This is a genomic window from Agreia sp. Leaf210, from assembly GCF_001421485.1.
GTDB lineage: Bacteria > Actinomycetota > Actinomycetes > Actinomycetales > Microbacteriaceae > Agreia.
The window spans coordinates 627,235-684,335 of the sequence record NZ_LMKK01000003.1 but is presented as its reverse complement, the minus strand read 5'-3'; the positions used below and the strand labels follow the sequence as shown (position 1 = coordinate 684,335).

The window sequence follows — 57,101 nt, the reverse complement described above, 5'->3', positions numbered from 1 at the left end:
ATGTGCTCTCCGCCCGTAGCCGGCCCGCACGACCCATCGACCGTGCCCACTCGGGGTCATCGAGTACCCGGGTGAGAGCGGCGGCGAGGTCGGCGACGAACCGCTCAGGGTCGGTCGGTGTGCCTGTGCCGTCCTGCTCCTGATCGATCGGTACGAGCAGACCCGTGACGCCGTCGTCGACCACCTCGGGGATTCCTCCCGTGGCCGTTCCGACGACCGGCAGGCCACACGCCATGGCCTCGAGATTGACGATGCCCAGGGGTTCGTACACGGAGGGACAGACGAAGACCGTTGCGCTCGACAGCACGACAGACAGGGTGCGGGTATCGAGGAGCCTGTCGATCCACACGATGCCGGATCGGGTCTTCTGCAGTTCCCGCACGCCGCCAGCGACCTCCTCGAGGATTTCGGGAGTGTCCGGCGCGCCGGCGCACAACACCACCTGAACCTCGGGCGAGAGCTTCTCGATCGCGCGGAGCAGATACGGCAGCCCCTTCTGGCGCGTGATGCGTCCGACGAACACGACCGTGGGGCGGTTGGGGTCGATGCCCAACTCGGCGAGCACGTCGTCGTCTTTCTCGGGGTGCCACTTGTCGAGGTCGATGCCGTTGTAGACGACGCTGACCCGCTCGGGATCGAGAGACGGATAGCTGCGCAGAATGTCGCGGCGCATTCCGTGGCTGACGGCAATCACGGCGTCGGCACTCTCGAAGGAGGTCTTCTCGATCCAGCTCGAGAGCCGGTATCCCCCACCGAGCTGCTCCGCCTTCCAGGGCCTGAGTGGCTCGAGTGAATGCGCCGTGACCACGTGCGGGATGCCGTGCAGCCGCGCCGCGATCTGGCCGGCCGCATTCGCGTACCAGGTGTGCGAGTGCACCACGTCGGCCCCCGCGACGTCGTTGGCGATCTCGAGGTCGGTGCCGAGCGTCTTGAGCGCAGGATTCGCCTCGGCGAGCCCGACCGGAGTCGAATACGAAAAGACACCGGGCTCGTCACGCGGCTCTCCGAAAGCCCTCACGACGACGTCGATGCTGCCGCGCAGCGCCTTGACGAGCTCGGCGACATGCACCCCCGCTCCGCCATAGACCTCGGGTGGATACTCTCGGGATATTACGTCTACTCGCACAGCTATGAACGTAGTACAGTCCTCCGCCGAGGCTCTACTGTTAGTGCATGGCAGCATCGAAGAAGATTTTTGGCATCGTCCTCGCCGGCGGAGAGGGTAAGCGTCTTATGCCGCTCACCGCAGACCGGGCAAAGCCCGGCGTTCCGTTCGGCGGCAGCTATCGGCTCATCGATTTCGCTCTGTCGAACCTGGTGAATTCCGGCCTGCGGCAGATCGTGGTGCTCACCCAGTACAAGTCGCACAGCCTCGACCGGCACGTCTCCCAGACGTGGCGGCTGCCGATGATGCTCGATTCCTATGTCGCATCGGTTCCGGCTCAGCAGCGCCTGGGCAAGCGGTGGTTCGCGGGCTCCGCGGACGCTATCTTGCAGAGCCTCAACCTGATCGGCGACGAGCGACCCGACATCGTGGTCGTCGTCGGCGCCGACCACGTGTACCGCATGGACTTCGAGCAGATGGTCGACGCGCACATCAAGTCGGGCCTGGGTGCGACCGTGGCCGCGATCCGCCAGCCGATCGAACTCTCCGACCAGTTCGGCGTCATCCAGACATCCGACGACGACCCCACGAAGATCTCCGAGTTCCTCGAGAAGCCCACGAATGCCAAGGGCCTGCTCGACTCCCCAGGCGAGGTTCTGGCCTCGATGGGCAACTACGTGTTCGACGCGGACATGCTCATCGAGGCTGTCATCCGTGACGGCGAGAAGCCCGACTCGAGCCACGACATGGGTGGCGACATCATTCCCGACTTCGTCGAGCGCGGACTGGCCGGCGTGTACGACCTCCAGCGCAACGAGGTGCCGGGAGCGACAGACCGCGATCGCTACTACTGGCGCGACGTGGGAACGATCGATTCGTTCTACGACGCCCACCAGGATCTGATCTCGGCACTGCCGATCTTCAACCTCTACAACCGCGAGTGGCCGATCTTCACCCAGCAGCTCAACTCGCCGCCGGCGAAATTCGTGCGGGATGCGAAGGGCAACACCGGCACCACGCTCGGGTCGCTCGTGTCGCTGGGCTGCCTCATCTCCGGTGCTCGGGTCGAGGGCAGCGTGGTGGGCCCGTGGTCGACCATCGAGTCCGAGGCCCTCGTGCAGGATTCGGTGCTGTTCGACCGCGTGCACATCGAGCCGGGCGCCATCGTCAAGCGGGCTATTCTGGACAAGAACGTGGTGGTCGCGGCCGGGGCTCAGGTGGGCACGGATGCGGCGCGAGATCGAGAGCGCGGATTCACCGTGACCGACTCGGGCATCACGGTCGTGGGAAAGGGAATCCGAGTAGAGCCATGAGTCTGACATCGGAGGCAGTTCTGCACAGCCCGGGCCGCCAACCGATAGATTCACGCATCGCGTCTCACGACGCTGCTCGTTTCCTCGTCGTGCTCGACGTCGACTCGACGCTCATCGAGAACGAGGTCATCGAGATGCTCGCGCAGGCCGCGGGGAGTTTCGCCGAGGTCGCGGAGATCACCGAGCGCGCCATGAGCGGAGAGCTCGATTTCGAGCAGAGTCTGCGTTCGCGCGTTGCTACCCTCGAGGGCCTCGACGTGGCGCAGCTGCCTGACATCGCCCAGCAGATCAGGCTCACGCCCGGGGCTCAGCAGATGATCGACACCCTGCACGCGAATGACAGCGTGGTGGGAGTCGTCTCGGGAGGGTTCCACGAGTTGCTCGATGAGCTCGCCGGCGACGTGGGGCTCGACTTCTGGAGGGCGAACAGGCTCGACGTGCGCGAGGGACGACTCACCGGTGCCGTCCTCGGTCCGGTGATCGATGCAGAGGCCAAGGCCTCCGCGCTCGTCGAGTGGGCTTCTGCCTACGGCGTTCCTCGATCACGCACGGTGGCCGTCGGAGACGGCGCGAACGACCTGCAGATGATGAAGACGGCGGGCCTATCGGTCGCCTTCGATGCACGGCCGGTCGTTCGCCGCTCGGCGAACGTGGCCATCAGCGATCGCGACCTGAGCCAGGTTCTTCCTGCCCTGGGTCTGCGAGGCTGAAGCCGCGTCGGTCGATCAGTGGCCCATTCCGAGGCCGCCGTCGACCGGGATGACCGCACCCGAGATGTACCCCGCGTCATCCGAGGCGAGCCACGCCACCACGCGCGCGACCTCGGTCGTCGTCGCGAAGCGGCCGGCCGGGATCGTCTTGAGGTACTCCGCCTGCGTGGCCTCGGGAAGGGCAGCTGTCATGTCGGTCTCGATGAAGCCGGGAGCGACCACGTTGGCCGTGATGCCGCGTGAACCGAGCTCCCGGGTGATCGATCGGGCGATGCCGACGAGGCCGGCCTTCGAGGCGGCGTAGTTGACCTGGCCTGGTGAGCCGTAGAGGCCGACGACGCTCGAGATCAAGATGATCCGTCCGAAGCGGGCCTTGAGCATGCCCTTCGACGCACGCTTGATCACGCGGAACGAACCGGACAGATTCGTGTCGATGACCGAGGTGAAGTCGTCCTCGGTCATCCGCAGCAGAAGCGTGTCCTTGGTCACACCCGCATTGGCGACAAGCACCTCGACCGGCCCGAGCGCAGCCTCGACCTCGGTGAAAGCACGGTCGATCGACGCAGAATCCGTCACATCGGCGATCACCGTGAGGCTGCCCTCCGGACCCTCCCCGGAGCGAGCGGTGACGGCCACCCGGTGCCCCTGGGCGATGAATTCCTGGGCGAGGGAGTAGCCGATTCCTCGGTTTCCGCCGGTGATGAGTACGGTACGAGCTGTCGTCATGAGCGAGTCCTTAAGTGCGGGGCGTGGATCACTGGCCCGTACCAGCATAAGAGGTGCATACGCGGCGTAGGCTTAGTGCAGCCTTCCGGCCATCGAACCCGAATAGACGAGCGCATGAAACAGCAGTCGATCACCGATCTCCCGCCTTCGCCGGGCGATGAGCGCCGCACGCGCATGATCAAGTACGGCATCGCCATGACCATCCGCATCATCTGCATCGTGCTGATGCTCTTCGTGCACGGCTGGTGGCTGATCCTGCCGGCGATCGGTGCCATCGTGCTCCCCTATTTCGCTGTCGTGCTGGCCAACGTCGGCTCCCCCACGAAATCCGTCGTGAACCGTCCGGGCGGTGTCGTCGCCATTCCGGGAGCGCGGCCTCCCCGTGATTTCGGCGGTCGGCCGGAATGATCGGCCTCGGACTCGAGCCGACGGGCTCGGAGTGTTCCCGCGCGGGGTGCCGCGCAGCATCCGACTGGCGCATCGAGTGGCGCAACCCGAAGATCCACGACGAGACCAGGCGCAAGATCTGGCTGGCGTGCGACGAGCACGTCTCGTTCCTCCGCGAGTTCCTCGCCGCCCGTGATTTTCCGCTCGAGGTTCTGGCCGAGGCGGATGCCCGGGGTACGGCGTGAACACCGGCTGGCGGTTCCTTCTCACCTCGCGCTGGGGTGGATACCTCGCGCTGACGGTGGTCTTCGCGCTCGTGTGCGTGCTGCTCGGATGCTGGCAACTGGCCAGAAGGGCCGATGCGCTCGCTGAGAATAATCGCGTCGCGGCGAACTACGACGCCGCGCCCCGGCCTGTGACGGATGTGCTCGACGGCCTGGGTTCCTTCGACGAGTCGCAGAAGTGGGCGACCGTCTCCCTCACGGGTTCGTACCTCGAGTCAGAGCAGCTGCTGGTGCGCAATCGCCCGTCGGGCGGGCAACCCGGATTCGAGCTCCTCGTGCCGTTCCGGCTCGACGACGGCTCTGTCTTCATCGTCGACCGGGGCTGGCTTCCGACCGGCCAGGAGCAGGACAAACCGGATGTCGTCCCCTCGGCTCCCCAGGGCGAGGTCACCGTCGTCGCCAGGTTGAAGGCCAGCGAGCCGAAGCTCGAGGGAAGGTCGGCTGCCGCCGGCGAGATTCCGTCGATCGATCTTCCGACGATCGCCGAGCAGCTCGACCAGCCCACCTACACGGGAGCATACGGCGACCTGGCCACAGAGTCGCCGTCGTCAGACACGGGCCAGCTCGAGACGCGTCCGCCGGAGGACGAGGGTCCGCACCTGTCCTACGCCTTCCAATGGTTCGTCTTCGCCCTGCTCGGATTCCTCGGCCTCGGTTACGCGGCCCGGCAGGAATACCGTTCTCTGAACGCCGGCGACCCGGATGAGATGGAACGGGCGGCCGAGCGTGAGCGGCGTCGCAAGGCCAAGGCGAAGAGCGACAACGACATCGAAGACGAGTTGATCGATCGGTCGACCTACATCTCGAAGTAGAGGTGTGCATGCAGGCTGCAGCGTTCGTTGAAGAGCGCAGAGCAGGAAGGGCACCGATCCGTCGCGAGGTAGTCGACGATCGAGAGCTCCGTCTCGCACGCTCCGCAGAGAATGGCCTTCGTGCCTCGCTCCCGGAGCGACCACTGCCGTGCCCGATGGGTCTCCGCTTCTTCGTGACAGAGATGACACGGATAGTACCGGCCGCAGCAGGCGAACTTGATGGCGACGATGTCTTTCGCCGATCGGTAGTGCACGCAACGCGTCTCGTCGTCTACCGTCTGGCCCCAGACCTTCACGGTTTGATTCCCCGCGCGCTCACGGCGTCTGCAAGATCGTCGGCGTGTTTCAGCGACATGATGAGGAGCGGAACGGCGAAGCTCACACGATGAGCGGGAATGCCTCGGGCCCGTTGGGCATCCCGAATCGTCGAGGCGAAACCTGCGAGCACGGGAATCGACGTGATTGTCAGGGCCAGAGCGAGCGCTACGCCCTCGGGCCGGACTCCGAACCTGCGGAGCGGCACCAGTGCGCGTTCGACAGCATCGAGAAGGTCGGGGACGCGCGTCGTGATGGTGAACAGGGCGGCAAGGACGATGATCAACGCCACACGCGCGGTATTGGAGGCGGCGACGAGTGCGGGGAGGAAGAGCAGCTGGGGCACGAGCATAAAGACGATGACCCACCTGACCGCGAGAACCTGACCCGTCAGCACCCGCGCATCGAGCCCGGCCAACGCGTAGGCCGTCATCACGAAGGTCAGTGCGGCGACGACCTGCCACAGATCGGTCACGGCCGCGGCGACGACGAGAGACATCCCGATGAAGCTGATCAGCTTGATGCCCGTCGGCATCCGGTGCACAGGACTCGTACCCGACCGGTACGCGCTGATCATCCGTGACTCCTCTCGTAGTCCTCGATGACAGAGTGGGCATCGCCACATCCGACCACGCGGCCCTGGTCGAACCACACCGCGACGTCGCAGCGTGCCGCGAGGCGCAGGTCGTGCGTGACGAGGACGAGCTGCTGGGGCATCCGATCGAGCAGGTGATCGCCGATACGCCGAGTGTTCGCGGCGTCGAGCAGGGCCGTGGGCTCGTCGGCGACGACGAGTTCTGGCTCGCTCACGAGAACCGAGCTCAGTGCCAGGAGCTGCTTCTGGCCGCCCGACAGACTGTGCGCGGGAGAGTCGGCGTGGCCGGCGAGACCGTACGTGTCCATCGTGTGCGACACGCGTTCGTCGACCTCCGTTCGAGACAGCCCGCGACCTCGAAGCGAGAATGCGATGTCTTCTGTGACCGTCGGCATCACGATCTGACTGTCGGGATTGCTGAAGATGAATCCCACACGACGCCTCAGCAACCTACCCTGGCGGAGAGGGTCGATTCCGTGCACGCGCACCTCGCCGCTGCTCGCGGAGGCCAAGCCGTTGAGCAGACGCGCGAAGGTCGACTTGCCAGATCCGTTCGACCCGATGACGGCGATGCGCCTGTGATCGAGGGCGACGGAGACGTCCTCGAGGGCGGTTCTGGTGTCGAAGTCGACGGAGACGGCGCGAAACGAGATGAGACGATCAGGGTTCATCGGTTGATGACTCTGCGGCTGAACGCGCGCGGGTATGCGCGCCACAGCGTGAGGGTGATGGCGGTGGCGAGTACGACCTTGACGAGGTCGCCCGGAAGGAAGACGACGCTGGTCAGCGCTGTCTGGGCGAGGGGAAGCCGGATCACCAGGGCTTGTACCGGAATCCCACACGCATAGACGACAACGATGCCGCCCGTGATACAGGCTGCTGCGGTGCGCCACCAGGTGGGCCTCAGCGAGCCGGCGAAGGAGATGGCGCCGATGACAAAGGCGCCGAGAATCCACCCGACCAGATATCCCGCCGTCGGACCCACGAACACGCCCGCACCTCCCCGACCGCCCGACAGAAGAGGCAGTCCGATCAGAACCAGCACGTCGAGTGTGAGCACTGCCGCCGCACCGCGCCAGGGACCGAGAATCGTTCCGGCCAGCATCACGCCCAATGTTTGCAAGGTGATGGGAACGGCTCCTCCGAAGACGGGGACCGCACCAGGCAGACCGAGAACCGCGATGAGGGCGGCGAAAGCCGCTACTCGCGTCGTATCACGCACGTCCCATGCCGCCTGCTTGACCACTCTGCGCCTCCGTCGTGTCCTGAACAACATTCACCTGAACAGCGTTCATGTTAGTTGCTACGATGGGACCACGATGACCACTGATGCCCGCTCCTCGGCAAGATCACAGCGACACTCCCGAATCGACGTCGTCGACGCGGCACTGACCATCCTCGACGAACACGGTCTGGCCGATCTGACGATGCGGCGACTGGCGTCCACGTTGAATGTGCAGCCGAGCGCTCTGTATTGGCACTTCGAGAACAAGCAGACGCTGCTCGCCGCCGTATCGGACCGCATCGTGCACCGCGCACACACGAGGGGCGACGGAGAGACCGACTGGGCCTCGGCCGTGCGCATCGAAGCCCGAGCGCTGAGAGACGCCCTGCTGTCGTTCCGAGACGGCGCAGAGGTCGTTCTCAGTTCGCAGGCGCTCGGTCTCGGCAAGGGGGAAGCCCTCGGCAGATTCACCGCCGCGATCCGCTTAGGCGAGTTCGACGAACGCGTCGAACGAGCCGCAGCCGCGGCCTTTCTCCATTTTCTGCTCGGTCATGTCTCTCACGAGCAGCAGAGAATGCAGGCGGACAGCCTCGGCGTGGTCACTGCCGCGCTGGGCGCACAACCGTCGGATGCGGAGGAGCGAGCCCGTGGGGAGCGCGACTCGTTCGACTTCGGAGTATCTCTGCTCATCGCCGGACTCGCCGTGCAGAGCGAGGTCGCCCGCTAGGGTCGAACGCCCGCGCGTCAGGCCAGCGAGATGAGGTCGGCGTAGTCCTTGTTCCAGTGATCTTCGACCCCGTCGGGCAAGATGAGCACCCGCTCCGGGTTGAGCGCCTCGACGGCACCTTCGTCGTGGCTGACCAGAACGACGGCGCCCTCGTAGTGCGCCAGGGCGTCGAGGATCTCTTCGCGGCTCGCCGGGTCGAGGTTGTTCGTGGGCTCGTCGAGCAGCAGCACGTTGGCGCCGGAGACGACGATCATCGCCAGAGCGAGTCGAGTCTTCTCTCCACCCGAGAGGACTCCCGCGGGCTTGTGCGAGTCGTCGCCGGTGAAGAGGAACGATCCGAGAACCCGCCGCGCCTCCATCTCGGTGATGTTCGGCGACGACGACACCATGTTCTCGAGCACGCTGCGCTTGACGTCGATGGTCTCGTGCTCCTGGGCGTAGTAGCCGATGCGCAGCCCGTGGCCCGGCTCGATCTGCCCCGTGTCGGGCTTGTCCGCGCCCCCGAGGATACGCAGGAGCGTGGTCTTTCCTGCACCGTTCAGACCCAGGATCACGACCTTCGAGCCGCGGTCGATCGCGAGATCGACCGCTGCAAAGATCTCGAGCGATCCGTAGCTCTTCGAGAGGTTGGACGCCATGAGCGGGGTTCGTCCGCACGGCGCGGGCGTCGGGAAACGCAGCTTGGCGACGCGATCGACGGCGCGCACCTCCTCGAGGCCCGACAGCATCTTCTCTGCTCGCGCGACCATCTGGTGGGCCGCCGCAGCCTTGGATGCCTTCGCGCCGAACTTCGCGGCCTGCAGCTGCAGGACCGATGCCTTCTTCTCGACGTTGACGCGCTCTTTCTTGCGTCGCTCTTCGTCGGCCGCACGCTGGCGGAGGTAGTTCTTCCAGTTCATGTTGTAGACGTCGATGACCTGGCGGTTGGCATCGAGGTAGAACACCCGGTTCACCGTCTCGCCGACCAGCTCGATATCGTGGCTGATCACGATGAATCCGCCGGAGTAGTTCTTGAGGAACTCGCGCAGCCAGACGACGCTGTCGGCGTCGAGGTGGTTCGTCGGCTCATCGAGAATGAGGGTGCGCGCGTCAGAGAACAGGATGCGGGCCAGCTCGATGCGTCGACGCTGCCCGCCGGACAGAGTGGAGAGCGGCTGATCGAGGATGCGATCGGGCAGGTTGAGGTTCGAGGCGATAGACGCCGCCTCGGCCTCGGCCGCGTACCCGCCGAGGGCGAGGAACCGGTCGGTCAGGTTGCCGTACTTGGTCATGCCTGCGGCGCTGACCTTGGGGTCTGAGCTTCCCATATCCGTGGTGGCCTGCTGCATGCCGAGCACGAGCTGTCCGAGCCCACGGGCGTCGAGGATGCGCGTGCGCGCCAGGTCTTCCGGGTTTCCCGAGCGCGGGTCCTGCGGGAGATAACCGATCTCACCGTTGCGATCGACCTTGCCGCCGTTCGACAGCTGTTCGCCCGCCAGCACCTTCGTGAGCGTGGTCTTGCCGGCTCCGTTTCGACCGACGAGGCCGATCTTGTCGCCGTCGGCGACTCGGAACGACACGTCTTGCATGAGTACCCGTGCGCCGACCCGGAGTTCGAGGTCTTGAACATTCAGCACAGGCACAATCCATTTCTTCTCGTACGCTCTCGCGTCGAGTGTGTGGGGGGAAGATCTTCAGTATAAAACTCGGGCGACGAAACGCCCGCGATCACAGACGAAGGCCCCGATCCGATATCGATCCGGTCGGGGCCTTCGTCTGCGCGCATCCTCGAGCGAGCGAGGATGTCGAACAGGACTACATCGAGAAGCCGAGTGCGCGCATCATCTCGCGGCCGTCGTCGGTGATCTTCTCAGGACCCCACGGCGGCATCCACACCCAGTTGATGCGGAACTGCTCGACCGTGCCGTCGAGAGCCTGGGCGGTCTCCTCCTCGATGACATCGGTGAGGGGGCATCCGGCGCTGGTCAGGGTCATGCTGATGAGGAGAGCATCGTTCTCGTCGTCCCAGGCGAGATCGTAGATCAGGCCGAGGTCGACGATGTTGACGCCGAGCTCCGGGTCCATCACGTCTTTCAGCTTGTCTTCGATCTCGTCGAAGCGCTGAGGGGTGAGTGTCGACGCCATGACTACGAGCCGACGTTCACGTTCGAGAGGAAGCGGTCGTAGCCCTCGTTCTCGAGGCGCACGGCGAGCTCCGGCCCACCCTGCTCGACGACCTTGCCCGCGACGAAGACGTGCACGAAGTCGGGCTGGATGTACTTGAGGATGCGGTTGTAGTGCGTGATGAGGAGGATGCCGAGGCCGGTGTTGGCCTTGGCGCGGTTGACACCCTCGGACACGATCTTCAGAGCATCGACGTCGAGACCGGAGTCGGTCTCATCGAGCACAGCGAATTTGGGCTTCAGCAGCTCGAGTTGGAGGATCTCGTTGCGCTTCTTCTCGCCGCCGGAGAAGCCTTCGTTGACGTTGCGCTCCCGGAACGACTTGTCCATGCGCAGCTGCGACATCGAGGAATCGAGGTCCTTGATCCAGCCGCGGATGGGCGGAGCGGCGCCGTCGATGGCGGTCTTCGCGGTGCGGAGGAAGTTCGACACGCTCACGCCGGGGATCTCGACGGGGTACTGCATGGCGAGGAACAGGCCCGCGCGGGCGCGCTCGTCGACGCTCATCGTGAGCACCTCTTCGCCATCGAGCTTCACGGAGCCGCTCTCGACGGTGTACTTGGGGTGTCCGGCGATCGCGTAGGCGAGGGTGGATTTGCCGGAGCCGTTCGGACCCATGATCGCGTGGGTCTCGCCTTCGCCGATCGACAGATCGACACCCTTCAGGATCTGCTTGGTTCCCTGCTCGGTCTCCACGCTCACGTGGAGATCGCGGATCTCAAGATTCGACATGGCTACACAATCTCTTTCGTTTTGGTCGGGTCGATGTAGACGTCGCCATCCACGATGGTGAGTTCGTACACCGGAACCGGCTCGTAGGCCGGGAGGGTGAGGGGCTTTCCTGAGGCGAGCGAGAACTTGGAGCCGTGGGCCCAGCACTCCAGCGTCTCGCCATCGACGAAGCCTTCGGCGAGCGAGATGTCACCGTGGGTGCACGTGTCGCCGATGGCGTGGCACTCTCCGGCGGAGTCCATGACGAGCGCGATGGCCACGTTGTCGATGACGACACGGACCGCCTCGTTCGGGGTCAGGTCGGATACGTTGCAGATGAGTTCGGCGGCCACGGCTCAGATTCCCTGCGCGCGCGTCAGCTCGGCTTCGATAGCAGCCGAGAGTTCCGACTCCACCTGCTCGGAGCCGATCTGGGCGACGATCTCGGCGAGGAAGCCGCGCACGACGAGGCGGCGAGCCTCGTCTTCGGGGATGCCTCGTGACTGGAGGTAGAACAGCTGCTCGTCGTCGAAACGGCCCGTCGACGAGGCGTGTCCCGCACCCTGGATGTCGCCGGTCTCGATCTCGAGGTTCGGAATGGAGTCGGCGCGGGGGCCCTCGGAGAGCACCAGGTTGCGGTTCTCCTCGTAGCTGTCGGTGCCGGTCGCGTGCGGTCCGATCAGCACGTCGCCCACCCATACCGAGCGCGCGGTGGCACCCTGCAAGGCGCCCTTGTACTTGACTCGGCTCTTGGTCTGGGCTGCCACATGATCGATGTAGACGCGCTGTTCGAGGTGCTGGCCGGCGTCGGCGAAGTAGGCGCCGAATGCGCTGCCGTCTGCGCCGGTCTCGACGAGGTGGATCGACGGGTTGACCCGCACGACTCCCCCACCGAGGCTGATGACGATGTGCCGCAATCTCGCGTCGCGCCCCACGCGGGCGAAGTGGCTGGCGAGATGGTTGCTCTCGTCCGTCCACTCCTGAACGGTGACGACGGTGAGCTGTGCCTGATCTCCGACGACGATCTCCACGTTCTCGGAGAGCTGCGCGTCACCGGAGTTGCTGAGGATGACGAGGCCCTGACTGAAGGGCGCGGCGGTGATCACCGTGTGCGCGGCGCGGGGTGTCTGCCCAAGCTCGGAGCGGATCACGCGGTATTCGTGCAGTTCTTCGCCCGAGACGTCGATGGCCAAGGCCTTCTCGAAAGACGACCACGCGTTGGCGCTGGCACGCTCTTCGGGAGCGCCGGCCGTGCCGACTCGCGCATCCGATCGGTCGACCCAGCTCGCCGCGACCCCGGCGACAGCCTCGGGAAGCGACGTGGCGGGGGCAGAGCCGTCGAGCTCGCCCTCGGTGAGCGAGGCGATGCGGGCGATCGGCGTGAGCTTCCACTCGAGTTCGAATCCGGTGACCTTCTCGAAGTCGTCTACCGAGGTCGAGGTGAAGCGCTCTGCGCGTGACTGCACGGGCACGTAGGCGTCACCACCGTCGGAGTGCGCTTTCAGGCCGTGCTGATCGGTCTCGATGAGTCCGGTGTTCGCTGTTGGTGCTGCGGACATCTAGCCGACACTGCCTTCCATGCCCATCTCGATGAGCTTGTTGAGTTCGAGTGCGTACTCCATGGGGAGTTCGCGGGCGATCGGCTCGATGAAGCCGCGCACGATCATGGCCATGGCCTCGTCTTCGGGCAGACCACGGCTCATGAGGTAGAAGAGCTGCTCTTCGCTGACGCGAGAGACGGTCGCCTCGTGGCCGAGCTGCACGTCGTCGACACGGATGTCGATGGCCGGGTAGGTGTCGGATCGAGACTGGGTGTCGACCAGCAGGGCGTCGCAGCGCACCGTGTTCGCCGAGTGGTGAGCGTTCTCAGCCATGCGGACCTCGCCGCGGTAGCCTGCGCGACCACCGCCTCGAGCGATGGACTTCGACACGATCGACGACTGCGTGTACGGCGCCATGTGGATCATCTTGGCGCCCGCGTCCTGGTGCTGGCCGGGACCGGCGAAGGCGACGGACAGGGTCTCGCCCTTCGCGTGCTCGCCGACGAGGTAGATCGACGGGTACTTCATGGTCACCTTGGAACCGATGTTGCCATCGATCCACTCCATGGTGGCGCCCTCGTGGGCGATCGCACGCTTGGTCACGAGGTTGTAGACGTTGTTCGACCAGTTCTGGATCGTCGTGTAGCGAACGCGGGCGTTCTTCTTGACGATGATCTCCACGACCGCGGAGTGCAGCGAGTCCGACTTGTAGATCGGAGCGGTGCAGCCCTCGATGTAGTGCACGTAGCTGCCCTCATCGGCGATGATCAGCGTGCGCTCGAACTGGCCCATGTTCTCGGTGTTGATGCGGAAGTAGGCCTGCAGCGGGATCTCGACATGCACGTTCTTGGGCACGTAGACGAAGGATCCACCAGACCAGACGGCGGTGTTGAGGGCAGCGAACTTGTTGTCGCCGGCGGGGATGACCGTGCCGAAGTACTCGGTGAAGAACTCCGGGTGCTCGCGCAGTGCCGTGTCGGTGTCCATGAAGATGACGCCCTGGGCCTCGAGGTCTTCACGGATGGTGTGATAGACGACCTCGGACTCGTACTGGGCGGCGACGCCGGAGACCAGGCGCTGACGCTCGGCCTCGGGGATGCCGAGCCTCTCGTACGTGTTCTTGATGTCGTCGGGCAGGTCGTCCCAGGTGGTCGCCTGCTTCTCGGTCGACCGCACGAAGTACTTGATGTTGTCGAAGTCGATACCGGAGAGGTCGGCTCCCCACGTGGGCATCGGCTTGCGCTCGAAGAGCTGAAGACCCTTGAGGCGGTTCTTCAACATCCATTCGGGCTCGCTCTTGAGGGCGGAGATGCCCGCGACGACATCGGCGTCGACCCCGCGTTTCGCGACGGCACCCGCCGCATCGGAGTCGGACCAACCGAACTCGTAAACCCCCAGGTTTTCGAGTTCTGGACGGTCGATTAGTACGTCAGACATGACTTTCTCCCTTCCTCGTTGATCTCAACCCGCGGTCAGCGGCAGGCATTCCAGACCGGGATAAATATGTGATTCGGCACCGATCACCTAAGCGATTGCCTGATCACGTTCTCGTGGGGAGAACACCCGTACTTAGAATGTACTGAGGTCTGGGGGCGTGAGCCCCGCCCAACGCTGGGCGATATGCGCAAAACGCGTTCGAACGCGGATTTCTACAACTTTCAGATTCTACAGGCAATGCCTGTCAGAAAGTAGATCACCGACCTTTTAGCCGACAAGTCTTGACAAGGAACTCTCCCGCTCGTGAAGCGACTCATCGCATTCCTGCCCGTCTCCGTCAGTCGTCCGGTGCGGGTCCTGGCCTGGCTCTCGCTGGCGTTCCAGCTCGTGCTCATCGGCACGGGCGGTGCCGTTCGACTGACGGGCTCGGGTCTCGGATGCCCCACCTGGCCCCGGTGCACCGAGTCGTCGTTCGTCTCGACGCCGGAGATGGGCATCCACGGCATCATCGAGTTCGCGAACCGCATGCTCACCTTCGTGCTGGCCCTGATCGTGATCGCCGTCTTCCTGGCCGTGGTGCGCTACTGGCGGGAGCGCAGGGACCTGTTCGTGCTGACGCTGCTGCAGGGTCTGTCTATTCCCCTGCAGGCCGTCATCGGCGGCATCACGGTGCTCACCGGACTCAACCCGTTCATCGTCGGTGTGCACTTCGTGATCTCGATCCTGCTCGTGGTCAACGCGACGATCCTGGTCTACCGCGTGTATCGAGGCCCGCGCGGAGCTCGACGCACTGCTCCCCTGTGGTACCTCATCGTCGCTCACGCCGCGTCGCTGTTCGTCGCGATCACGGTCGTCGTCGGCATCCTGACCACAGGATCGGGCCCGCACGCCGGTGATGAGAAGACGCCGCGCAACGGCCTCGACGCCGAACTGCTGCAGCACTTCCACAGCTGGCCGGCGTACGTGTTGCTGGGCCTCACCCTGGTACTCGTCGTGGGCGCGTTCGTGCTGAAGCTCGGCGTTCGGCGTTGGGCGCTCGCTCTGCTCGCCGTCGAGGCCGTGCAGGTCGTCGTGGGACTGGCACAGGCGCGGCTCGGTCTGCCCCCGCTGCTGGTGGGCATCCACATGGTGCTCGCGGGTCTGCTTGTCGCTGCGATGACAGCCGTCGTGCTATCTCTGCGGTCGTCGGCCGACGCACCCGAATCCGTGGACGACCCGTGGGAGCTCAGCTCGGCAGGCCGATCGGCCTAGCCCGCGTTCGCCGAGACGGATACGGCACACGCTCCCGACGCTCTATTCGGGCTGGTCCGGTTAGAACGGAAGGAGCGGGTCGATGGCCACGGCGAGGAAGACGAGCGTCAGGTAGCTGATCGATGCGTGGAAGACCCGCATCGGCTTGACCTCGTGTCCGTGGATGGCCCGGTTGTAGAGACGGTGGGTCTCATAGATGAACCAAGCGCCCGAGGCGAGTGCGACGACGCTGTACACGAGCCCCATCGGTGCGACCGGGATGAGGAGCAGCGAACAGGCAACGGTGGCCCACGCGTACAGGATCGTCTGCAGTCCGACGACGGCGCGACCGCGCACCACGGCCAGCATGGGCACATTGGCGGCCTTGTACTCGTCGCGGTACTTCATCGACAGGGGCCAGTAGTGCGGGGGCGTCCAGAGGAAGATGACGCCGAAGAGGATGAAGGGGGTCCAGCTGAGCGAGTTCGTGACGGCGGCCCATCCGATGAGCACCGGCATGCATCCGGCGATGCCGCCCCAGACGATGTTCTGCGAGGTGCGGCGCTTGAGCCAGACCGTGTAGAGGAAGACGTAGAGCAGGATCGCGATGAGCGAGAGGGCCGCGGAGAGGAGATTCGCGAAGACGGCCAGCCAGACGATGGATGCCACGCCGATGACCCACGCGAAGACGAGGGCCTCGCGGTCGGTCAGCTCGCCCGTGACGAGAGGGCGCCCCTGAGTGCGCTTCATGACGCGGTCGATGTCGCGGTCGATGTAGCAGTTGAACGCTCCGGCGCTTCCGGCGCTCAAGGCACCGCCGATCAGCGTCGCGACGACGAGCCAGAGATTCGGAATGCCGTTCTGCGCGAGGATCATCACCGGTGCGGTCGTCACGAGGAGCAGCTCGATGACCCGGGGCTTCGTCAAGGCGACATAGGCCTTGGCTTTCGCCGACAGGCTGATCTGCCGCTTCTCTGTGCGGCCTTCTACAGCGACGTTCATTGCTCCTCAGACTGTTGCCGGGCCCCACGCGGGGCGCGCGCGATCCCGAACCAGTCTAGGCGATCGGTACTCCCCGGTCGCCCGGAGCCGATACCGTGACTGTCATGACAGCACGTGAGCCCGCCAGCCCGGAGGAATTCGCAGCCCTTGCCGCGCGTATTGAAGACGAGATGACCGAGCTGCAGCTGGAGGGCTTCGGACCGTCGGACGCTCTTCGACTGGGCCTGATCCTCGTGCGCAGAGGAACAGAGGGATCGTTGCCCATCGCGATCGACGTACGGCGCGGAGCTCAGATCCTCTTCCACGCGGCGTTGGAAGGCGCCCAGGCCGACAACGACGTCTGGATCGATCGCAAGGCTCGTTCGGTGCAGCGCTACGGGATTCCGTCGCTCCTCCTCGGCACGCGTCCGAAGATCAAGGGCAAGCGCATCGAGAACGAGGGCTGGTTCGACGAGATGAGCTACGCGGCACACGGGGGCGGCTTCCCGGTGTCGGTGAAAGGGGTCGGGCTCGTGGCCGTCGTGACTGTCTCGGGGCTCCCCCAGATCGACGATCACGACCTCGTCGTTGCAGCGTTACGCGAGTTTGTCGAGGGGTAGTCACGCTGAGCGCGTGATTCCCTATACTTGTACCGGCGACACAGCAGTCGGTGTTTCCTGCGTGTCTTTCTAGCGGAGAAGCCATGTCGCACAGTGCCGAAGACGTACCGTGCACTGGCTGTCATTCGCCGGTCTCTCACGCGGTTCTCCCTGCTGCCGATGGCAACACGGCGCCTGACGGGCAAATCTGCCCGGTCTGCAACTAAGAAGGGGCTTATTCCTCGTGGCATCATTCCAATGGACTCCCATTGACGACCAGGCCGTATCCACGGCGAAAATTCTTGCGGCGGACGCCGTCGAGAAGGTAGGAAACGGGCATCCGGGAACGGCCATCAGCCTTGCCCCCGCCGCGTACCTCCTTTTCCAGAAGGTCATGCGACGCGATCCGAGTGACAACGAATGGATCGGTCGCGACCGCTTCATCCTCTCTGTCGGTCACAGCTCGCTGACGCAGTACATCCAGCTCTACCTCGGCGGTTACGGCCTCGAGCTCGACGACCTCAAGGCGCTCCGCACCTGGGGATCGCTCACGCCCGGCCACCCCGAGTACGGCCACACCGACGGAGTCGAGATCACGACCGGCCCGCTCGGACAGGGCCTCTCCTCCGCTGTCGGCTTCGCCTACGCGTCGCGCTTCGAGCGCGGTCTGTTCGACCCCGAGGCCGAGGCGGGCACGAGCCCGTTCGATCACTTCATCTACACCATCGCGGGAGACGGCGACCTGCAGGAGGGCGTCACGAGCGAGGCATCGTCGCTCGCCGGACACCAGCAGCTCGGCAACCTCATCGCGATCTACGACAGCAACCAGATCTCGATCGAAGACGACACGAACATCGCCTTCACCGAAGACGTCCGCGCTCGCTACGAGGCGTATCACTGGCACGTGCAGGTCGTCGACTGGAAGAAGACCGGCGAGTACGTCGAAGACGTCGAGGCCCTGTTCGACGCCATCGAGGCCGCCAAGGCCGAGACGAGCAAGCCGTCGCTCATCATCCTCAAGACCATCATCGGATGGCCGTCGCCGAAGAAGCAGAACACCGGCAAGATCCACGGCTCGGCCCTGGGCGCCGACGAGCTGAAGGGCCTCAAGGAGGTCCTCGGCTTCGATCCCGAGCAGAGCTTCGAGGTCTCAGACGAGGTCATCGCCCACACGCGCGACGCCGTCACACGCGGCCAGGCCGAGCACGCCGAATGGAACCAGGCGTTCGACGCATGGGCCGCGGCCAACCCCGAGAAGAAGGTCCTTCTCGACCGGGTTCTCTCGGGTGACGTGCCCGAGGGTCTCGAAGAGGCGCTGCCCGTCTTCGAAGCCGGCAAGGCCGTCTCGACCCGCGCAGCATCCGGCAAGGTCATCAACGCGATCGCGCCGATCATGCCCGAGTTCTGGGGCGGATCCGCCGACCTCGCCGAGTCGAACAACACGACGATCGAGTCCGGCGCGTCGTTCATTCCCGCCGAGCACTCGACGCACGAGTGGACGGGTAACCCCTACGGTCGGGTGCTGCACTTCGGCATCCGCGAGCACGCCATGGGCGCGATCCTCAACGGAATCGTCCTCCACGGCAACACGCGCCCCTTCGGCGGCACCTTCCTGATCTTCAGCGACTACATGCGTCCGGCCGTTCGACTCGCCGCCCTGATGAAGTCGCCCGCCATCTACGTGTGGACCCACGACTCGGTCGCACTCGGAGAAGACGGACCGACCCACCAGCCGATCGAGCAGCTGGCGACGCTGCGCGCGATCCCGGGCCTCGACATCGTGCGCCCCGGCGACGCCAACGAGGTCGCCTACGCCTGGAAGACCATCCTCGAGCGCCGCAACGGCCCGGCGGGAATCGCGCTCACGCGACAGAACATCCCCGTGTTCGAGCGTGGTGAGGGAGACGCCACCGGCGAGACCTTCGCTTCGGCGAAGAACGTCGCGAAGGGTGCGTACGTGCTGGCCGAGGCGCCCAACGGCACTCCCGACGTGATCTTCATCGCCACCGGCTCCGAGGTTCAGATCGCTGTCGAGGCGCGCGAGCTGCTCAAGAACGAGGGCATCAACGCCCGCGTCGTGTCGGCGCCGAGCCTCGAGTGGTTCGAAGAGCAGAGCGCGGAGTACCGCGAGTCGGTCCTTCCCGCCGCCGTCAAGGCCCGCGTCTCGATCGAGGCCGGCCTCGATCTGACCTGGCGTTCCTACGTGGGAGACCACGGCAAGAGCGTCTCGATCGAGCACTTCGGCGCATCAGCCGACTACCAGACGCTGTTCCGCGAGTTCGGCATCACCACCGAGCACGCCATCGAGGCCGCCAAGCTCTCGATCTCGTCGCTGTAGACCACACGAATCTTCTAGGAGTACTTACATGACCGATACAACACCCACCGCCCAGCTCTCCGCAGCCGGCGTCAGCATCTGGCTCGACGACCTGTCGCGTGAGCGCATCACCTCCGGCGGACTCGAGAAGCTGATCGAGGAGAAGAACGTCGTGGGAGTGACCACGAACCCGTCGATCTTCGCCGCGGCGCTCACCAACGGAGAGTCCTACGCGGCTCAGGTCGCCGAGCTCGCCAAGGCCGGTAAGAACGTCACCGAGGCCGTCTTCGAGATCACCACCCAGGACGTCGCCAACGGCTGCGACATCTTCCGCCCCATCTACGACGCCACGAACGGCTTCGACGGCCGCGTCTCGATCGAGGTCGAGCCCGGACTGGCGAACGACGCCGCCGGAACCACGCAGCAGGCGAAGGAACTCTTCGAGAAGGTCGCCAAAGAGAACGTCCTGATCAAGATCCCGGCGACGATCGCCGGGCTCGAGGCCATCACGGAGACGATCGCGGCCGGTATCAGCGTGAACGTCACGCTGATCTTCAGCCTCGCTCGCTACCGCGACGTCATCAATGCCTACCTGTCGGGCCTCGAGCGCGCCAAGGCCGCCGGCATCGACCTGTCGAAGATCCACAGCGTCGCGTCGTTCTTCGTGTCGCGTGTCGACACCGAGATCGACAAGCGCCTCGTGGCGATCGGTACCGACGAGGCTCTTGCCCTCAAGAGCAAGGCGGGCGTAGCGAACGCTCAGCTCGCGTACGAGGTGTACGAGCAGGCGTTCTCGACCGAGCGCGCTGCGGGACTTCTCGCAGCCGGAGCGAACAAGCAGCGTCCGCTGTGGGCCTCCACCGGAGTCAAGGACCCGGCCGTGCCCGACACGACGTATGTCACCGAGCTCGTGGCCCCCGAGGTCGTCAACACGATGCCCGAGAAGACGCTCGACGCGACGTTCGACCACGGCGTCATCACCGGAGACACCATCACCGGCTCGTACGCGGCGGCCAACAAGGTCCTCGACGCGATCGCGGCGCAGGGCATCTCCTACGCCGAGGTCACCGAGCTGCTCGAGACCGAGGGTGTCGACAAGTTCATCGTCTCGTGGAACGAACTCCTCGAGACGGTCACCACGGCGCTCGAGTCCTCGAAGTGAGTGCCCGGATCGATCTTCCCGGTGCGGTCGACACCGCCGCCGGGAAGATCGATCCGGCCCTCCTCGCCACCCGTTCGACCATCTTCACCCCGTCGCCGTCGACCCGCTGGTCCGCTCGACGCCCGTGCGCCGCGGTCGCCCTGTGATGTCCCTCACCGATCCGTCCCTCATCGCATCTACCCCGTTCTCGCCGCTGTCCTAGCGCCGAAGTAACCTGTCGACCCAGAAGGTCTCAAGGAGTTTCATGCCACCGGTAGAAATCACTCCGGAATACAACCCGCTCAGAATCCCCTCGGATCGGCGGCTCAACAGAATCGCGGGCCCGAGCGGCCTCGTGATCTTCGGTGTGACGGGCGACCTGTCGCGCAAGAAGCTCATGCCGGCGGTCTACGATCTCGCTAATCGTGGCCTGCTGCCCCCCGGGTTCTCGCTCATCGGCTTCGCCCGTCGCGACTGGGAAGACCAGGACTTCGAGCGGGTCGTCCACGACGCTGTCAAGGAGTACGCTCGCACCCCGTTCGACGAGGACGTGTGGCGCCAGCTCTCCGAGGGCATCCGATTCGTCTCGGGCGAGTTCAGCGACGACGAGGCGTTCGACCACCTGAAAGAGACCATCGACGCGCTCGACGCCGAACGTGGAACCATGGGCAACTATGCGTTCTACCTCTCGGTGCCGCCCAAAGCGTTCCCGCTCGTCACCGAGCAGCTGCGTCGTTCGGGTCTCGCGCATCCCGAAGAGGGCCAGTGGCGTCGCGTCGTCATCGAGAAGCCCTTCGGCAGCGATCTGAAGACGGCCCGAGAGCTGAACGACGTCGTCGAATCGGTCTTCGCACCGGACTCGGTCTTCCGTATCGACCACTACCTCGGCAAGGAGACCGTCCAGAACATCCTGGCGCTCCGCTTCGCCAATCAGCTGTACGAGCCCATCTGGAACTCCAACTACGTCGACCACGTGCAGATCACCATGGCCGAAGACATCGGAGTCGGTGGACGTGCCGGGTACTACGACGGTATCGGCGCCGCCCGCGACGTCATCCAGAACCACCTCCTGCAGCTCCTCGCCCTGACGGCCATGGAAGAGCCCATCTCGTTCAACGCGTCGGATCTCCGCGCCGAGAAAGAGAAGGTGCTCGCCGCCATCCGCTTGCCCAAGGATCTGGCCAAGCACACCGCACGCGGTCAGTACGCGGGCGGCTGGCAGGGCGGAGAGAAGGTGACCGGCTTCCTCGAGGAAGACGGTATGAACCCCGAATCCCTGACCGAGACCTATGCGGCCATGAGGCTCGACATCGGCACACGTCGCTGGTCGGGAGTTCCGTTCTACCTGCGCGCGGGCAAGAGACTCGGCCGACGTGTCACAGAGATCGCGGTCGTGTTCAAGCGAGCGCCGCAGTACCTGTTCGCCGACAGTCAGACCTCGGCCCTGGGTCAGAACGCACTGGTCATCCGGGTGCAGCCCGATGAGGGCGTGACGATCCGGTTCGGATCGAAGGTTCCCGGCGCCGGCATGCAGGTGCGCGACGTCACGATGGACTTCGGCTACGGCCACGCCTTCACCGAGGCCAGCCCAGAGGCGTACGAGCGCCTCATCCTCGATGTGCTCCTCGGAGACCCGCCGCTGTTCCCACGCCAGGAAGAGGTCGAACTCTCCTGGAAGATCCTCGACCCGATCGAGGAGTTCTGGACGACGCAGGGCCAGCCCGATCAGTACCGCCCCGGAACATGGGGCCCCGACTCCGCAGACGAGATGCTCGCCCGCGATGGAAGAACCTGGAGACGACCATGATCGTCGATCTGCCCGATACCAATACAAGCAAGGTCTCGAAGGCCCTCGTCAAGATTCGCGAGGAGGGCGGCGCTGTCGCTCTCGGCCGCGTGCTGACGCTCGTCATCCGCACCGCTCTCGGCCAGGAGGAGGACGCCATCGAGGCGGCCAATGACGCCTCTCGCGAGCACCCCATGCGCGTCATCGTGGTGTCGACCGACGCCGACGACGGCGTGAAATCGGGTCGCGGCGCTCGCCTGGATGCGCAGATCCGCGTGGGCGGTGACGCGGGCGCGAGCGAGGTCATCTTGTTGAAGGCCTACGGCGCCGCGTCGAGCGACGAGGAGGGCCTCGTCACGGGTCTGCTCCTGCCCGATGCTCCCGTGGTCGTGTGGTGGCCGGGCGACGCGCCCGAGTCTCCGTCGACATCCGATCTCGGCCGCATCGCACAGCGCCGCATCACGGATTCCTCGAACAGCAGCAACCCGAACGAGACGCTCCGCACGCTCTCGTCGAACTACTCCCCCGGAGACACGGACTTCGCCTGGACGCGCCTCACTCTCTGGCGTGCGCAGCTCGCGGCCGTTCTCGACCAGCCTCCCTTCGAGCCCGTGACGGCCATCGAGGTCTCGGGTGCGTCGGATTCGCCGTCGACCCTCCTGCTGGCGGCGTGGTTGCGTCATCAGCTCCAGGTTCCCGTCGACTACGGGATCTCCTCTCGCGCCAACGGATCCAGCGGTATCCACGGGGTGAAGCTCTCCCGTTCGTCCGGAGTCATCGAACTCGAACGCTCGGTGCCGAACGTGGCGACGCTGGTGCAGCCCAACCAGCCGCTGCACGACCTGGCTCTCCCCCGCCGGTCGCTCAGGGACTGCCTGGCAGAAGAACTGCGTCGGCTCGACCCCGACGACCTGTACGGCGAGGTGTTGACCCGGGGTGTCCTCGAGCTCGGCGAACCGGATTCCGGCACGGCCACCGACTCTGAAAACACGACGGCAGAGGTGAGCTGAGCGATGACGAACGAACGCCGTGTGTTGATCCATCCCGACAAGGCCTCTCTGTCGGGGTCGGTGGCGGCGCGATTCATCACCAAGATCATCGATCTGCTCGAAGATCGTGACGCCGTGAACGTGGTTCTGACGGGCGGCTCCGTGGGAACGGCGGTCCTCGCGGCGATCAACGCCTCTCCGGCCCGCGACAGCGTGGACTGGAACCGGGTGAGCTTCTGGTGGGGTGACGAGCGATTCGTCGCCCGCGACGACCCCGAGCGCAACGAATTGCAGGCGCGCGAGGCCCTACTCGATCACATCGACGTTCCGGCCTCCCAGGTGCATCCGTTCCCGTCGAGCGACGACATCGCCGACATCGACGAGGCGGCGGCGACCTACGCTCTCGAGCTCCTCGAAGCGGGCGACGGCAACGACTATCCCAAGTTCGACATCACCTTCCTCGGCGTCGGCCCGGATGGACACATCGCGTCGCTCTTCCCCGGCCAGGAGGCGGTGCGGGTGACCAACGCGACAGTGGTCGCCGTGCGGGAATCCCCCAAGCCGCCGCCGCTGCGTCTCAGCCTCACCCTGCCTGTCATTCGATCCTCGGATCGCATCTGGTTGGTTCTGGCAGGATCGGACAAGGCGTCGGCACTCGGACTGGCTCTCGCCGGCGCGAGCACTGACGAAGTACCTGTGGCCGGTGCCGAAGGACGTCGCCGCACGGTGTTCTTCGTCGACAAGGATGCCGCATCCGAGGTGCCGGAGTACTTGATCACTCCGACGTACTACTGATCAACGTTCGACAACGACGAAGCCCCCTGGCAGTGCCAGGGGGCTTCGTCGTTGTCTATGTCGTCTGAGCGAGGATCAGGCGGTCGTCGTGCCGCGCCTTGCGCGGAGCTGCATCAGCGCGTCCTCGAGAAGCTGTGCGGCTTCTTCTTCGGTACGACGCTCTTTGACGTACGCGAGGTGAGTCTTGTAGGGCTCGAGCTTGACGACGGACGGCGGATTCTCTTTGTCACGACCGGCCGGAAGACCAGACGACGGGCAGTCGATGGTCTCGGGAATCTCTTCTTCGGGCAGCGTCGCCGCGAAGTACTTGACTGTCTCATTGCCCAAGGCATCCCAGTAGGACACCTTGATGCGATCGGCGTGGAAGCCCCGATCCTGCTCGCCCATCGGGCCTGCGCCCACCCGGGACCCACGAATTGCACTGCCGCCTGAAGCCACGAGGTTCTCCTAGATTCCGGAATCGAATTTGGTGATGAGCCCGAGGACCACGATGCACGTGACCCAGACAAGGCCGAGTATGACGGTGATGCGGTTGAGGTTGCGCTCCGCGACACCGGATGCACCCAGATTGGAGGTGACGCCTCCGCCGAACATATCGGACAGGCCTCCACCGCGTCCGCGGTGAAGGAGGATGAGGAGGGTCAGAAGGAGGCTCGTGATACCGAGCAGCACCTGTAGAACGACCTGAAGGATCTGCACGAATTACCTCTCGAGGATGATGGTCGACCGGTGTGAAGCCAGACCAACGTCAATTATAGCTGTACGTTGCCGGTGCGACGCACCATGACGTGCAGCGGCATGCGAAAGGCCGGCCCTCACGGACCGGCCTCTCAGAGCGTGCTTAGAACGCGTGCTTCTGGTAACGGATGATGCTCGCGAACTCGGGGATGTCGAGGCTCGCGCCGCCCACGAGGGCTCCGTCGACGTTCGGCTGCTTCATGAATCCGCCGATGTTCGTCGATTTGACCGATCCGCCGTAGAGGATCCGGGTCTTGGCTGCGACGTCTGAGCCGAGCGTGGACTCGATGACACCCCGCAGCGCGGCGCAGACGGCCTCAGCCTGCTCCGGCGTCGCCGCCTGACCCGACCCGATGGCCCAGACGGGCTCGTAGGCGACCACGATGTCGGACGCCGACTTCAGGGAGGACAACGCCGCAGTGAGCTGCGCGACCGGAACCGCGGACGGCCCGTGCTTCTCGAGGTCGTCAGCCGTCTCGCCGACGCAGATGATCGGAACGATACCGTTCGTGATCGCTGCGGCCGTCTTCGCTGCGACGATCTCGTCGGTCTCTGCATGGAGAGTCCGACGCTCGGAGTGTCCGATGATCACGTAGCGACAGTCGAGCTGCCTGAGGAACGCACCGGAGATCTCTCCGGTAAACGCGCCACTCGCGTGCTGAGACACGTCTTGCGCGCCGTACGCGAGCTCGAGCTTGTCGGCCGAGACGAGAGTCTGAACGCTCCGCAGGTCGGTGAACGGCGGGAAGATGGCTGCCTCGACGTCGGCGAAGTTGTGTCCGGCATCTTTCAGGCTCCAGGCGAGCTTCTGCACAAAAGCGATCGCCTGCAGATGATCGAGGTTCATCTTCCAGTTTCCCGCGATGAGCGGTGTTCTGTTGGTTACCATCCGAGGACCTCCAGTCCGGGCAGGCGCTTGCCCTCGAGGAACTCGAGACTTGCACCGCCACCAGTTGAAATATGGCCGAACTGATCGTCGCGGAAACCGAGGGCTCGCACGGCGGCCGCCGAATCGCCGCCACCGACGACACCCAGGCCGTCGACGCGGGTCAGAGCTTCAGCGACTGCTCTCGTGCCCTCCGCGAACGGAGCGAGCTCGAAGACACCCATGGGCCCGTTCCAGAAGACGGTCTTGGATTCGGCGATGATGCGCGCGAATTCCGCCCCCGTCTCAGGACCGATATCGAGCCCCAACCCGGATTGACCGAACGGCGTCTCTTCGATCGACTCCGCACTCGTGACGGTGTGCTCCGCGTCGGCGCCGAACTTCGATGCGACGACGACGTCGGTCGGGAGAACGATACGGATACCGCGCTCCTTCGCCTCGGCCATGTAGCCCTTCACCGTCTCGATCTGATCGCTTTCGAGCAGGCTGCCGCCGACGCGGAATCCCTGCGCTGCGAGGAAGGTGAAGAGCATTCCCCCGCCGATGAGCAGAGTGTCGACCTTGGGGAGCAGGTGACCGATGACGCCGAGCTTGTCGGAGACCTTCGAGCCACCGAGCACGACGGTGTAGGGCCGAGTCGGGTTCTCGGTGAGCTTCTCGAGGACCTCGAGCTCAGCTGCGATGAGCAGGCCCGCCGCGCTGGGAAGTGCGGACGCGAGTTCGTAGACGCTCGCCTGCTTGCGGTGGACCACGCCGAAACCATCGGAGACGAAGGCATCGCCGAACTCGGCGAGCTGCTCAGCGAACGATGCTCTCTCGTCTTCGTTCTTGCTGGTCTCGGCGGGGTTGAATCGCAGGTTCTCGAGCAGAACGACGTCGCCGTCGGCGAGCGAATCCACAGCCTTGCGAGCACTCGCTCCGACAGTGTCGGCGGCGAAAGCGACGGATGTGCCGAGAAGCTCCGAGAGGCGCTGAGCGACCGGCTCGAGGCTGTACTGGGGATCGGGTGCACCGTCAGGCCGACCGAGGTGGCTGAGGAGGATTACCCGGGCGCCCTGATCGACCAGGGCGTTGATGGTTGCCAGAGACGCTCGAACGCGCCCGTCGTCGGTGATGACCCCGTTTTTCAACGGAACATTGAGGTCACACCGAACGAGGACGCGTTTTCCCGTGAGGGAGCCGAGCGAATCCAGAGTGCGCAGAGTCACAGTGGATTCCTCGTATTACAGGCGGTCGGCGACGTACTCGGTGATGTCGACGAGACGGTTGGAGTAACCCCACTCGTTGTCGTACCACGAAGCGATCTTCACCTGGTTGCCGATGACCTTGGTCAGGCCGGCATCGAAGATCGACGAGTGCGGGTCGCCCTGGATGTCGCTCGAGACGATGGGGTCTTCGGTGTACGACAGGATTCCCTTGAGTTCACCGTTGGCCGCGTTCTTGTAGGCCTCGTTGACCTGCTCGACGGTGACCGTGGAGCTGGTCTCGACCGTGAGGTCGGTGATCGAGCCGGTGATGACCGGAACGCGGAGGGCGTAGCCGTCGAGCTTGCCGACCAGCTCGGGGATGACGAGACCGAGGGCCTTGGCAGCACCGGTCGAGGTCGGGATGATGTTCGCGGCTGCGGCGCGGGCGCGACGCAGGTCGCTGTGCGGGCCGTCCTGCAGGTTCTGATCGGCGGTGTACGCGTGAACCGTGGTCATCAGGCCGCGCTCGATGCCGAAGTTGTCCATGAAGACCTTGGCCAGCGGGGCCAGGCAGTTCGTGGTGCACGATGCGTTGGAGATGATGTCGTGGATGGCGGGGTCGTACGTACCCTCGTTGACTCCGAGAACCAGCGTCGCCACGTCTGAGCCCGTTGCGGGGGCGGAGACGATGACCTTCTTCGCGCCGGCGGCGATGTGCTTGCGGGCGTCTTCGGACTTCGTGAAACGACCGGTCGACTCGATGACGATGTCGACTCCCAGTTCGCCCCAGGGCAGGTCGGCGGGATCGCGCTCGGCGAGCACGAGGATCGGCTTGCCGTTGACGATGATGTTGTCGCCGTCGAGTTCCACCGTTGCATCGAGACGACCCGTGATGGTGTCGTACTTGAGGAGGTGCGCGAGGGCCTTGTTGTCGGTGAGGTCATTGACCGCGACGATCTCGAGCTCGCTGCCCTTGGCCAGGGCTGCGCGGAAGTAGTTACGCCCGATACGACCGAAGCCGTTGATACCGATCTTTACAGACACGTGAAGTTCTCCATGAATCGTGTGGCCCCGCGGGGCTGGGTGGGTGAAACTGAGGGCGCGCCGGGCCGTGAGGCCCGGCACGCCGTCGTCGCTACGACAGTAGCAGGAGGCCCGAGGTCTTTTCGCGGGCCGTCTCGAAGCGCGTGGCGACGTTCTGCCAGTCGACGATGTTCCAGAACGCCTTGACGTAATCGGCGCGTACGTTCTTGTAGTCGATGTAGTACGCGTGCTCCCAGACGTCGAGCATCAGAAGGGGCACGGTTCCGGCAGCGAAGTTCGACTGCTGGTCGAAGAACTGCTGGATGATCAGGCGCTGACCGATGCTGTCCCAGGCGAGCACCGACCATCCCGATCCCTGGACGCCCAGGGCGGTGGCGGTGAAGTGCGCCTGGAACTTGTCGAACGAGCCGAAGAAGTCATCGATGGCCGCGGCGAGCTCGCCGACGGGCTTGTCTCCCCCGTTGGGAGACATGTTCGTCCAGAAGATCGAGTGGTTGACGTGGCCGCCGAGGTTGAAGGCGAGGTCTTTCTCGAGCTTGTTGACCGCGCCGAGGTTCTCGGAGTCACGGGCTTCGGCAAGCTGAGCGAGCGCGGTGTTCGCGCCGGTCACATAAGCCTGGTGGTGCTTGGAGTGGTGCAGCTCCATGATGGTGGCGCTGATGCTGGGCTCGAGCGCCGAGTAATCGTACGCGAGCTCTGGAAGGGTGTATTCAGCCATTGATATCTCCTCGAATAAGGCGCCGTTCGGAGAATCCGGACGGCTGTGAGTGACCTGATCAGTCTACTGAGGTCAACGGACAGGGCCCTGAAAACTTCCTGTCGTCTCGGTATCTGACGGATGAATCTGTCAGTCGTCGAGATCGGGCGGGAGGTTCGCGTCGGTACCGGGAATGCCGAGATCGCTCGCCTGCTTGTCGGCCATCGCGAGCAGACGCCGGATGCGCCCAGCGATCGCATCCTTCGTCATGGGCGGATCGGCGTGGTGCCCCAGCTCGTCGAGACTCGAGTCTCGGAAGTTCAGACGCAGATCCCCGGCGTACTTGAGGTGGGGCGGAACATCCGGCCCGAGGATCTCGAGCGCGCGCTCCACCCGGGAGCATGCCGCCACGGCCGCTTGCGCCGAGCGTCGGAGGTTGGCGTCGTCGAAGTTGACGAGCCTGTTCGCCGTCGCACGCACCTCGCGGCGCTGCCGTAGGTCTTCCCACCGGGAGACCGCATCGGCTGCGCCCATCAGAGAGAGCATGCGGGCGATCGCCTCGCCGTCGCGGATGACGACACGGTGCACTCCCCTGACCTCTCGCGCCTTCGCCTGCACGTGGAGCCGTGCGGCGGCTCCGACCAGGGCCATGGCGGATTCGTTGCCGGGGCAGGTGATCTCGAGAGCCGCTGATCTGCCCGGATCCGTGAGAGTGCCGTTCGCCAGGAACGCGCCCCGCCAGACGGCGGAGAGTTCCTCCTGCGAGCCTGTCGTGAGCCGGTTCGGGAGGCCGCGGATCGGCCGACGACGCGCATCCAGCAACCCGGTCTGCCTGGCGAGCGTCTCGCCGCCGTCGATGACCCGCACGAGATACGTGCCCGTGCGCTTGCTGCCCGATGCCGAGACGTGAGAGACCTCGCCGCGTATTCCGTAGAGCTCTGCGAGGTCGCGGCGCACGCGCTTCACCAGGTCTGGGGTGTCGAGCTCCGACTCGATTGCGATGCGGTTCGAGATCAGATGGAGGCCACCGGAGAAACGCAGAATCGTCGCCAGCTCGGCGGCCCTCAGCGTCGTCTTCTTGGCGACGACGCGGGTCAGTTCTTCTTTGACATCGGCAGTGAGAGCCAATCTCTATCCATTCGTTCGTGCGGCCGATGTCGCGCGGGATGCTTGTGGCGTCCCGAGGCGGCGGCCGGTGTTATTCGCGACCGAGGTCGCGATGCTTGACGTTGACGACGACACCCGGGTAGGACGCGAGCCGAGTGGCGAGCGCTCGAGTGAGGGCCACGGAGCGGTGTTTTCCGCCCGTGCACCCGATGGCCATGGTGGCGTGTCGTTTGTTCTCGCGCTGATAGCCGGCGAGAACGGGCTTGAGGGATTCTGCGTAGGACTCGAGGAACTCCGGTGCCCCCTCCTGCGCGAGCACGTAGTCGCTGACCTCGGGGTCGAGCCCCGTGTGGGCACGCAGTTCGGGGATCCAGAACGGGTTCGGCAGGAAGCGGGCATCGGCGATGGAGTCGACGTCGGTCGGGGTGCCGTACTTGAACCCGAAGCTCATCAGCGTGACCTGGACGCCGGGGGTATCCGTGGTCGAGAAGCCTTCGGCGATGCGTGTGGCCAGCTGATGGATGTTGAGGTCGGAGGTGTCGATCACCATGTCGCTGGACTCGCGGATGGGGTGCAGTCGCACTCTTTCGCGCTCGATGCCGTCGAGCAGCGTGCCATCGCCTTGCAGGGGATGCGGACGTCGCACCTGCTCGAATCGCCTGACGAGGGCCGAATCGGTCGCCTCGAGGAACAGCACGCGGAGTTGGCTTCCATCGCGGAGCGAGTGGATGATCTCCTGCAGATCGCCGAAGAAATCGCGTCCACGCACGTCGACGACGGCGGCTATTCGAGGAAGCGTCGATCCGGCCTTCTCGGCGAGATCGACCAGAGGCCGGAGCATCTGCGGCGGCAGGTTGTCGACGACGTACCAGCCCAGGTCTTCGAGGGCATTCGCGACCGTCGAGCGGCCGGCCCCCGACATCCCTGTGACTATCAGCACTTCTTGCGGAAGTGGATCGTCAGTCATGGGGTCGCCTTCTTCTTCTTCAGCAGTCGGGTGAACGTCTAGCCTACCGGCGGGGCTCGTCGACCGGAGCCGCAGAGTCTGGGTGAAGGTGCGCGAAGACCGTCTGCGCCAGCCCGGGACCGACGCCGCGAACGGCGGCGATCGCATCCGGTTTCGCCTGACGCAGTTGCGACACCGAGCCGAAGTGCGTGAGAAGCCGCTTGACCCTGCTCGGGCCGAGGCCCGGTATCTCGCCGAGAACCGAGGCGATGTCGCGCTTGCGCCTCGTGCGCTGATGGATGATCGCGAAACGGTGAGCCTCATCGCGAAGGCGCTGCAGCATGAAGAGCGCCTCGCTGCCGCGCGGCAGGATGACGGGGAAGTCGCTGTCGGGCAGCCAGATCTCTTCGAGTCGCTTGGCGAGACCGCAGAGGAAGATGCCCTCGACGCCGGACTCGCGGAGGGCACGAGCGGCGGCCTGCACCTGCGGCTGGCCTCCGTCGACCACGAGGAGGTTCGGCGGGTACGAGAACTTCTTGGAGGCGGAGTCTGACTCACTGCGCTCGGTTCCCTCGCGCAGATACGCGAGGCGGCGAGTGACGACCTGGTGGATGGAATCGGTGTCGTCTGTGGACTCGGCGATCGTGAAGCGGCGGTACTGGTCTTTTCGGGGAAGCCCGTCTTCGAAGACCACCATGGATGCGACGATGTTCGTGCCGCCCAGGTGCGAGACGTCGAAGCACTCCATGCGCAGCGGAGCATCCGGCATGCCGAGTGCGTCTTGAATGTCGGTCATGGCCTGACTTCGAGCGACGAAGTCGGCGCTGCGTCTGGTTTTGTAGAGCTGAAGCGCGTTCATGGCGTTGACCCTGGCCGTCTGCATCAACGCCGCCTTCTCGCCTCGCTGGGCGGTGCGCAGGCTGACCTTGCCCTTGTCTCGGCGCGTTCCGAGCCAGGTCTCGAGTTCGGCCTTGTCTTCGGGCAACTCGGGCACGATGATCTCGCGCGGCGGCACGGTCGTGCCGTCGTATGCGGCCTGCAGGATGGAGTCGACGAGCTCCGCCGTGGTGAGATCGAGCTCTTTGTCGACGACCCAGGCGCGCACACCGCGGATGCGGCCGCCTCGGACGATGAACTGCTGCACGGCCGCCGCGAGCTCGTCGTGCTCGACGCCGAACAGATCGGTGTCGAGGTTGTCGCTGAGCACGACGGCGCTTTTCTCGAGAACGGCCTCGAGCGCCTGGAGCTGGTCGCGGTAGGTCGCGGCCGCCTCGTAGCGCTGCTGGGTGGCTGCCTCTTTCATCTTGCGGGTCACGTCCGTGACGAACCGGTTGTCTCCCCCGGCCATGAACGCCACGAAGTCATCGACGATGGCCCTGTGCTCCTCGACCGTCACCTTGTGCGAGCAGGGTCCGCCGCAGCGACCGATCTGACCGGGAAAACACGGTCGCCCGGTCTGCATGGCCTTCTTGTAGCTCGAGTCGGAGCAGGTGCGGATCGGAAAGGCCTTGACCATGAGCTCGATCGTCTCGCGAACCGCCCAGATCTTGGGGTACGGGCCGAAGTATCGGGCGCCCGGGATACGGGTGTTGCGGGTGACGATGACACGCGGAGCCTCGTCGGCGAGCGTGATGGCCATGAACGGATAGGTCTTGTCGTCGCGGAACTTGACGTTGAACGGCGGGTCGAACTCCTTGATCCACGTGTACTCGAGCTGCAGGGCCTCGACATCGCTGCCCACGACGGTCCACTCGACCGAGGCGGCCGTGGTGACCATGCGACGGGTGCGCTCGTGCAGACTGCGCAGCGGTGCGAAATAGTTGCTCAGTCGAGCGCGTAGATTCTGCGCCTTGCCGACGTAGAGCACCCGCCCGGTTGCATCTCGGAACCGGTACACCCCGGGCTGGGTGGGGATCTCCCCCGCTTTCGGGCGATAGGGAACCGTGTCTGGAGAGGTTCGTGCCATGTCTACTTCGCCCCGAGGATCTCCTTGAGGAAGAAACCGGTGTGGCTCTTCTTCACCTTGGCCAGCTGCTCCGGCGTTCCCGTTGCCAGGATGCGACCGCCGCCGGCGCCTCCCTCCGGCCCGATATCGATCAGCCAGTCGGCGCTCTTGATGACGTCGAGGTTGTGCTCGATCACGATGACCGTGTTGCCCTTGTCGACCAGGCTGCCGAGCACGAGGAGGAGCTTGCGCACGTCTTCGAAGTGCAGTCCGGTGGTGGGCTCGTCGAGCACGTAGACCGTGCGTCCGTTGGAGCGCTTCTGCAGCTCTGTGGCGAGCTTCACACGCTGCGCCTCGCCTCCCGACAGCGTCGTGGCGCTCTGCCCGAGTCGCACGTAGCCGAGGCCGACGTCGACGAGCGTCTTGAGGAAGCGGTGAATGGCGCCGATCGGCTCGAAGAACTCCGCCGCCTCGGCGATCGGCATGTCGAGCACCTCGGAGATGCTCTTGCCTTTGTAGTGCACGCTGAGGGTGTCACGGTTGTAGCGTGCTCCCCCACAGACCTCGCACTTGACGTAGACGTCGGGAAGGAAGTTCATCTCGATCTTGATCGTTCCGTCACCAGAGCAGGCCTCGCAGCGGCCGCCCTTGACGTTGAAGCTGAACCGGCCGGCCAGGTAGCCGCGGGCCTTCGCCTCGGCCGTGTCGGCGAAGAGATTGCGGATGCGATCGAAGACTCCGGTGTAGGTCGCCGGGTTCGAGCGCGGGGTGCGGCCGATGGGGTTCTGATCGACGTGCACGACCTTGTCGAGATTCTCGAGACCGGTGACGCGCTTGTGCTTGCCGGGGATCTTTCGGGCTCCGTTGAGCTTGTTCGCGAGCACCCGGTAGAGGATGTCGTTCACCAGCGACGACTTGCCCGAACCGGAGACGCCGGTGACGGCGACGAAGGTGCCGAGCGGGAAGTCGACGGTGACCTTGCGCAGGTTGTTCGCCTCGGCGTCGACGACGGTGATCAGCCGATCCGGGTCGATCGGTCGACGGGTCGCGGGCACCTCGATCTCTTTACGCCCCGAGAGGTAGTCGCCCGTGAGCGACTCTGTGTTCGCCAGGAGGGCGTCGTACGACCCTGAGTGCACGACCTTGCCGCCGTTCACGCCAGCACCTGGTCCGATGTCGACGACCCAGTCGGCCGTTCGGATCGTGTCTTCGTCGTGTTCGACGACGATCAGCGTGTTTCCGAGATCTCGCAGCTTGACGAGAGTCTCGATGAGTCGGCGGTTGTCGCGCTGATGCAGGCCGATCGACGGCTCGTCGAGCACGTAGAGGACACCCGTGAGACCCGAACCGATCTGGGTCGCCAGCCGGATGCGCTGGGCCTCGCCGCCGGAGAGCGATGCGGCCGCGCGGGCCAGGTTGAGGTAGTTGAGGCCGACCTGGATGAGGAAGTCGAGGCGCAGCCTGATCTCGCGCAGCACCTGGGCAGCGATCGCGGCCTCGCGGTCGGTAAGGACCACGTCGTGCATGAACTCCTGGGCGTCGGTCAGAGAGATGTCGGTGACATCGGCGATGCTGCGGCCGTTGACGGTGACAGCCAGGACCTCGGGCTTCAGCCGCTTCCCGTTGCAGACGGGGCAGGGGATCTCGCGGAGGAACTCCGACCAGCGCGCACGCTGCGTGTCGGTCTCGGCCTGCAGGAACTGCCGTTCGATGTAGGGAACGACGCCCTCGAAGCCGGACGAGTAACTCACTTCGCGGCCGTACCGGTTCTTCCACCGGACTTTGACCTCGAAGTTGTTGCCGCGGAGAACGGCGTTCTGAACCTCGTCGCTGAGCTTGCCCCAGGGGGTCTTGAGCGAGAAGTCGAGGTCGCGTGAGAGGCCGTGCAACAGCTTCTCGTAGTAGCTGAAGAGACCCTTGCCCTGGGTCGTCCATGGAACGATGACACCCTCGGCGATGCTCAGGTCGGGGTCGCCGAGGAGGAGGTCGGAGTCGACCGACATGCGTGTGCCGAGTCCGGAGCACTCGGGGCATGCTCCGAACGGTGCGTTGAACGAGAAGGTGCGCGGTTCGATCTCGGTGAGAGCGATGGGGTGGTTGTTGGGGCACGAGAGCTTCTCGGAGAACGTCTGCCAGGCATCCGGGCCCTCGGAGTCGACGTAGTTGATCTGCACCAGACCATCGGTGAGGCGCAGTGCCGTCTCGAGGGAGTCGGTGAGACGGCTCAGGATGTCGGGACCCGCGACCAAGCGGTCGATGACCACCGAGATGTCGTGCTTGATCTGCTTCTTGAGCTTGGGCGGATCGTTCAGCTGCACGACCTCGCCGTCGACCAGCGCGCGCGAGTATCCGCCGGCGGCCAGCTCTTTGAAGAGGTCGACGAACTCGCCCTTCTTCTGCGAGACGACCGGGCTGGCGACCTGGTAGCGGATGCCGTCTTCGAGCTCCATGAGCTGATCGGCGATCTGCTGAACGGTCTGCGACTTGATCTGCTCGCCGCAGATCGGGCAGTGCGGGATGCCGATGCGTGCCCAGAGCAGGCGCATGTAGTCGTAGATCTCGGTGATGGTACCGACGGTCGACCGCGGGTTGCGGTTGGTCGACTTCTGGTCGATCGACACGGCGGGACTGAGACCCTCGATGAAGTCGACGTCGGGGCGGTCGACCTGCCCGAGGAACTGCCGGGCATAGGCCGAGAGCGACTCGACGTAGCGCCGCTGCCCCTCGGCGAAGATCGTGTCGAAGGCGAGAGAGGACTTGCCCGATCCTGAGAGGCCCGTGAAGACCACCAGCGAGTCTCGAGGGATCTCGAGATTCACGTCTTGAAGATTGTGGACACGGGCGCCATGGACGCTGAGGACGTTAGAGGAATCTACCTTCGAAACTGACACCTCGAAAGTCTATGTGCGGCCACCGACACTCGGTCCCGGTTCCGCTGACGGCGTGCGCTCCCCCGGTCTTGTGCTAGGCCTCGAAGACGGGCAGCGTGCTCGACGCCGTCGCCACCGGCACACTCTCTCGGTTCACGACAGGTGACCGGCGGCCGACATCTGACGCAGCTCCTTCTTGAGGTCGCCCAGCTCGTCGCGCAGGCGCGCCGCGAGCTCGAACTTGAGCTCACCGGCGGCCTGGAGCATCTGCTCGTTGAGATCGGCGATGATGGCCTCGAGCTGGTTCGCACCCTCGGCGGCGATGCCCTCGCGGCGCAGATTCGGAGTCGGCGACTTCTTCTTGGAGCCGTCGCGGCCAGCGAGCAGCTGGGCGGTATCGGCACCCTCTCTCGCCAGAACCTCGGTGATGTCGGCGATGCGCTTGCGCAGAGGCGTCGGGTCGATGCCGTGTTCGGTGTTGTACGCGACCTGCAGCTCACGACGGCGGGTGGTCTCGCTGATCGCGAAGGCCATGGAGTCGGTGACCTTGTCGGCGTACATGATGACCTGACCCGACACGTTTCGTGCAGCTCGACCGATGGTCTGGATGAGCGAGGTCGACGAGCGCAGGAATCCCTCTTTATCGGCGTCGAGGATGGCGACGAGCGACACCTCGGGAAGGTCGAGGCCCTCACGCAGCAGGTTGATGCCCACGAGAACGTCGTAGAGCCCAGCGCGCAGTTCGGTGAGCAGCTCGACTCGTCGCAGAGTATCGACGTCAGCGTGCAGATAGCGCACCTTGACCCCGTGCTCGCCCAGGAAGTCGGTGAGCTCTTCGGCCATCTTCTTCGTGAGCGTGGTGACGAGAACGCGCTCGTCTCGACCCGCTCGCAGCCGGATCTCCTCGAGCAGGTCGTCGATCTGACCTGTGGACGTCTTGATGACGATCTCGGGATCGATCAGGCCCGTGGGGCGGATGATCTGCTGCACGACACCGTCGGCGATGCCCATCTCGTACTTGCCGGGAGTAGCCGAGAGGTAGACCGTCTGACCTACCCTGTCTTTGAACTCGGGCCACTTGAGCGGACGGTTGTCGAGGGCGCTCGGCAGGCGGAATCCGTGGTCGACCAGCGTGCGCTTGCGCGACGAGTCGCCCTCGTACATGGCTCCGATCTGGGGAACCGTGACGTGGGACTCGTCGATGACCACGAGGAAGTCGTCGGGGAAGTAGTCGAGCAGACAGTGAGGCGCGGCTCCGGGCGGACGCACGTCCATGTGCCACGAGTAGTTCTCGATGCCCGAGCAGAATCCGATCTGCTGCATCATCTCGAGATCGAAGGTGGTGCGCATGCGCAGGCGCTGGGCCTCGAGCAGCTTGCCCTCTTTCTCGAGCTGGCCCACGCGCAGTTCGAGTTCGTCTTGAATCGTGCCGATGGCGCGCTGCATCACGTCGGTGTCGGTGACGTAGTGCGACCCGGGGAAGACGGAGACGGAATCGAGCTTGCGCACGATATCGCCGGTGAGCGGGTGCAGGCTGTAGAGCGCCTCGATCTCGTCGCCGAACATCTCGATGCGGATCGCCAACTCTTCGTACTGGGGAATGATCTCGATCGTGTCGCCGCGTACGCGGAAATTGCCGCGGGAGAAGTCGATGTCGTTGCGGTTGTACTGCATCGAGACGAATTTGCGGATGAGCCAGTCTCTGTCGATGCGCTGACCGACCTGCAGAGCGATCATCGCGTTCATGTACTGCTCGGGAGTGCCGAGGCCGTAGATGCAGGAAACCGTCGAGACCACGACCACGTCGCGCCGACTGAGCAGCGAGTTCGTGGTCGAGTGGCGCAGGCGCTCGACCTCGGAGTTGATCGAGCTGTCTTTCTCGATGAAGGTGTCGGTCTGGGGTACGTACGCCTCGGGCTGGTAGTAGTCGTAGTACGAGACGAAGTATTCGACGGCGTTGTTTGGCATGAGCTCGCGGAACTCGTTCGCTAGCTGGGCCGCGAGGGTCTTGTTGTGCGCCAGCACGAGCGTGGGCCGTTGCACCGCCTCGATCAACCACGCTGTCGTCGCCGACTTACCCGTTCCCGTCGCACCGAGAAGCACCACGTCGGTCTCGCCCGCGTTGATTCGCGCCGTCAGTTCGGCGATGGCGGTGGGCTGATCGCCGCTCGGGGTGTATTCACTGACGACTTCGAAGGGGTGGACGGAGCGGGTGGGTTCCATGCAATAAGTTTAGGTCGGGGTAGTGACACTGGTCCCTGCCTGGCAGTGGAAACGGATTTCTTTCGAACAGGAGCGGCGCCATGCGCATCGGCATTCTCACCTCGGGCGGCGACTGTCCCGGACTCAACGCGGTCATCCGCGGGGCCGTTCTGAAGGGAACGGAGATCAACGGCCAGGAGTTCGTCGGTTTCCGGGACGGCTGGCGGGGTGTCGTGAACGCCGACATCATGGAGCTCACCCGGCACAATATCCGCGGTATCGCCAAGCAGGGTGGCACGATCCTCGGAACGAGCCGCACCAATCCGTTCGAGGGCGAGAACGGCGGACCGGAGAACATCGCCGCCAACATGGAGCGTCATGGAATCGACGCGATCATGGCCATCGGCGGAGAAGGAACCCTCGCCGCGGCGAAGCGCCTGACCGACGCCGGCCTCAAGATCGTCGGCGTACCGAAGACGGTCGACAACGACCTCGACGCCACGGACTACACCTTCGGTTTCGACACCGCGGTGCAGATCGCCACCGACGCCATGGATCGACTGCGTACGACCGGCGAGTCGCACAGCCGGTGCATGGTCGCCGAGGTCATGGGTCGTCACGTGGGGTGGATCGCGCTGCACTCGGGCATGGCGTCCGGTGCCCATGCCATCCTGATTCCCGAGCAGAAGACCAGTGTCGAGCAGATGTGCGAGTGGGTCCAGAGTGCCTACGACCGCGGTCGCGCTCCCCTGGTCGTCGTCGCCGAGGGCTTTATGCCCGACAGCATGGACGACCCGCATTCCGAGCGGGGCCTGGATGCCTTCGGCCGGCCGCGTCTCGGCGGTATCGGCGAACGCATCGCCCCGCTGATCGAATCGATCACGGGAATCGAGACCCGCGCGACGACCCTCGGTCACATTCAGCGGGGAGGCGTGCCGAGCGCCTACGACCGCGTTCTCGCGACGCGCCTCGGCATGGCCGCCAGCGACATCATCGGCGATGGTGCCTGGGGCCAGATGGTGGCGCTGAAGGGAACCGAGATCGTCACGGTCGGGTTCGCCGAGGCGCTGGGCAAGCTCAAGACGGTTCCGCAGCACCGCTACGACGAGGCTGCCCTGCTCTTCGGCTAGGTCAAGAGACGCTCGCCCGATCCCGTGAGCGCGCGATGAGGTCGATCCAGAGCTCGTCGACCTGGTCGAGAGTGCGCTCGAGCGAGTCGTTCGTGTCGATGATGACGTCGGCGATCGCGCGGCGTTCTTCGTCGGTCGCCTGAGACCGGATACGCCGCTCGGCCTCATCGCGCGGCATGCCACGGTGCTCGTGCAGCCTGGCGATTCGCACCTCGACGGGAGCCTCGCAGACGACGATCAAATCGAATTCCAGTTCTCGACGAGCCTCCACGAGGAGAGGAACGTCGTAGACGATCACGGCGGCTGGATCGGCCGCTGAGGCCGCAGCGATCAGCTCGGCCGTGCGTGCGTGCACCCGGGGATGGATGATGGCCTCGAGGCGCTGGCGGGCGTCGGGATCAGCGAAGACGATCGCTCCCAACGCGGCCCGATCGAGTGAGCCGTCCGGCGACAGAACGGCCTGGCCGAAGTCGTCGACGATGGCGGACAGGCCGGGTGTCCCGGTTTGCACCACCTCGCGGGAGAGCGCATCGGCATCGATATGGATCGCTCCATGAGCGACGAGGCGACGCGCCACTGTCGACTTTCCTGATGCGATTCCGCCGGTGAGTCCCACGATGAACATGGCTCCATGCTAGCCGGGCCGGTGACGGCGCTCGGCTTAACGACGGAACGGCCGCCCCGGAGGACGGCCGTTCCATAGTGCAACTTAGGAGTTGCTGCTCGACAGTTTCTCGCGAAGCGCGGCGAGGGTCTCGTCGTCGGCGAGGGTGCCGGCTCCGGTCGACTCGCTCGAGAACGAGGAGCCGGCGCTGGCGCCGTCGCCCGAGGCGACCTCCGCGTTGCTCGTGGCAACCTGCTTCTTGTGGGCTTCCCAGCGAGCCTGGGCTGCAGCGTAGTCCTGCTCCCACTTCTCGCGCTGGGTCTCGAAGCCCTCGCGCCACTCGTTCGTCTCCGGGTCGAAGCCCTCGGGGAACTTGTAGTTGCCCTGGTCGTCGTACTCGGTGAGCATTCCGTAGAGCGCCGGGTCGAACTCGGTGCCCTCGGGGTCGACGCCCTCGTTGGCCTGCTTGAGGCTCAGCGAGATGCGGCGACGCTCGAGGTCGATGTCGATGACCTTGACGAAGACCTCGTCGCCGACCGACACGACCTGCTCGGCGAGCTCGACGTGCTTGCCCGACAGCTCGGAGATGTGGACGAGTCCCTCGATGCCCTCTGCAACGCGAACGAACGCGCCGAAGGGAACGAGCTTGGTGACCTTACCCGGAGCAACCTGGCCGATGGCGTGGGTGCGGGCGAAGACCTGCCACGGGTCTTCCTGCGTCGCCTTGAGCGACAGGGAGACACGCTCGCGGTCGAGGTCGACCTCGAGGATCTCGACGGTGACCTCCTGGCCAACCTCGACGACCTCGGAGGCGTGCTCGATGTGCTTCCAGCTGAGTTCGGAGACGTGAACCAGTCCGTCGACTCCACCCAGATCGACGAACGCACCGAAGTTGACGATCGACGAGACGACGCCCTTGCGGACCTGTCCCTTCTGGAGGTTGTTGAGGAACGTGGTGCGGCTCTCGGACTGAGTCTGCTCGAGCAGGGCGCGGCGCGACAGAACGACGTTGTTGCGGTTCTTGTCGAGCTCGAGGATCTTCGCCTCGATCTCCTGGCCCAGGTAGGGCGTGAGGTCGCGCACGCGACGAAGCTCGATGAGCGACGCGGGCAGGAAGCCTCGGAGTCCGATGTCGACGATGAGTCCACCCTTGACGACCTCGATGACCGAACCGGTGACAACACCGTCGGCGTCCTTGATCTTCTCGACGTCTCCCCACGCACGCTCGTACTGAGCCCGCTTCTTGGAGAGGATCAGGCGGCCTTCTTTGTCTTCTTTCTGAAGAACGAGGGCCTCGACCAGATCGCCGACCTGGACGACCTCGGTGGGGTCGACGTCGTGCTTGATGGAAAGCTCACGCGAGGGGATGACGCCCTCGGTCTTGTACCCGACGTCGAGGAGAACCTCGTCGCGGTCGATCTTCACAACGGTTCCCTCGATGAGGTCTCCGTCGTTGAAGAACTTCAGTGTCTTTTCGACCGCGGCAAGAAAGTCTTCTGCCGAGCCAATGTCGTTGATGGCGACCTGCTTGGCTACTCTGTCGGTCGTTGCGATTGTCATAAAAGTAAATGCTCCAGGATGGACAAATATCAGGCCGACGACAGACGAGTTCGATGTTTCGAGCAGGACTGCTCCGCCGACGGCGAGCGGATGGGATGGCACAAAACGTGCCAAGTCATTCTAGCCCCGCAGATCGGTGCGCGGCAACACCTCGGACGGCTACTTGGAGCCGGGCAGAACGAAGTCGGCGAACTCCTGTGCGTCGGTCAGACTGCCTTCGTACTGCACTCCATCGACGATGACGGTGGGGGTGCCTTGGATCCTGTCGAGGTCGGAGTTCGGAACCGGCTCGCTGAGCGCCCGTTCCGTGGCCTGCGTCACCCAATCGTCGAACTCGCCGGAGTCGATGCAGTCCGCCACGTCGGTGCCGTCGAGTGCTCCCGCCTCGTTCACCAGGTCGATCAGATCGGCGTCACTCAGGCCCTCGGTCTCTTCCTGGGGCTGATTCTCGAAGAGGAGTGCGCTGAACGCCTCGAATCGATCGGGGGCCTCATCGGTCACGCACGCCGCCGCGTTCGCGGCACGGGTCGAGTACTCGGTGCCGAGCGAGGCGCGGTCGAGGAACGACAGCGGATGGACTTCGAGAACCACCTGGCCCGAATCCACCCACTTGGAAAGCTGCTCGGCGTTCGTCGACTCGAACTGGCCGCAGTACGGGCAGAGGTAGTCGATGTAGGTGACGACTCGAACCGCGTCGTCTCCCCCGTCTCCGACGACGATACCGTCACCGGAGGTTCCGGCCGGTGCACTCGATCCGCCTGCCTGCTCAGTGCCTGATCGGCTGGTCGACGAGCGCTCTATCGACGAGAACACACTGGTGAGTACGAGCACGGCCGCGGCGATGACGGCGACCACCACCAGGATCGATCCCCCGAGCACCCAGGGCCAGACGCGTCGACGTGGGCGCTGCCCTGAGGTACCCGCGCCGGCGGGTGCGGCCTGGGCGGAATGGTTCGTGTTTCCCTGGGCATCGCGCCGCATCTCGCTCCAGCTCTGGCCGTCCCACCACCTCTCGCGGGAGGTGTTCTCTTCGGGGTACCATCCGGGCGGCGGAGTGTTCGTCATCGGGATCCTCCCTCGGTGAGCAGGAACTTCTGGAGGGTGTCGAGTCCGACTCCTCCCATGTCGAGGGCGCGGCGATGGAATTCCTTGGCGTCGTAGGCATCGCCCTGCTGCGCCCTGTAGTCGTCTCGGAGCTGCTCCCAGATGCGCTGTCCGACCTTGTACGACGGGGCCTGACCAGGCCAGCCGAGGTAGCGGTTGACCTCGAAGCGGATGAACGCGTCGTCCATGTTCACGTTCGCGCGCATGAACTCCAGCGCGTAGTCGGCGTCCCAGATGCCCTCGCCATCGGGGCGCTGCTTGCCGAGGTGCACGCCGATGTCGAGCACCACGCGGGCCGCCCTCATCCTCTGGCCGTCGAGCATGCCGAATCTGTCGGCCGGGTCGTCGAGGTAACCCAGCTCCTCCATCAGGCGTTCGGCATAGAGTGCCCATCCCTCCGCGTGACCAGACGTTCCCGCCAGTTGGCGGCGCCAGGTGTTGAGCGTGGCCCTGTTGTAGACGGCCTGTCCGATCTGCAGATGATGCCCGGGCACCCCCTCGTGATAGACGGTGGTGAGCTCGCGCCAGGTGTCGAAGGTGGTGACTCCCGCGGGCACCGACCACCACATGCGTCCGGGGCGTGAGAAGTCGTCGGTGGGGCCCGTGTAGTAGATGCCGCCCTCGTCGGTCGGCGCGATCATGCACTCCAGCGCCCGGATCTCGTCGGGGATGTCGAAGTGGCTTCGTGACAGCTCGTCGACCGCCCGATCACTCGTGGCCTGCATCCATTCTTTCAGAGCAGCCGTTCCGTGGAGCTTTCGGGAGTCGTCGGCGTCGAGGTGGGCGATCGCCTCGTGCACCGTCGCGCCAGGAAGGATCTCCTGGGCGATCGCCTCCTGCTCACGGGTCATACGGGCGAGTTCTGCGAGACCCCATTCGTAGGTCTCGTCGAGGTCGATCGTGGCGCCGAGGAATTCGCGCGACCGGAGCGCGTAGATCTCGCGTCCCACAGCATCCTCGGGGTTCGCGGCGGGAAGCAGCTCGGCCTCGAGAAAGTCGGCGAACCGTCTGTAGCCGCCCGCCGCCACCGAAGACGCCTGTTTCAGAGACTCGGTCGCATACTCGGCCGGAGCGCCGTGTGCGAGCGCGGCGAAGAATCCGCCGGCGGACGCGTTCTTGCGTGCCTGCGCGAGAACCTCGACGACCTGGCGTCGCGCGGGCACGACGTTGCGGGCGATTCCCTCTCGCAGGGTCTCGACATAGCCCTCGAGCGCATCGGGCACGGCGCGCAGTCGCGTGTCAATGACCTGCCAGTCCCCCGGCGTCTCGGCCGGCATGAGGTCGAAGACCTCCCGGATGTCTTGAGACGGCGAGGCGATCACGTTGAGGTCTCGCAGATGGAGACCTGCCTGGGCGCTCTCGATGGCGAGCTGCAGCGAGGCGCCGAGGTCGAGTTGTGTGACTCTGTCGACGTCGTCGACCGGCACGGCTGCCGTCAGTCGGGCCTGGGCCCGTCGCACCTCCGACAGATAGTGCTCGTGGCCCGCCGGAGACAGATCGCCGAAACGTGTGTTCGCTTCGACGCGGCCGATGTACGTGCCGAGCGTGGGCACGAGTCGGACAAGGGTGTCGACCCACTCCTCGGCGATCGAGTCGATCTCCGTCGGTGTACGTGTGGACTTCTGCGGCAGATCGGTCATGCCATCAGCCTAGCTAGGAGCTCCGACTGCGCACGATCTCGCTCGGAGCACACATCGCCTCTCGGGTGGAACGGCGTCTGTCCGGAGACAGCCGCCGGTGGCCCTCCGCGAGAACGGTCGCCTCGAAGAACGCCTCGATCGAGTGCTGCGCCGCATCCACGCTCGCGGCGTGGGCGCCGTACCACCGACCGCACGTCATCAGCGGCGGTGCGTCGGCTTCGTGGGCGAACCATCCGTGGGTGCCAGCATTCGGCCCGTGAACCGAACGGATCTCGATGTCGCGCCGCTCCAGTCGAGCCTCGAACACGGCGGCGCGCGCGTCGTCGAACGAGCGATAGATCAGGGCGCTGCGCCCGAGTTCGCGATTGTTGCTGGCCAGGAGGCGCCAGACGCAGACCGGTCCGGCCTGCGGATCGGAGAGGTGATCGATGGGTCTCTCCGATGGTGCCGTCAGCTGATCTCGAAACCTCGACCACGCTCGAGGCATCGGGTCGGCCGCCGACGTGAAAGACGAGAATACGATGCTCGCCGAGGTCGTCACCTCGATAGTCTCTGTGACTCGGATGTCGGGATTGCGTCCTGGAGGTGTCCGAAAGGTGTCGAGAAGACGAGGACCCGCGCCTCGAGCGATCAGTGCGCGGCGTCGTTCCAGTTCGCGCCGCGACCCACCTGCACCTCAAGGGGAACGCGAAGCTCGGCGGCGGTACTCATGCGTGTGGTGACGATCTCGGAGAGCGTCTGCCACTCACCCGGTGCCACATCGAAGACCAGCTCGTCGTGCACCTGCAGCAGCATGCGCGATGCGAGCTGCTGTTCTTTCAGGTCGCTCGCGATGTTGATCATGGCGATCTTGATGATGTCGGCGGCTGTGCCCTGGATCGGGGCGTTGAGGGCGGCCCGCTCGTCGTTGTCTCGAAGCACCCTGTTGGCGCTGTTGAGGTTCGCGAAGGGGCGGCGACGCCCGAAGATCGTCTCGGTGTAGCCATCTTCTTTCGCCTGCAGCACGACGTTGCGCAGGAAGTCGCGCACGGCTCCGAAGCGCTCGAAGTAGTCGGACATCAGCTTCTTGGCCTCGCTGGAGTCGATGCGTAGCTGCTTCGACAGGCCGAAGGCGCTGAGGCCGTAGGCGAGACCGTACGACATGGCCTTGACCTTGGTGCGCATCGCCGGTGTCACATCGGAGGGCTCGACACCGAAGACGTGCGCTCCGACGAAGCGGTGCAGGTCTTCTCCTTCGGTGAAGGCCGTGATGAGGCCCTCGTCGCCGGAGAGGTGCGCCATGATGCGCATCTCGATCTGCGAGTAGTCGGCTGTGAGAAGAGTCTCGAAACCATCGCCCACCTGAAAGGCGTGCCGGATGCGACGGCCCTCTTCGGCGCGCACGGGGATGTTCTGCAGATTGGGATCTGTAGAGGAGATGCGACCGGTGCTCGAACCGGTCTGCACGTAGCGCGTGTGCACACGGCCGTCGGGCGCGATGGCCTTGTCGACCGTCTCGATGATCTGGCGGAGCTTCGTGGCGTCACGGTGCTGCAGCAGGAGACCGAGGAAAGGATGCGGGCTGGACGCCTGCAGATCGGCCAAGGCACCGGCGTCGGTGGAGTAGCCCGTCTTGGTGGCACGAGTCTTCGGCATCGACAGGCGGTCGAAGAGCACCTCCTGGATCTGCTTGGGAGAACCGAGGTTGATCTCGCCGCCGATGATCTCGTAGGCGTCTGTAGCGAGGCCGGTGGCCGTAGTGGCTAGTTCGGCGGAGAGCTGCGAGAGCTCGTCGTGGCTCACGGTGATGCCGATGAGCTCCATGTCGACGAGCGCCATCAGCGTGGGGATCTCGATCTCGCCGAGAACGCGCAGGGTCCGCTCGTCGAGCGACGACGTCTGAGCCGCGGCCACGCGGGCGATGTACCAGGCGTGGGTCGCCGGGCCGACGTCGGACGCGTCGTCGGGCACGAGCTGATTCGGGTCGGGAGTGGGCAGCACTTCGGCCAGGGTGCGATCGACGAGTTCGGCGAGCGAACGGTCGGCCGAGGAGTCGGGGCGCACCAACCAAGCGGCGAGCGTCGTATCGAAGCGCAGCCCCGACACGGCGAGGCCGGCCCGGCGAAGCGTCTTGATCTGCTCTTTTGCTCCGTGCATGATCTTCGGCGAGTCGCCAGCCAGCCAGGCCTCGAGGGCCGAGTAGTCGAGACTGCCTGCGCTCCACGGGGCGAAGAGGCTTTCGGTGGCGGATGCGATGCCCAGGCCGATGGGCACGCCGCCCTGCTCTTCGACGGCCAGAGCGAGGCCGTCGGGATTGCTCTTCTGTGCTCGCGAGAGCCAAAGTTCGAGCTCCTCGTCGAGCACCGCGGCCGGAGTCGGAGGCGTGATCGAGGCGGGAACCGCCTCGGGATCGGCGGAGCCCTGCGCGGCCGACGCATCCGGTGCAGCACCCAGCCCGTCGAGCTTCAGCACACGGTCGAGCAGCGTGCGGAACTCGAGCCGGCCGAACACCTCGCGGAGAGCCTGCTCGTCGATGGGCTTGCGCTCCAGATCTGCCGGGCCGACCGGCAGCTCGACGTCGGTGAGCAGGTGATTGAGTTTTCTATTGCGCACGGCGTTCGCATACTGCTCGCGGAGCTTGTCGCCGACGACGCCCTTGATCTCGTCTCTGCGCTCGATGATCGCGTCGAGGCTGCCGTACAGGTTAATCCACTTGGCGGCGGTCTTGGGGCCCACCTTGTCGACGCCGATCAGGTTGTCGCTCGTCTCGCCCACGAGAGCGGCGATCTCGGGGTACTGGTGCGGTTGCACGCCGTACTTGTCGAAGACCTTCTCTGCGTCGTAGCGCGTGAGTTGCGAGACGCCCATGGCAGACGGATAGAGCAGCGTGACGTCGGGGCGGATGAGCTGGATGCTGTCGCGGTCGCCCGAGACGACGAAGACGCGGTAGCCCTGCTCTTCTCCCTGGCGTGCGAGGGTGGCCAGGATGTCGTCGGCTTCGTAGTCTTCTTTCGAGACCGTCGTGATGTTCATGGCGTGCAAGGCCTCTTCGAGCAGAGGGATCTGGCCCTTGAACTCGGGAGGCGTTTCGCCCCTGGTGCCCTTGTATTCGGGGTATTCGCGGGTGCGGAACGAATGTCGCGAGATGTCGAACGCCACCGCGATGTGGGTCGGTTTCTCTGCCTTCAGAAGGTTGATGAGCATGGCGATGAAGCCGTGGATCGCGTTCGTGTGCTGCCCGTCGCGAGTCTGGAAACTGTCGACGGGCAGGGCGTAGAACGCCCGGAACGCGAGTGAATGGCCGTCGATGACGAGGAGGGTAGGCTTTTCTGAATCCGACACGACCCCCAGCCTACAAGTCACCTCCGACGGCGGCCGGGCCCCAGCATTCGAAGGCGACGATGACCGAAAACACTGTGGATGCGCTGGGCTGGATTCGCGACAGGGGCGCGGGCGAATTGGCGCAGAAGATGGGCATAGAGTTCGTCGAGTTCACGCTCGAGCGGGCCGTCGCCACCATGCCGGTCGAGGGCAACAGACAGCCGGCGAATCTGCTGCACGGCGGTGCGTACGTCGTTCTCGGCGAGTCTCTCGGCTCCATGTCGGCGAATCTGCATGCAGGCCCCGATCGGCTCGCCGTCGGCATCGAGATCAACGCCTCGCACACGCGATCGGCTCGCAGCGGTCTGGTCACCGCGGTCTGCACGCCCATCCACCTGGGACGCACCCTCACGACGCACGAGATCGCCATCGACGACGATCAGGGTCGACGCTGTTCGACGATCCGCATCACGAACATGATCATCGACAAGAAGAACTGAGTCAGTTCGAGGTCATCGCTCTGTAGAAGTGAGCGACGCTGTCAGACTCGCCGTTGCGGAACGCCTTGAAGACCTTGCCGATCGGGTTGCTGAGGTTCTGCGGAGGGAGCGAGACCAGCAGGGGGAAGCTCGCGTACGCCTCGAGGGCTGTCCCGGCGCTGGTCGTCCACGTGCCGCCCGCGTGCCGCACCATGACCTCGCCGACGTAACAGCCGAAGCCGAAAAGCGTCTCCGCGAATCGATCTTCGGTCACGCCCTGGGCTCGGAAACCCGCCACGAGTGCATCGACCTGATCGAGGCTGACGACCGAATAGTCGAGTTCGACCCCGCTGACGGAGCGCGCCACCGTGACGATATCGGCGGCGAACAGAGAGGCGTTGGCCGGCAGGACCTCGTGCTTGAGCTTCAGGGTCGCCCGCCGAATTGGTCGGTCGGGCTCGGCAGAGGCCTGAGCGCGACGACGGAACGCGGAACCGTTGGACGACAGGGCAGGCTCTACTTCTTGGCGCTGAGCTGCTCGATGATCGCCAGGGCGACATCGTGCATGGTGAGGCGACGATCCATCGACGCCTTCTGGATCCAGCGGAAGGCCTCAGGCTCGGTCAGGCCCATCTTCTCGTTGAGAAGGCCCTTGGCGCGGTCGACCAGCTTGCGGGTCTCGAACCGCTCGACGAGGTCGGCGACCTCGGCCTCGAGCGTGATGATCTGGGCGTAGCGCGACAGGGCGATCTCGATGGCGGGCAGCAGATCGCTCGGCGTGAACGGCTTGACGACGTAGGCCAGTGCTCCGGCTTCGGTCGCGCGCTCGACGAGCTCTTTCTGGCTGAAGGCGGTGAGCAGCACGACGGGCGCGATGTGGCCCTTGCTGAGGCGCTCGGCGGCCGAGATGCCATCGAGCTGGGGCATCTTCACGTCCATGATGACCAGGTCGGGGCGCAGTTCGGTGGCGAGTGCGACGGCGGTCTCGCCATCTCCCGCCTCACCGACGACCTCGAAACCGTTGTCACGGAGGATCTCGACGATATCGAGACGGATCAGCGATTCGTCTTCTGCAACGACTACGCGACGGGGCGCGACGGGGGTGGATTCTTGGTCTGACACCCTGCAAGCCTACGGTATTCTGATCCCAGCACGTGAACGAGCCGGTGTGGCGGAATGGCAGACGCGGCGCACTCAAAATGCGCTGTCCGTGAGGGCTTGTGGGTTCGAGTCCCACCACCGGTACTTTTTCTTCGTCGCTTCTCCCCTGTGCACGGTCGCGTCCCTCCGGGAATAACGGTCGAGTTCGAGCGTTATACCTGCCAAAGGGAAAGGAGTTCAGTATGAAGGTACGTAATTCACTGGGTTCGATGAAGAAGATGCAGGGTTCGCAGGTTGTTCGACGTAACGGGCGTACGCTCGTGATCAACAAGCTCAACCCCCGGTTCAAGTCGCGTCAGGGCTAACACCCGCGTGCATATGAGCTGAGCATTTCCAGCCCATCTCAGAGTGGCCCAGGCGTTTCGCCTGGGCCACTCTTCGTTAATGCGCGCCGATCCCGGTCAGGCCGCTACTGCTCTGCTCCCCCGTCGTGTCGTGCACCCGGACGAGGCGGTTGCGGCTTCTGCCGGGAGAGTTCTCCGCCCATCCTGCCGCCGAACGGCCGCCCGTGATCGGCGAACTCGGCCCGGAAGTACCCCAGTCGCCACTCGCCCAGTTCGATGCGCGCACCCGTGCGGAGGACGCGAGCGAGAGGACGACGCGGGGAATCCCGATCGAGAAGAGGGATGTCGCCTTCCGTCTCGGAGTTCAGGCGCAGCGTGTACTCGTCGTCGTCCGTGTGCGTGATCGTCGCTTGCACCGGGTCGAGCCCGTCGAGGTGCAGATCGGCATCGGGACCCGAGCCGATGACGGTCACTCCGTCGAGCAGCTCGAACTCCTTCGGCGGTGACCCGTCCCAGTTCTCCGAACCGATCACGAAGATCAGGCGAGGGCGCCCGGCTCCCGGCGCCGCATGGGTGGTGGTCGGGCGGAACCGAGCCCGACGATCGAATGTCGGCAGCAGCGGCAAGAGGGTCGCCGGGGGGAAGGCGACACGGTTCACGGCATCGGGTCGTCGCAGCAGAAGCGACGTGACGACGCCTGTCTTGCCGAGCCTGATGTGCGGAGAACCCGATGCGACCCGTTGGGCGAGCGAGGTCTTGACGGCACCCAACTCCCCCACCATGCCCGCGGGGCCCGACAGCCGGACGGTCACCCCCCGCCGGGCGAGTCCTCCGGCGAGATCTCGGACGTGCGCCAGCGATGCCCGGGTGCGGTCGATGAATGCCTCGGGGCGGGAGACGAGAATCTCGATGGTGGAACCGGCGGCTGTGATCGAGCCCTCGATGGCATCGTCACCGTCGAGGCGGAACGTCAGGTCGATGTCGAAACGGATCGCTGCGGCCATGACGTCAGGAGCGGAGCTGGTCTGAGCCCGGCGCCTGGTCGTCGCTGGTCGTGATTCTCAGCGTGCCGTTGAACTTCCAGGTCGCCCTCGGAGCGTCGGGGCCGATGTCTCGCGGTACTTCGACGACCATGTCGACGAAGCTGTAGTTGACCGCGGCACCGCGGCCCGTGAGATACGACCACATCTCGCGACCGAGATCCGTCCAGTCGCCGATGGTCTTGCCTTCTGGGCCGGTGGCCGCGTTCTCCGGTGTAGCTCCGCCGTGAACGTCGTTGTTCGATGTATCAGTCATGTGCTGACACTATTCCGGATGGATGAGAGGCGACAGAGCGCCGCCCTGCCATTGCCAGGCGCGGGACCGAGGTGTAGGGCATGACACCCTCACGCAGGAATGCCCCCCTCACGCGCGACGTGAGGGGGGCATTCGTGAAAGCCGGGTCGTTAGTTCTCGACGACCCCGGGCTTCGACGGGTTGTGGGCTGAACCGACGACATGGATGCGCATGTCGTTGGTGGTGCCCGACTTTCCGGGAGGGGATCCGCAGATCACGACGACCTTGTCGCCGGACTCTGCCAGCTCCTTGCCGAGAAGCACCTCGTCGACCTGCACCATGAGCTGGTCGGTGTGCTTGACGCGCTCGGTGAGGTAGGACTCGACACCCCAGGTGAGCGCCATGCGGTTGCGGATGCCCTCTTCGGGAGTGAGACCGATCATGGGAATCTTGGAGCGCAGGCGCGACATGCGGCGCACGGAGTCGCCCGACTCGGTGAAGACGACAACGAACTTCGCCTCGACGAAGTTGGCGACCTCTTCGGCGGCCAGAGTGACGGCACCGCCCTGGGTGCGCGGCTTCGTGCCGAGCGCGGGGATTCGGTCGAGGCCGTGGATCTCGGTCGACTCCACGATGCGGGCCATGGTCTGCACCGTGATGACGGGGTATTCGCCAACACTGGTCTCGCCACTCAGCATCACCGCGTCTGCGCCATCGAGAACGGCGTTCGCGACATCGGACGTCTCGGCGCGGGTGGGGATCGGGCTCGAGATCATCGACTCCAGCATCTGCGTCGCCACGATGACCGGCTTGGCCATGCGTCGGGACAGCTCGATCGCGCGCTTCTGAACGATCGGGACCGCCTCGAGGGGAAGCTCGACGCCCAAGTCACCGCGAGCCACCATGATGCTGTCGAACGCATCGATGATCTCTTCGAGGTTGTCGACCGCCTGCGGCTTCTCGATCTTGGCGATGACGGGAACACGGCGGTTCTCCTCTGCCATGATCTCGTGCACACGCTCGACGTCTTTCGCGTCGCGAACGAACGACAGGGCGATCAGGTCGGCGCCGAGCTTCAGGCCCCAACGCAGATCGGCCTCGTCTTTCGCCGACAGGGCCGGCACGTTGACCGCAACGCCCGGGAGGTTGATGCCCTTGTTGTTCGAGACATTGCCCGCAACGATGACCTTCGTCGTGACCGTGCGGTCGTCTGACTCGACGACCTCGACCTTGACCTTGCCATCGTCGATCAGAAGGAAGTCACCGGGCTTCACGTCCTGAGGCAGGCCCTTGAACGTCGTACCGGAGAGCTCTTTGGTTCCGAGCACGTCGTCGATCGTGATGGTGAAGATGTCACCTTCGCTGAGGTAGTACGGCCCGCCCTCGAACTTTCCCAGGCGGATCTTGGGACCCTGCAGGTCGACCAGGACGGCGACGGCTCGCCCCGAGTCTGCAGCGGCCTTGCGCACGGTGGCGTAGATGCCCTCGTGCACGTCGTAGGTGCCGTGGCTGAGGTTCATCCGGCAGACATCAACGCCCGCGTCGATGATCGCCCGGATGTCTTCGTAGCTGGACGTTGCCGGGCCGAGGGTGGCGACGATTTTTGCGCGTCTCATCGTGTAGTGGTACTCCGTGTTCTCTGCGCCCACGCAGGGCGCAATCGGGATCGGTGGCTGAATCGGATGAAGGAAAATACGGGATGGAAGGCTAGATCGAGATCGAGCGGTCGGTGGGCTTGACGGGGAACGGGAGTTCCGTGGCACCTTCAAGGTACTCGTCTACGGCCGACGCCGCAGCACGTCCCTCAGCAATCGCCCAGACGATGAGCGACTGACCGCGACCGGCGTCGCCGGCCGCGAACACGCCGGGCACGCTCGTCTGGTAGTCGCTGGCACGGCCGACGGTGCCGCGCTCGTCGAACTGGGCGCCCAGCTGGCTGGTGAGCTCGGTGTGCTCCGCGCCAGTGAATCCCAGGGCCAGAAGAACCAGATCGGCCGGGATCTCGCGCTCCGTGCCCGCCTTGGGCACGCGGCGTCCGTCGATGAATTCGGTCTCGGCCACGCGGATGGCACGGACCTCGCCCGACTCGTTCGACAGGAACTCGACCGTCGTCGCGAGGAACTGCCTCTCGCCGCCCTCTTCGTGGGCGCTGGAGACCTCGAACAGGGTCGGGAACGTGGGCCACGGCTGGTCGGGGCGACGCTCGCTCGGGGGCTGAGCGCCGATGGCGAGGTTGGTCACGGAACGCGCGCCCTGGCGGTGCGCCGTGCCGATGCAGTCTGCGCCGGTGTCGCCACCGCCGAGAACGACGACGTGCTTGTCTTCTGCCGTGATCTGATCGGCGATGGTGTCGCCCGCCCCGAGCCTGTTCTGCTGCACGAGGTAGTCCATGGCGAAGTGCACGCCCGAGAGGTCTCGTCCCGGAATCGGGAGGTCGCGAGGAACGGTGGCGCCGGTGCAGACGATGACGGCGTCGTAGCGAGCCCTCAGGTCGTCCCAGGAGATGTCGACGCCGATGGTGATGCCGGCGCGGAAGCGCGTGCCCTCGGCCATCATCTGGTTGAGCCGCTGCTCGAGCTGCTTCTTCTCCATCTTGAAGTCGGGGATGCCGTAGCGCAGCAGCCCCCCGATGCGGTCGTCGCGCTCGTATACGGCGACGGTGTGACCCGCTCGAGTCAGCTGCTGGGCGGCGGCGAGGCCGGCAGGGCCGGATCCGACGACGGCGACGGTCTTTCCGCTCAGCCGCTCCGGCGGGTGCGGCTGCACCCATCCGTTCGCGAACGCCTGATCGATGATCGAGACCTCGACCTGCTTGATGGTGACGGCAGGCTGATTGATGCCCAGAACGCAGGAGCTCTCGCAGGGCGCCGGGCAGAGTCGACCGGTGAATTCCGGGAAGTTGTTCGTGGCGTGCAGGCGTTCGATCGCCTGTCGGCCTTCGCCGCGGAACATCAGATCGTTCCATTCCGGAATCAGGTTGCCCAGAGGGCAGCCCTGATGACAGAACGGGATGCCGCAGTCCATGCAGCGGCCCGCCTGGCGACGAAGCTCGGACGGATCGCCCTGCTCGTAGACCTCTTTCCAGTCCATGAGCCGCACCGAGACCGGTCGTCTCTTGGGCAGCTCGCGCTCCTGAACCTTCAGGAATCCCTTGGGATCAGCCACCGGTTACCTCCAAAATGCGTCCCCAGACGATGTCGCCATCGGGGTCGAGTCCTTCATCGACGGCCGTCTGCCTGGTCTCCAGCACCGCGGCGTAGTCGCGGGGAAGAACCTTGACGAACTCCGTCACGGTCGTGTCGAAATCGGCCAGCATCGCCGCGGCGAGCGTCGATCCTGTCTCGAGTTCGTGGCGGGTGAGCAGATCGCGCACGATCTCCGCGTCTGCGCTGCCCAGGGGAAGCAACGTCAATTCGCCGCTCGCGAGCGAGTCGCGGTTCACGCTCTCGGTGCGCAGACGGTGAATGTAGGCGGTTCCCCCCGACATGCCCGCGCCGAGGTTGCGTCCGGTCGCTCCGAGGATGAGCGCGAGACCTCCGGTCATGTACTCGAGCGCGTGATCTCCCACACCCTCGACGACGGCCGTCGCGCCGGAGTTGCGCACCAGGAAACGTTCGCCCACGATGCCGCGGATGAACATGCTGCCCCGCGTCGCGCCGTAGCCGATCACGTTTCCGGCGATCACATTCTCTTCGGCCGCGAACGCGCTGCGACGGTCGGGCCGGACGATGATCTGTCCGCCGGAGAGACCCTTGCCGACGTAGTCGTTCGAGTCGCCTTCGAGGCGCAGTGTGATGCCCGAAGGAAGGAACGCTCCGAAGGACTGCCCTGCGGAACCGAGCAGGGTGACCTGAATGGTTCCCTCCGGAAGCCCGGCCTCTCCGTGCTTCAGCGTGACCTGGTTGCCCAGCATCGTGCCCACCGCGCGCTCGGTGTTGCGGATCGGAAGCGTGATGGCCACGGGCTCACCGAACTCCAGGGCGGACTGCGATTCGTGGATGAGACGGTTGTCGAAGTGCTTCTCGAGCTCGTGGTCCTGCTGACGTCGATTCGAGCGCGGTTCGTCGTCGGCGAAGTCGGGCCCGACGAGGATGGGGCTAAGGTCGAGGCCGTCCGCCTTCCAGTGCTCGATCGCGCCGTTCATGTCGATCAGCTCGTGATGACCGATCGCCTCGTCGAGTGAGCGGAATCCGAGCTCGGCCAGGTACTCGCGCACCTCCTGCGCCAGGAACTCGAAGAAGTTCACGACGAATTCGGGCTTGCCGGTGAACCGTGCTCGCAACTCGGGGTTCTGCGTCGCGACGCCGACGGGGCACGTGTCGAGGTGGCAGACGCGCATCAGGATGCAGCCCTCGACGACGAGCGGGGCGGTCGCGAAGCCGTACTCCTCCGCGCCGAGCAGTGCGCCGATGATGACATCCCGCCCGGTCTTCATCTGGCCGTCGACCTGCACCACGACTCGATCGCGCATGCCGTTCAGCATCAGCGTCTGCTGCGTCTCGGCGAGTCCGATCTCCCAGGGGGTTCCCGCGTGCTTCAGCGAGTTCAGCGGGCTCGCGCCCGTGCCGCCGTCGTGGCCCGAGACGAGCACCACATCGGCCAGCGCCTTGGTGACCCCCGCGGCGACCGCGCCGATTCCCGACTGGCTGACCAGCTTGACGTGCACGCGGGCCAACGGGTTCGCCCGCTTGACGTCGAAGATCAGCTGCTTGAGGTCCTCGATCGAGTAGATGTCGTGGTGCGGAGGCGGCGAGATCAGCCCGACGCCCGCCGTGGCGTGGCGGGTGCGCGCAACCCAGGGGTAGACCTTGGTGGGGGGAAGCTGGCCACCCTCGCCGGGCTTCGCGCCCTGCGCCATCTTCAGCTGGATGTCGGTGGCGTGGGTCAGGTACATGCTCGTCACGCCGAAACGACCGGACGCGACCTGCTTGATCGCGCTGCGCCGGCGTGGGTCGAGCAGACGGTCGGTGTCCTCGCCGCCCTCACCGGTGTTCGACTTAGCGCCGATCGAGTTCATGGCGATGGCAAGGGTCTCGTGCGCCTCCTGCGAGATGGAGCCGTAGCTCATCGCGCCGGTGGAGAATCGCTTGACGATCGACTCGATCGGTTCGACCTCGTCGAGAGGAACGGGCGGGCGCGCGCCGTTGCGGAGCTTGAAGAGCCCCCGCAGGGTCATGAGGTTCTCGGCCTGCTCGTCGATCAACCGCGTGTAGTCACGGAAGATGTCGTAGCGACGGTTGCGGGTCGAGTGCTGCAGACGGAAGACCGTCTCGGGGTTGAAGAGATGCGGGGGTCCCTCGCGGCGCCACTGGTACTCGCCGCCGGTCGCGAGCGGCTCGTGAGCCGAGGCCGCCTCATCTTCGGGGTAGGCGGCGCGGTGCCGCGACGCGCTCTCGGATGCGACGACGTCGATTCCGATTCCGCCCAGCTTGGTGGTAGTGCCCGTGAAGTACTCGCGCACGAAGTCGGTGCCCAGGCCGACGGCCTCGAAGGCCTGCGCTCCGGCGTAGCTCGACACGGTCGAGATACCCATCTTGGACATGATCTTGAGAACGCCCTTGCCCAGCGCCTTGATGACGTTCTTGACCGCCTTCTCGGGGGTCAGACCGGTCAGGCGACCGCTGCGCACCAGGTTCTCGCAGGTCTCCATGGCGAGGTACGGGTTGACCGCCGACGCTCCGTAGCCGATGAGCAGCGCCACGTGGTGCACCTCGCGCACGTCACCGGCCTCCACGATCAGGCCGACCTTCATGCGGGTCTCCTGGCGGATGAGGTGGTGGTGCACGGCGGAGAGCATCAGCAGCGACGGAACGGGGGCGAGGTCCTTGTTCGAGTCCCTGTCGGAGAGCACGATGAAGGAGGCGCCGTCGTCGATGGCCTGGTCGGCCTCGCGGCACATCTCGGCGATGCGCTCCTGCATGGCGAGCGGCCCGTCTTCGACCCTGTACAGGCCACGGATCGTCGTCGTGATGCGACTACCCGAGTGGGGATCGATGTGCTGGATCTTCGCGAGCTCGTCGTTGTCGATGACCGGGAAGTCGAGAATGACCTGGCGGGTGTGCTCCGCCGTCGCGGTCAGCAGGTTGCGCTCCGGGCCGAGACCGAGGCGCATCGAGGTCACGACCTCTTCGCGGATCGAGTCGAGCGGCGGGTTCGTCACCTGCGCGAACTGCTGGGTGAAGTAGTCGAAGAGCAGGCGAGGTCGCTCGCTGAGCACCGCGATGGGCGTGTCCGAGCCCATGGCGCCCAGCGGTTCGGCACCGTTCTTGGCCATCGGCATCAGGAGGATGCGGATCTCCTCCTCGGTGTAGCCGAAGGTGCGCTGGCGGCGGGTCACCGATGCGGGTGTGTGCACGATGTGCTCGCGCTCGGGAAGGTCGCGGAGGTTGATGCGGCCCGCGTCGAGCCACTCGGCGTACGGGCCGGTTGCAGCGAGCGAGTCCTTGATCTCCTCGTCTTCGATGATGCGGCCGGCGTCGGTGTCGACGAGGAACATGTTCCCGGGACGCAGACGCCCCTTGCGCACCACCCTGGCAGGATCGACGTCAATGACACCGATCTCGCTGGCGAGCACGACGAGGTCGTCGTCGGTGACGATGTAGCGACCGGGGCGGAGGCCGTTGCGGTCGAGCGTCGCTCCGACGAGGTCGCCGTCGGTGAAGACGAGCGCGGCCGGACCGTCCCACGGCTCCATCAGCATCGAGTGGTACTCGTAGAACGCCTTGTGCTCTGGATCGAAATCGGCCTGGTTCTCCCAGGCCTCGGGCACCATCATCATGACGGCATGCGGAAGGGATCGGCCGGCCAGGGTCAGCAGCTCGACGACCTCGTCGAACGACGCGGAGTCGCTGGCGCCGGGGGTGACGATCGGAAGGAGAGGGGCCAGGTCGCCCATGACCTCCGACTCGAGCTGCGACTGACGTGCGCGCATCCAGTTGCGGTTGCCCTGCACCGTATTGATCTCGCCGTTGTGCGCCATCATGCGCAGCGGCTGGGCCAGGGGCCACGACGGGAAGGTGTTCGTGGAGTAGCGCGAGTGCACCAGCGCGAGCTT

54 protein-coding genes and 1 tRNA gene (2 of these 55 only partly in view) are annotated in these 57,101 nt (G+C 65.1%); 18 read left to right on the top strand and 37 right to left on the bottom strand.

Annotated elements, in window-relative coordinates:
* A protein-coding gene (gene glgA / locus ASE64_RS13650; RefSeq protein ID WP_055781489.1) for a glycogen synthase crosses the window boundary here: on the bottom strand, positions 1–1,126 show its 5' portion. 56 nt of this gene lie to the left of the window's left edge; the window shows 1,126 of its 1,182 coding nt (coding positions 1–1,126); its start codon is at positions 1,124–1,126; its stop codon lies beyond the left edge, outside the window.
* A 47-nt stretch (positions 1,127–1,173) separates the two neighbouring features.
* Here glgA and ASE64_RS13645 point away from each other — a divergent pair, with 47 nt between their 5' ends.
* Positions 1,174–2,418, top strand: coding sequence for a glucose-1-phosphate adenylyltransferase (locus ASE64_RS13645; RefSeq protein WP_055781488.1), 1,245 nt, complete (start codon positions 1,174–1,176; stop codon positions 2,416–2,418).
* The gene (gene serB / locus ASE64_RS13640) at positions 2,415–3,128 is read left to right on the top strand and encodes a phosphoserine phosphatase SerB (RefSeq protein WP_082466294.1); all 714 of its coding nucleotides are present in this window, start codon (positions 2,415–2,417) and stop codon (positions 3,126–3,128) included. The genes ASE64_RS13645 and serB overlap by 4 nt, the downstream gene beginning before the upstream one ends.
* 15 nt (positions 3,129–3,143) lie before the next feature.
* Here the strand turns inward: serB and fabG are convergent, their stop codons facing one another.
* On the bottom strand, positions 3,144–3,854 hold the full coding sequence (gene fabG / locus ASE64_RS13635) for a 3-oxoacyl-ACP reductase FabG (RefSeq protein ID WP_055781483.1): 711 nt from the start codon (positions 3,852–3,854) through the stop codon (positions 3,144–3,146).
* Between the two features lie 114 nt (positions 3,855–3,968).
* On the opposite strand from fabG, the gene ASE64_RS13630 reads away from it, so the two are divergent.
* From ASE64_RS13630 to ASE64_RS13620, 3 genes are read left to right on the top strand one after another with little or no spacing between them, the layout of a single operon-like run.
* Positions 3,969–4,262 carry a DUF3099 domain-containing protein gene (locus tag ASE64_RS13630; protein ID WP_055781480.1) on the top strand — a complete coding sequence of 98 codons (294 nt, stop codon included), beginning with the start codon at positions 3,969–3,971 and terminating at the stop codon, positions 4,260–4,262.
* A complete protein-coding gene (locus tag ASE64_RS13625; RefSeq protein WP_055781477.1) occupies positions 4,259–4,486 on the top strand; it encodes a hypothetical protein in 228 nt (75 codons plus the stop codon). The genes ASE64_RS13630 and ASE64_RS13625 overlap by 4 nt, the downstream gene beginning before the upstream one ends.
* A complete protein-coding gene (locus tag ASE64_RS13620) occupies positions 4,483–5,337 on the top strand; it encodes an SURF1 family cytochrome oxidase biogenesis protein (RefSeq protein WP_055781474.1) in 855 nt (284 codons plus the stop codon). The genes ASE64_RS13625 and ASE64_RS13620 overlap by 4 nt, the downstream gene beginning before the upstream one ends.
* Here the strand turns inward: ASE64_RS13620 and ASE64_RS17800 are convergent.
* The 4 genes from ASE64_RS17800 to ASE64_RS13600 are packed head-to-tail and all read right to left on the bottom strand — an operon-like array spanning position 5,322 to position 7,523.
* On the bottom strand, positions 5,322–5,591 hold the full coding sequence (locus ASE64_RS17800; RefSeq protein ID WP_326939994.1) for a CHY zinc finger protein: 270 nt from the start codon (positions 5,589–5,591) through the stop codon (positions 5,322–5,324). The genes ASE64_RS13620 and ASE64_RS17800 overlap by 16 nt on opposite strands.
* Before the next feature lie 38 nt (positions 5,592–5,629).
* Positions 5,630–6,229: an energy-coupling factor transporter transmembrane component T family protein gene (locus ASE64_RS17795; protein WP_055781469.1), complete on the bottom strand. Its 600-nt coding sequence runs from the start codon at positions 6,227–6,229 to the stop codon at positions 5,630–5,632.
* Positions 6,226–6,918 carry an energy-coupling factor ABC transporter ATP-binding protein gene (locus ASE64_RS13605; RefSeq protein WP_055781465.1) on the bottom strand — a complete coding sequence of 231 codons (693 nt, stop codon included), beginning with the start codon at positions 6,916–6,918 and terminating at the stop codon, positions 6,226–6,228. Before ASE64_RS13605 ends, ASE64_RS17795 begins: the two co-directional genes overlap by 4 nt.
* Complete coding sequence (locus ASE64_RS13600; protein ID WP_082466290.1) at positions 6,915–7,523, bottom strand: biotin transporter BioY; 609 nt, start codon at positions 7,521–7,523, stop codon at positions 6,915–6,917. Before ASE64_RS13600 ends, ASE64_RS13605 begins: the two co-directional genes overlap by 4 nt.
* Positions 7,524–7,566: 43 nt before the next feature.
* Here ASE64_RS13600 and ASE64_RS13595 point away from each other — a divergent pair, with 43 nt between their 5' ends.
* Positions 7,567–8,199 carry a TetR family transcriptional regulator gene (locus ASE64_RS13595; protein ID WP_055781459.1) on the top strand — a complete coding sequence of 211 codons (633 nt, stop codon included), beginning with the start codon at positions 7,567–7,569 and terminating at the stop codon, positions 8,197–8,199.
* A gap of 17 nt (positions 8,200–8,216) precedes the next feature.
* On the opposite strand, the gene ASE64_RS13590 is transcribed toward ASE64_RS13595, so the two are convergent.
* From ASE64_RS13590 to sufB, 6 genes are all read right to left on the bottom strand, one after another.
* Positions 8,217–9,815 (bottom strand): ABC-F family ATP-binding cassette domain-containing protein, encoded by a 1,599-nt coding sequence (locus ASE64_RS13590; protein WP_055781454.1) that lies wholly within the window; start codon positions 9,813–9,815, stop codon positions 8,217–8,219.
* A 178-nt stretch (positions 9,816–9,993) separates the two neighbouring features.
* Positions 9,994–10,323 carry a metal-sulfur cluster assembly factor gene (locus ASE64_RS13585; protein WP_055781451.1) on the bottom strand — a complete coding sequence of 110 codons (330 nt, stop codon included), beginning with the start codon at positions 10,321–10,323 and terminating at the stop codon, positions 9,994–9,996.
* A gap of 2 nt (positions 10,324–10,325) precedes the next feature.
* Positions 10,326–11,093 carry a Fe-S cluster assembly ATPase SufC gene (sufC, locus tag ASE64_RS13580; protein WP_055781447.1) on the bottom strand — a complete coding sequence of 256 codons (768 nt, stop codon included), beginning with the start codon at positions 11,091–11,093 and terminating at the stop codon, positions 10,326–10,328.
* A gap of 2 nt (positions 11,094–11,095) precedes the next feature.
* On the bottom strand, positions 11,096–11,425 hold the full coding sequence (locus ASE64_RS13575; protein ID WP_055781444.1) for a non-heme iron oxygenase ferredoxin subunit: 330 nt from the start codon (positions 11,423–11,425) through the stop codon (positions 11,096–11,098).
* Positions 11,426–11,428: 3 nt separating this feature from the next.
* Complete coding sequence (sufD, locus tag ASE64_RS13570; protein WP_082466288.1) at positions 11,429–12,631, bottom strand: Fe-S cluster assembly protein SufD; 1,203 nt, start codon at positions 12,629–12,631, stop codon at positions 11,429–11,431.
* A complete protein-coding gene (gene sufB / locus ASE64_RS13565; RefSeq protein WP_055781442.1) occupies positions 12,632–14,050 on the bottom strand; it encodes a Fe-S cluster assembly protein SufB in 1,419 nt (472 codons plus the stop codon).
* 303 nt (positions 14,051–14,353) lie between these two features.
* On the opposite strand from sufB, the gene ASE64_RS13560 reads away from it, so the two are divergent.
* The gene (locus tag ASE64_RS13560) at positions 14,354–15,301 is read left to right on the top strand and encodes a COX15/CtaA family protein (RefSeq protein WP_055781439.1); all 948 of its coding nucleotides are present in this window, start codon (positions 14,354–14,356) and stop codon (positions 15,299–15,301) included.
* A gap of 60 nt (positions 15,302–15,361) precedes the next feature.
* Here the strand turns inward: ASE64_RS13560 and ASE64_RS13555 are convergent, their stop codons facing one another.
* The gene (locus ASE64_RS13555; protein WP_055781436.1) at positions 15,362–16,282 is read right to left on the bottom strand and encodes a heme o synthase; all 921 of its coding nucleotides are present in this window, start codon (positions 16,280–16,282) and stop codon (positions 15,362–15,364) included.
* Between the two features lie 104 nt (positions 16,283–16,386).
* On the opposite strand from ASE64_RS13555, the gene ASE64_RS13550 reads away from it, so the two are divergent.
* From ASE64_RS13550 to pgl, 7 genes are all read left to right on the top strand, one after another.
* Entirely contained in the window at positions 16,387–16,881 is a 495-nt protein-coding gene (locus ASE64_RS13550; protein WP_082466286.1) for a heme-degrading domain-containing protein, read from the top strand.
* A gap of 223 nt (positions 16,882–17,104) precedes the next feature.
* Positions 17,105–19,198 (top strand): transketolase, encoded by a 2,094-nt coding sequence (gene tkt, locus ASE64_RS13545; protein WP_055781429.1) that lies wholly within the window; start codon positions 17,105–17,107, stop codon positions 19,196–19,198.
* A 28-nt stretch (positions 19,199–19,226) separates the two neighbouring features.
* The gene (gene tal, locus ASE64_RS13540; protein ID WP_055781426.1) at positions 19,227–20,339 is read left to right on the top strand and encodes a transaldolase; all 1,113 of its coding nucleotides are present in this window, start codon (positions 19,227–19,229) and stop codon (positions 20,337–20,339) included.
* On the top strand, positions 20,336–20,485 hold the full coding sequence (locus ASE64_RS17495) for a hypothetical protein (protein ID WP_156351888.1): 150 nt from the start codon (positions 20,336–20,338) through the stop codon (positions 20,483–20,485). Before tal ends, ASE64_RS17495 begins: the two co-directional genes overlap by 4 nt.
* A 98-nt stretch (positions 20,486–20,583) precedes the next feature.
* On the top strand, positions 20,584–22,125 hold the full coding sequence (gene zwf, locus ASE64_RS13535) for a glucose-6-phosphate dehydrogenase (protein ID WP_055781423.1): 1,542 nt from the start codon (positions 20,584–20,586) through the stop codon (positions 22,123–22,125).
* Complete coding sequence (locus tag ASE64_RS13530; protein ID WP_055781420.1) at positions 22,122–23,114, top strand: glucose-6-phosphate dehydrogenase assembly protein OpcA; 993 nt, start codon at positions 22,122–22,124, stop codon at positions 23,112–23,114. Before zwf ends, ASE64_RS13530 begins: the two co-directional genes overlap by 4 nt.
* Before the next feature lie 3 nt (positions 23,115–23,117).
* The gene (pgl, locus tag ASE64_RS13525) at positions 23,118–23,888 is read left to right on the top strand and encodes a 6-phosphogluconolactonase (RefSeq protein ID WP_055781418.1); all 771 of its coding nucleotides are present in this window, start codon (positions 23,118–23,120) and stop codon (positions 23,886–23,888) included.
* A gap of 75 nt (positions 23,889–23,963) precedes the next feature.
* Here the strand turns inward: pgl and ASE64_RS13520 are convergent, their stop codons facing one another.
* The 11 genes from ASE64_RS13520 to uvrB all read right to left on the bottom strand — a co-directional run bounded on the left by ASE64_RS13520 (position 23,964) and on the right by uvrB (position 37,531).
* Positions 23,964–24,326 (bottom strand): RNA polymerase-binding protein RbpA, encoded by a 363-nt coding sequence (locus ASE64_RS13520; protein ID WP_055781415.1) that lies wholly within the window; start codon positions 24,324–24,326, stop codon positions 23,964–23,966.
* A 9-nt stretch (positions 24,327–24,335) separates the two neighbouring features.
* A complete protein-coding gene (gene secG / locus ASE64_RS13515; RefSeq protein WP_044443373.1) occupies positions 24,336–24,587 on the bottom strand; it encodes a preprotein translocase subunit SecG in 252 nt (83 codons plus the stop codon).
* A 142-nt stretch (positions 24,588–24,729) separates the two neighbouring features.
* Positions 24,730–25,515, bottom strand: a complete 786-nt coding sequence (gene tpiA, locus ASE64_RS13510) for a triose-phosphate isomerase (RefSeq protein WP_055781412.1) — start codon at positions 25,513–25,515, stop codon at positions 24,730–24,732.
* Positions 25,509–26,720 (bottom strand): phosphoglycerate kinase, encoded by a 1,212-nt coding sequence (locus tag ASE64_RS13505; protein ID WP_055781409.1) that lies wholly within the window; start codon positions 26,718–26,720, stop codon positions 25,509–25,511. Before ASE64_RS13505 ends, tpiA begins: the two co-directional genes overlap by 7 nt.
* Before the next feature lie 15 nt (positions 26,721–26,735).
* On the bottom strand, positions 26,736–27,743 hold the full coding sequence (gene gap / locus ASE64_RS13500) for a type I glyceraldehyde-3-phosphate dehydrogenase (protein WP_055781406.1): 1,008 nt from the start codon (positions 27,741–27,743) through the stop codon (positions 26,736–26,738).
* Between the two features lie 91 nt (positions 27,744–27,834).
* Positions 27,835–28,461, bottom strand: a complete 627-nt coding sequence (locus tag ASE64_RS13495) for a superoxide dismutase (RefSeq protein WP_055781403.1) — start codon at positions 28,459–28,461, stop codon at positions 27,835–27,837.
* A gap of 129 nt (positions 28,462–28,590) precedes the next feature.
* Positions 28,591–29,568 carry a DNA-binding protein WhiA gene (gene whiA, locus ASE64_RS13490; protein ID WP_055781400.1) on the bottom strand — a complete coding sequence of 326 codons (978 nt, stop codon included), beginning with the start codon at positions 29,566–29,568 and terminating at the stop codon, positions 28,591–28,593.
* A gap of 70 nt (positions 29,569–29,638) precedes the next feature.
* Entirely contained in the window at positions 29,639–30,514 is an 876-nt protein-coding gene (gene rapZ / locus ASE64_RS13485; protein ID WP_055781397.1) for an RNase adapter RapZ, read from the bottom strand.
* A gap of 43 nt (positions 30,515–30,557) precedes the next feature.
* Positions 30,558–32,459, bottom strand: a complete 1,902-nt coding sequence (uvrC, locus tag ASE64_RS13480; RefSeq protein ID WP_055781394.1) for an excinuclease ABC subunit UvrC — start codon at positions 32,457–32,459, stop codon at positions 30,558–30,560.
* Between the two features lie 2 nt (positions 32,460–32,461).
* Positions 32,462–35,329 (bottom strand): excinuclease ABC subunit UvrA, encoded by a 2,868-nt coding sequence (gene uvrA, locus ASE64_RS13475; RefSeq protein ID WP_055781391.1) that lies wholly within the window; start codon positions 35,327–35,329, stop codon positions 32,462–32,464.
* A gap of 132 nt (positions 35,330–35,461) precedes the next feature.
* On the bottom strand, positions 35,462–37,531 hold the full coding sequence (uvrB, locus tag ASE64_RS13470; protein WP_055781389.1) for an excinuclease ABC subunit UvrB: 2,070 nt from the start codon (positions 37,529–37,531) through the stop codon (positions 35,462–35,464).
* Between the two features lie 80 nt (positions 37,532–37,611).
* On the opposite strand from uvrB, the gene ASE64_RS13465 reads away from it, so the two are divergent.
* On the top strand, positions 37,612–38,640 hold the full coding sequence (locus tag ASE64_RS13465; protein WP_055781386.1) for a 6-phosphofructokinase: 1,029 nt from the start codon (positions 37,612–37,614) through the stop codon (positions 38,638–38,640).
* A gap of 1 nt (position 38,641) precedes the next feature.
* On the opposite strand, the gene coaE is transcribed toward ASE64_RS13465, so the two are convergent.
* The 6 genes from coaE to polA form a co-directional block, all read right to left on the bottom strand.
* The gene (coaE, locus tag ASE64_RS13460) at positions 38,642–39,265 is read right to left on the bottom strand and encodes a dephospho-CoA kinase (RefSeq protein WP_055781382.1); all 624 of its coding nucleotides are present in this window, start codon (positions 39,263–39,265) and stop codon (positions 38,642–38,644) included.
* Between the two features lie 84 nt (positions 39,266–39,349).
* Positions 39,350–40,804 (bottom strand): 30S ribosomal protein S1, encoded by a 1,455-nt coding sequence (gene rpsA / locus ASE64_RS13455; protein WP_044443396.1) that lies wholly within the window; start codon positions 40,802–40,804, stop codon positions 39,350–39,352.
* 159 nt (positions 40,805–40,963) lie between these two features.
* Positions 40,964–41,869, bottom strand: a complete 906-nt coding sequence (locus tag ASE64_RS13450) for a thioredoxin domain-containing protein (RefSeq protein ID WP_055781379.1) — start codon at positions 41,867–41,869, stop codon at positions 40,964–40,966.
* On the bottom strand, positions 41,866–43,548 hold the full coding sequence (locus ASE64_RS13445) for a DUF885 domain-containing protein (protein WP_055781376.1): 1,683 nt from the start codon (positions 43,546–43,548) through the stop codon (positions 41,866–41,868). Before ASE64_RS13445 ends, ASE64_RS13450 begins: the two co-directional genes overlap by 4 nt.
* A 13-nt stretch (positions 43,549–43,561) precedes the next feature.
* Positions 43,562–44,089, bottom strand: a complete 528-nt coding sequence (locus ASE64_RS13440) for a hypothetical protein (protein ID WP_055781373.1) — start codon at positions 44,087–44,089, stop codon at positions 43,562–43,564.
* Between the two features lie 89 nt (positions 44,090–44,178).
* Positions 44,179–46,869, bottom strand: a complete 2,691-nt coding sequence (polA, locus tag ASE64_RS13435) for a DNA polymerase I (RefSeq protein ID WP_055781371.1) — start codon at positions 46,867–46,869, stop codon at positions 44,179–44,181.
* Positions 46,870–46,928: 59 nt separating this feature from the next.
* On the opposite strand from polA, the gene ASE64_RS13430 reads away from it, so the two are divergent.
* The gene (locus tag ASE64_RS13430; protein ID WP_055781369.1) at positions 46,929–47,348 is read left to right on the top strand and encodes a PaaI family thioesterase; all 420 of its coding nucleotides are present in this window, start codon (positions 46,929–46,931) and stop codon (positions 47,346–47,348) included.
* 1 nt (position 47,349) lies between these two features.
* Here ASE64_RS13430 and ASE64_RS13425 read toward each other — a convergent pair whose 3' ends face one another.
* Together ASE64_RS13425 and ASE64_RS13420 are read right to left on the bottom strand one after the other, a co-directional pair.
* Positions 47,350–47,694, bottom strand: coding sequence for a hypothetical protein (locus ASE64_RS13425; RefSeq protein ID WP_200920227.1), 345 nt, complete (start codon positions 47,692–47,694; stop codon positions 47,350–47,352).
* 149 nt (positions 47,695–47,843) lie between these two features.
* A complete protein-coding gene (locus ASE64_RS13420; RefSeq protein ID WP_055781364.1) occupies positions 47,844–48,449 on the bottom strand; it encodes an ANTAR domain-containing response regulator in 606 nt (201 codons plus the stop codon).
* 40 nt (positions 48,450–48,489) lie between these two features.
* Between ASE64_RS13420 and ASE64_RS13415 the strand changes: the two genes are divergently transcribed.
* Both ASE64_RS13415 and ASE64_RS13410 read left to right on the top strand, forming a co-directional pair.
* Positions 48,490–48,572, top strand: a tRNA-Leu gene (locus ASE64_RS13415).
* Positions 48,573–48,670: 98 nt separating this feature from the next.
* Positions 48,671–48,793: a ribosomal protein bL36 gene (locus ASE64_RS13410; protein ID WP_055781360.1), complete on the top strand. Its 123-nt coding sequence runs from the start codon at positions 48,671–48,673 to the stop codon at positions 48,791–48,793.
* A gap of 104 nt (positions 48,794–48,897) precedes the next feature.
* Here ASE64_RS13410 and ASE64_RS13405 read toward each other — a convergent pair whose 3' ends face one another.
* The 5 genes from ASE64_RS13405 to gltB all read right to left on the bottom strand — a co-directional run.
* The gene (locus ASE64_RS13405) at positions 48,898–49,776 is read right to left on the bottom strand and encodes a hypothetical protein (protein ID WP_082466284.1); all 879 of its coding nucleotides are present in this window, start codon (positions 49,774–49,776) and stop codon (positions 48,898–48,900) included.
* A gap of 4 nt (positions 49,777–49,780) precedes the next feature.
* The gene (locus ASE64_RS13400) at positions 49,781–50,068 is read right to left on the bottom strand and encodes a hypothetical protein (RefSeq protein ID WP_055781357.1); all 288 of its coding nucleotides are present in this window, start codon (positions 50,066–50,068) and stop codon (positions 49,781–49,783) included.
* A gap of 149 nt (positions 50,069–50,217) precedes the next feature.
* Complete coding sequence (gene pyk, locus ASE64_RS13395; protein WP_055782059.1) at positions 50,218–51,663, bottom strand: pyruvate kinase; 1,446 nt, start codon at positions 51,661–51,663, stop codon at positions 50,218–50,220.
* Positions 51,664–51,754: 91 nt separating this feature from the next.
* Positions 51,755–53,212, bottom strand: coding sequence for a glutamate synthase subunit beta (locus ASE64_RS13390; protein WP_055781354.1), 1,458 nt, complete (start codon positions 53,210–53,212; stop codon positions 51,755–51,757).
* Positions 53,205–57,101: the 3' portion of a glutamate synthase large subunit gene (gene gltB, locus ASE64_RS13385; RefSeq protein ID WP_082466283.1), read on the bottom strand. Its footprint extends 750 nt past the window's final position; only the last 3,897 of its 4,647 coding nucleotides appear in the window; the start codon falls outside the window, past its right edge — the gene reads right to left on this strand; the stop codon is at positions 53,205–53,207. The genes ASE64_RS13390 and gltB overlap by 8 nt, the downstream gene beginning before the upstream one ends.

Coding starts and splice junctions, on each gene's coding strand:
- ASE64_RS13645 (WP_055781488.1), top strand. CDS start 1,174: ATGGCAGCATCGAAGAAGATTTTTGGCATCGTCCTCGCCGGCGGAGAG.
- pgl (WP_055781418.1), top strand. CDS start 23,118: ATGACGAACGAACGCCGTGTGTTGATCCATCCCGACAAGGCCTCTCTG.
- fabG (WP_055781483.1), bottom strand. CDS start 3,854: ATGACGACAGCTCGTACCGTACTCATCACCGGCGGAAACCGAGGAATC.
- ASE64_RS13530 (WP_055781420.1), top strand. CDS start 22,122: ATGATCGTCGATCTGCCCGATACCAATACAAGCAAGGTCTCGAAGGCC.
- tpiA (WP_055781412.1), bottom strand. CDS start 25,515: ATGGTAACCAACAGAACACCGCTCATCGCGGGAAACTGGAAGATGAAC.
- ASE64_RS13405 (WP_082466284.1), bottom strand. CDS start 49,776: ATGGCCGCAGCGATCCGTTTCGACATCGACCTGACGTTCCGCCTCGAC.
- ASE64_RS13445 (WP_055781376.1), bottom strand. CDS start 43,548: ATGACCGATCTGCCGCAGAAGTCCACACGTACACCGACGGAGATCGAC.
- uvrC (WP_055781394.1), bottom strand. CDS start 32,459: ATGGCACGAACCTCTCCAGACACGGTTCCCTATCGCCCGAAAGCGGGG.
- ASE64_RS13400 (WP_055781357.1), bottom strand. CDS start 50,068: ATGACTGATACATCGAACAACGACGTTCACGGCGGAGCTACACCGGAG.
- sufD (WP_082466288.1), bottom strand. CDS start 12,631: ATGTCCGCAGCACCAACAGCGAACACCGGACTCATCGAGACCGATCAG.
- serB (WP_082466294.1), top strand. CDS start 2,415: ATGAGTCTGACATCGGAGGCAGTTCTGCACAGCCCGGGCCGCCAACCG.
- rapZ (WP_055781397.1), bottom strand. CDS start 30,514: ATGACTGACGATCCACTTCCGCAAGAAGTGCTGATAGTCACAGGGATG.
- ASE64_RS13410 (WP_055781360.1), top strand. CDS start 48,671: ATGAAGGTACGTAATTCACTGGGTTCGATGAAGAAGATGCAGGGTTCG.
- ASE64_RS13625 (WP_055781477.1), top strand. CDS start 4,259: ATGATCGGCCTCGGACTCGAGCCGACGGGCTCGGAGTGTTCCCGCGCG.
- ASE64_RS13550 (WP_082466286.1), top strand. CDS start 16,387: ATGACAGCACGTGAGCCCGCCAGCCCGGAGGAATTCGCAGCCCTTGCC.
- ASE64_RS13495 (WP_055781403.1), bottom strand. CDS start 28,461: ATGGCTGAATACACCCTTCCAGAGCTCGCGTACGATTACTCGGCGCTC.
- tal (WP_055781426.1), top strand. CDS start 19,227: ATGACCGATACAACACCCACCGCCCAGCTCTCCGCAGCCGGCGTCAGC.
- rpsA (WP_044443396.1), bottom strand. CDS start 40,804: ATGACAATCGCAACGACCGACAGAGTAGCCAAGCAGGTCGCCATCAAC.
- ASE64_RS17795 (WP_055781469.1), bottom strand. CDS start 6,229: ATGATCAGCGCGTACCGGTCGGGTACGAGTCCTGTGCACCGGATGCCG.
- ASE64_RS13430 (WP_055781369.1), top strand. CDS start 46,929: ATGACCGAAAACACTGTGGATGCGCTGGGCTGGATTCGCGACAGGGGC.
- coaE (WP_055781382.1), bottom strand. CDS start 39,265: ATGTTCATCGTGGGACTCACCGGCGGAATCGCATCAGGAAAGTCGACA.
- ASE64_RS13605 (WP_055781465.1), bottom strand. CDS start 6,918: ATGAACCCTGATCGTCTCATCTCGTTTCGCGCCGTCTCCGTCGACTTC.
- ASE64_RS13595 (WP_055781459.1), top strand. CDS start 7,567: ATGACCACTGATGCCCGCTCCTCGGCAAGATCACAGCGACACTCCCGA.
- uvrB (WP_055781389.1), bottom strand. CDS start 37,531: ATGGAACCCACCCGCTCCGTCCACCCCTTCGAAGTCGTCAGTGAATAC.
- ASE64_RS13555 (WP_055781436.1), bottom strand. CDS start 16,282: ATGAACGTCGCTGTAGAAGGCCGCACAGAGAAGCGGCAGATCAGCCTG.
- ASE64_RS13465 (WP_055781386.1), top strand. CDS start 37,612: ATGCGCATCGGCATTCTCACCTCGGGCGGCGACTGTCCCGGACTCAAC.
- ASE64_RS13450 (WP_055781379.1), bottom strand. CDS start 41,869: ATGACGAACACTCCGCCGCCCGGATGGTACCCCGAAGAGAACACCTCC.
- pyk (WP_055782059.1), bottom strand. CDS start 51,663: ATGAGACGCGCAAAAATCGTCGCCACCCTCGGCCCGGCAACGTCCAGC.
- sufB (WP_055781442.1), bottom strand. CDS start 14,050: ATGTCTGACGTACTAATCGACCGTCCAGAACTCGAAAACCTGGGGGTT.
- ASE64_RS13630 (WP_055781480.1), top strand. CDS start 3,969: ATGAAACAGCAGTCGATCACCGATCTCCCGCCTTCGCCGGGCGATGAG.
- ASE64_RS13600 (WP_082466290.1), bottom strand. CDS start 7,523: ATGTTGTTCAGGACACGACGGAGGCGCAGAGTGGTCAAGCAGGCGGCA.
- sufC (WP_055781447.1), bottom strand. CDS start 11,093: ATGTCGAATCTTGAGATCCGCGATCTCCACGTGAGCGTGGAGACCGAG.
- ASE64_RS13585 (WP_055781451.1), bottom strand. CDS start 10,323: ATGGCGTCGACACTCACCCCTCAGCGCTTCGACGAGATCGAAGACAAG.
- zwf (WP_055781423.1), top strand. CDS start 20,584: ATGCCACCGGTAGAAATCACTCCGGAATACAACCCGCTCAGAATCCCC.